We start from the raw sequence: 57671 nt of genomic DNA, 5'->3' as shown, positions 1-57671 counted from the left end.
TTAAAATAAATAGAGCTCCAACAGTCAGTATCGTTGGTAAGATGTGAAGCCATAGCGCAGACTTAGCATGTTGCTTAACATCTGTAATAGGACTAACTAGCCAAACAATTAATGGAAATAAAATTGGAGCAAATAAGATACTGATATAACTTAAGCCGTTAATTAGATTGTTATTCTTTTTTGTATTCATTTTCATTCTCCTTTAAAAAAGACTGAGGACAAATCCTCAGTCTTTCTTTGTATTAGTTTAGTTGAAACAGGTCACACTTTATTGAATAAAACCAGCTAGGATACTTGTGACAAATACCGAAGTAATCGTTACTGTTGAAAAGCCTGCAATAATCATTTTCGGTAAAATTTGGCCTTCAATAACTTTGATTTCTTCCTCATTTTCACCAACGCTTTTAGCTGCTTCTTGACTTAAAATCATGGTTCCCGGGAAGCCATATAAAGAAGTTAAGCCAACTGCAATTGACATTGACATACTGTAACCCAATAGCTTACCTGCAATCATAGCAAAAATGACACTACCTGACACACCAACTAGAAATGATAAGCTTAAGGGAACAATTAGGTCAAATAAATCTTGGGGAGAGATAGTTGCTAATGGGCCAAAGATAATAATTAAAATACCTAACATCATTAACCCATATGCATCAATACCTGTTAAAATATTTGCTTTAAAGACACCTGTAGCGCGTAAAATAACCCCGAATAATAAAGCAATAATGAACGTGTTTACGATACCACCTGTTAAACCACTTAAATAGGTCGCAATTAAAACAACGACACCTACAACAAATAATGTTCCTGCTGTTGTTTGGAATGCTTCTGGAAGTTTCGTTTTTGGCTCTTTACCAGCCTTATCAACTTTGACTTCTTCTGCTACTTTAAGCGTTCCAGCACGGTATTCCTTTTGAATATTCTTGGCTTCTTTGCGCAGAATTAGTGTGGTTAACGGAAAACCAATGATTCCTTGAAATGCTGAAATCAAAACTGGTAATACGGCAACAGAGACTAAACCTAAAGCTAAAGCCGCTTCTTGTACTAGGATAATTGAAATCGTTCCGCCACTTACTGCTCCAATGGCTGCAATTGCGTAGTTTCGACTTTCAAATAATGGCCCAAAGACTAGCAAAGCCACAGCAATTCCGATAATTGCAGCTACTCCAATGATAACTGTTTTCCATTGCTGTTTTAACTCTGCAATACTGATCATTGTTCCAATATGGACAATAATAAATCCTACGACCGTTGTCCCTAATGTTAATAAAGACGAACTTGTTAATAAATCTTCTGGAAAAATACTTGTTTTAAAGCCAATTAAGAAAATTAATGATGCAATTAATAATGACGAAAGCAATGATTTTGTTTTCTTAGAGACAAAATCACTTACGGTCCAAACCAACATGATAATTGTAAATGCTAATACGGCATTCATATAAATCCCTCCAAATACTCATTTTTTATTGCAACTCACCTAAACTACAGGTTGATAACTAAACCCTAAACCATGAACCTCTGACACATTATATGCAATAATAAAGGAGGTTTTATCAATTTCATCAATCACTTTCAAAATTGATTGATATTCTTGATTCGTCAAAATAATCATTAGCATATTTTTTTCATTACCAGTATATCCGCCAGAAACTGAAAATACCGTAATACCTCGATTTAAATTTTCTAATAAGGCTACTTTAATCGCATCGATATGATTTTCACTCATAATCATCACTGCTCGACGACGCTTCATTCCTGTTTCGATATAATTCATCACAATTGATGTCAACACTAGCGACAGAATCGCAAAGAAGAAGGCCTCAGTACCAAAAACAAAAATATTAAAAATCACAATAACAGCATCAGTTAAAAGCAATCCTAGTGATGTGCTAATTCCAAAGTATTTTTGAAAAATAAGCGGCGGGATTGTTGTTCCACCACTAGATGCTCCAATTTTGTATAAGATTGCAACTCCAACCGCAAAAATAGCACTTCCGAAAATAACCGCTAAAAATGGATCTTCAACAACCTTAATCTCAGGTACTACTGCTAATGAAATCGGAAGTAGCATACTCCCAATTACCGTCTTAATAAAGACTGGTCTTCCTAAAAAGAAAAACGTTAATATGAGCATTAATAAATTTAATACTAAAACGGTTGTTGCTCGATTGATTCCAAAAGCTTGCTCAACTAAAACACCAATCCCACTCACACCACCTGCTGCAATATGATGTGGAGCCAAAAACATATTGATGCTAATTCCAATTAACGCTAAAGATAAAGTAACTAATGGAATTTGCTTAATAACACTTTTCATACAAATGACCTCTTTCTTTGACTAGCCTTAGTAGCTTATTTTTGTCCCACATCTTTCACTAATTGATAGGCTAGTTCTACGGCTTTTTTAAGTTCAATAATTGGAATCATTTCATGAACAGTATGAATTTTTTCATAACCGATTGATAAATTCGCTGTTTCTTTGCCTTTAGCATTAAACACGTTGGCATCACTACCACCACCACTAATGTCATAATTAGGCGTCCGATTGATTTTAGTGATTGCTTCAGCTGCTAATTTAACCGTTTTTGATTCTTTAGTAAAACGATATCCTACTGATTTAATATCTGTCACAACTGTAGCCGTACCGCCTAATTCTTTAGCCGTTTCAATAAACAGATCAGTCATATGTTTAACTTGTGCCTCACAGGCTTCATGAGAAATCGAGCGTGCTTCAGCGAAAACTTTGACTTCATCAGCAACGATATTACTTGCCGTTCCACCATTAATCGTTCCAATATTTGCTGTTGTATCTGCATCAAGGCGCCCTAATTTCATTTTAGCAATTGCTTTGGCTGCAATTTCAATAGCCGAAACGCCTTTTTCAGGTTCTAAGCCTGCATGTGCCGTAATCCCTTTAATAGTTACTTCAATTCCGTAAAGAGTTGGACTCCCTACCGTAATGCTCCCAACTGGTCCACCATTATCTAGCACAAAACCATAATCAGCTTCTAGTACTCCTACATCAAAAGCACTTGCACCAACTAAACCAATTTCTTCACCTGGTGAAAGAACAAATTCTACTGTTCCATGAGGTTCGTTATTTTCTTTTAACTGTTCAATTAATTCGATCATGATTGCAATCCCAGCTTTATCATCAGCTGCTAGAATAGTTGTTCCATCAGAATAAACTGCACCTTCTTTAATAATAGGTTTAATTCCTACGCCTGGCGTTACTGTGTCAACATGACAAGAGAAAAACAACGCATCAGCTGCTGTATTTCCTGCCAAACGACAAACTAAATTATTAGCACCTAGCCCCGTTTGCGCTATCGTATCATCTTCATATACATCTAAACCTAATTTTTCAAATTTCGTTTTTAAATACGCTTGAAACTTTCCTTCATTTTTTGACTCTGAATCAATTTTGACTAATTCAATAAATGTTGCGACAACTCTTTCTACTGCCATACTAAAAACCTCCCTATTCACTCTTAATGATTTCTACGTAAAAAGCTAGAAATAAAAATACACGTTAAGCCTTGGAAAATGAAGAATCCGCCTAAAACAACCGCTAAGGCAACTGAAACGAAAATTGAATTAAATAAAGATACAATTCCAACAATCAGACCTAACACTCCTACGATCAAAATAATAAACCAATTGCTGACACTTTTAACCGAAAAAGCTAATAAAATACGGAAAATTGCTGAAGCTAAAATCCAAATTGCAAATAATAAAATCAAGAAATTTTTACCTACTTGACCATTAAATAGAACGAGCAATCCAAAAATCGTTGAAAGAAGTCCATCAAACAAATACCAAACTGATATACTCCACGTTTTACGCTCACTTACGTATGAAATAATTTCACTTATTCCATTTAACAATAAAACAATTCCCATTAATACCACTACTATAGATAAGGTTGTTCTTGGATTAAAAATTAACCACAATCCAAAAATCATCATTATAATACCCACTGCTAAGAAAAAATAATTGACTACCTTACTCATTATCTAACCTACCTAACTTAAAAATAATCTTATTGCTTTCACAATGTTTACAATAAAAATAACAACATCAAATATAGCAATCAAAATCAAGACAACCAAAACAACACCTCTAAAAATATCATCACTGCTAGAAATTACCCCAAACAAAATCATTGCAAGAACACCTACGATGGTAATAATAAAAGGAGCAATATGGAGTCCCAGCGCTGTACTAGCATTTTTTGAAACCTCTTTATCTGTACTGATAAACAAGACAATTAATGGAAAGAAAATGGGGGCAAATAAGATACTTAAATAGCACAGACCTCCAACTAATTTATTAGAATTCATTTCATCTACCTTCCTTTACTGACTATTGATTTGTTATATTTCTGAAAAATCCCGTTATTTAATATAATTTTAATCACTATTTAATAAATTAGCAAGTTTGAATGCTAGTTTGACTAGTTTTTTTTTTTCATAAAAACAGAAAAAAATGAACCTATCTTTGTTCTATCATCTAAATCATTTAAGATTGGAACTCATAGTACTACTACTTCATTTAGGAAACAACTCGTTATCTATTTTTACTTCGTTGTTTTCTTACCTCTTTCAGCAGCAACAAAAAATTAATGACTTACGGTAATTAAAATAGTTTCCATAATTCTAAGTTTCTCCTCTAAAATTTATGTTATACTAATCATTGCAAATAAGAGAAGACTGAACTCTTTGATAGGAGTGTGAACGGATTGAAAGGAGCAGATAATGCTGTGATTGTTTTAGCTGGAATGATTGGTGCTGGAAAAAGTACCTATACTAAACTTATTTCAGATGCGTTAGGCAGTGAGGCTTTTTATGAAAGTGTCGATGATAATCGTATCTTAGAAAAATTTTATGAGGACCCTAAACGTTGGGCCTTTTCATTACAAATTTATTTCTTAAATACACGTTTTAGAAGTATTAAAGATGCTTTACAACATCAAAATAATGTTTTGGATCGCTCTATTTATGAAGATGCCCTTTTCACAAAAATTAATTTTGAAGAAGGCAATATGAGTGATGCTGAAATGGATACCTATTTAGATTTATTAGATAACATGATGGAAGAATTAGCTAGTATGCCTAAAAAGTCACCTGATTTACTCATTTATCTTCGTGGTTCATTGGATACTGTTTTAAGTCGTATCAAAAAGCGTGGTCGAAGTTTTGAACAAATTGACGGAAATCAAGATTTATTAAATTACTATACCCATCTCCACAGTCGTTATGATGGCTGGTTTGAAGAGTATGATCAAAGCCCTACACTAGTAATTGACATTGATAATCATGATTTAGAAAACCCGGCTGATGCTGAAAAAGTAATCGCCTTGATTAATGAAACGCTAAAGAACGTAAGATAGAACTAATTCATCTGAGTAAGCATAAAAAATGACCTTCGAGACATTATTCGAGTCTCAAGGTCATTTTTTATTTGTTTATTTCACTTGAAAAGATGCTGGTTTTTCAGTACTTAAACCAAATTCATAAGCAATTGCATCTAAAATTCGTTTTGAAGCTAGTCCATCACCGTATGGATTACTTGCTTCAGCCATTTTTTGATGAGCACTAGGGTCTTCTAATAACTCAGTCATAGCCTCTAAGACAGCATCTGTCTCTGTACCAACTAAACGTAAGGTTCCAGCAGCAACACCTTCTGGGCGCTCTGTTGTGTCCCTTAAAACTAATACTGGAACACCTAACGATGGTGCTTCTTCTTGAACACCACCAGAATCACTCATAATCATATAGCTTCTAGAAGCTAAGTTATGAAAATCAATTACATCTAAAGGCGCAATTAAATGAATTCGTGGATGATTGCCTAAAATTCGGTCTGCTGCTTCTTGAACAACCGGGTTCAAATGAACAGGATAAACAACTTCTACATCTTCATGCTTATCAACAACTTGTCTAATTGCATGGAAAACTCTTTCCATCGGTACACCTTGATTTTCTCTACGGTGCATAGTCATTAAAACCAGACGATTTCCTGAAGCAATTTTCGTTAATACTTCATGTTGATATTCTTCTTTGACCGTTTCCTGTAATGCGTCAATAGCCGTATTTCCAGTGATAAATATTTTATCCGCTGGATGATTTTCTTGCAACAAATTCGCTTCACTTTCAATAGTCGGAGCAAAATACATATCTGCTAAAACATCTGTAACTTGACGGTTCATTTCTTCTGGAAATGGTGAATATTTATTCCAAGTCCGCAATCCTGCTTCAACATGTCCAACTTTAATTTGATTATAAAAAGCTGAAATTCCAGCTGCAAAAGTTGTTGTTGTATCTCCATGAACTAAAACAATATCAGGTTTTGCTTCTTTCATGACTGACTCCAACCCAATTAATACATTTGCTGTAATATCTGCTAATGTTTGACGGTCTTTCATCACATCTAAATCATAATCAGGTTTAATTTGAAAGATATCTAAAACTTGATCTAGCATTTGACGGTGTTGCGCCGTAACTGTCACAATCGATTCAAAGCGTTCTGGTTGGCGTTCCAACTCTAAGACTAGCGGAGCCATTTTAATCGCTTCTGGTCTTGTTCCAAATATAGTCATGACTTTTATTTTTTTCATTATAACCCATCCGTTTCTTAGTTAATAGTTAAGCTTATCAAATTCATTATACCATAGTCTCTTCAATTATTCGTTCAAAAAAAGACAACCTAAAAATTAGGTTGTCATAATCGTTCATTTAGTTAGCTAAATAATGAATTAGTAGAGCAATAATAATTATCCAGCAAGGAATAGCTAATAAAAAAGCATTTCTAATTCCACGATAAAACTCCATAGCCTTCACCTCAGTAAAGTTATCTTACAGAAAAATTATCTCATAAGGATGAAGATTTATTTAAAATTCCAATAAATTTAGGAGCAATCCTTTAGCTTAATTCTTTTGCTAATGCAATTAAATAAGCACGCAAATCTTCCTTGACTTCTGGATGTGTTAAACCATATTCAATACTCGTTGTTAAAAAACCATACTTGTCACCAACATCATGACGAACGCCTTTAAATTCATGAGCAAAAACACGTTGCGTTTTATTTAATGTATCAATCGCATCGGTTAATTGAATTTCATTACCCGCACCAGGTTTTTGATTTTCCAAAATTGTAAAAATTTCTGGAGTTAATAAATAGCGACCAATAATAGCTAAATCACTAGGTGCATCTTCTACTTTAGGCTTTTCAACAAATTTACGCACATTGTAAAGACCCTTTTCAATTTCAATTTCTGGATCAATAATTCCGTACTTGTAGGTTTCTTCATAAGGTACTTTCATTGTCGCAATGACAGAAGCATGTGTTTTTTCATACTTGTCCATCAATTGTTTTGTTAAAGGAATTTTATCTTCCATCAAATCATCACCTAACATGACTACAAAAGGCTCATTTCCAACAAAAGCTTTAGCTTGAAGAACAGCATCCCCTAAACCTTTGGGATACGATTGGCGCACAAAATGTAAATTTAATCCAGTTGTTTCTTCAACTAATTCTAAAAGTTCAAATTTTTCTTTAGCTCTTAAATTAGCTTCCAATTCTGGATTTGAATCAAAATGATCTTCAATCGGTCGTTTACCTTTACCCGTAATAATTAAAATATCTTCAATTCCAGCAGCCTTTGCTTCTTCGACAATAAATTGAATCGTTGGTTTATCAACAATCGGTAACATTTCTTTCGCCATAGCTTTAGTTGCTGGTAAGAAACGTGTACCCAAACCTGCAGCTGGAATAATTGCTTTTTTCACTTTTTTCATGGTTATGCTCCTTCTAATAAAAGGAACACTATTGCATAGCAAAATTCACTATCTCAGTGTCCCTTTTGTATTTATTTTAATTCCAAATTATTACGTAAAATACCTGAAACTCGTGCTAACTCATCTGGAGCAATGATCTGGTAAGAAATATCATTAATCATTTCGCCAGTTCCTTGCATTTGTACTTGCTCGATATTACCGGCTGCCGCCTTATATTTCGCTTGAATGTCGTACATATTATCGAAAGTTAAGTTTGTTTTCATGTTATTTTGTAATGCATTTAAAATATCCTTGTAATTTGTTAATGTAGAGAATGTGGCAGCTTTTTTAACTACAGCTTCAATAACTTGACGTTGACGTCCTTGGCGACCATAATCACCAGTTGGATCATCATAACGCATACGTGAAAATGCTAACGCTTGGGTACCATCAAAAATAAAATTGATGTGAAAAGTAAAATAACCATTAACGGTAATTTAATATTTGAATGACTTCTAGGTATCAAGGTAACTAAGAAGAAGAAAATTATAATGATTCCACTCATAATTTTATTTAATCCACTGTCCCTATTTAATTTTTCCATATTTCCCTCCGAAAAAGAAGTTATTCTTTACAAAAATTAGCTTTGATTATTACATTTTAAGAATACCTCATACATAAAATTCTTACTTTCTATTTTCTCCAAGTAAACTGATTAATTATTTTTGTATAACTTTGAATAATTTTGACTACTTTAATAGAAACATTTGTATCTACATAATCAGGTGCTAGCACTGTTTTTTCATCATGTTCAGCCATTGCTATCGCTAATTCAACTGCTTGCTGTACATCATCAGCTTTAATCCCTGCAACAACCACAGTACCTTTATCTAATACTTCAGGTCTTTCAGTCGATGTTCTTAATAATACACCTGTAAATCCTAACATTGCACTTTCTTCTGATAATGTTCCACTATCAGATAAAACACATAAAGCATTTTTTTGCAGTTGATTATAATCTAAAAAGCCAAAAGGTTTTAACGTCTTTACAAGTGGATGAAATTTAAACTTTCTACCTTCAATATATTTCATACTTCTAGGATGTGCTGAATAAATAATTGGAAGTTGATATTCTTCTGCAATTTTATTAATCGCATTCATTAAATCAAAAAAGTTTTCTTCATTATCTATATTTTCTTCTCTATGTGCAGATACAATCATATATTTATTTTTTTCTAAATTTAACTCTTTTACAATTGTACTTTTTTCAATATTGCTCATATGTTCTTGTAAAACTTCTTGAATCGGAGAACCCGTCACATATATATGCTCTTTTTTAAATCCTTCTGATAATAAATACCTTCTTGAATGTTCTGTGTAAGGTAAGTTTATATCACTTATATGATCGACAATCTTTCGGTTAATTTCTTCCGGAACATTTTGATCAAAACAACGATTTCCAGCCTCCATATGAAAAATAGGAATCTTCAAACGTTTGGCACTAATTGCAGACAATGCAGAATTTGTATCTCCTAAAACTAATAATGCATCTGGTTGTTCACTTGCCAACACCCCAAATGACTTAGCTATAATATTTCCCATAGTTTCTCCTAAATTATCACCGACGCTCTCCAAAAAATAATCTGGTTGTCGCAAGCCTAAATCATCAAAAAAAACTTGGTTTAATGTATAGTCCCAATTTTGTCCTGTATGGACAAGAATATGATCAAAATATCTGTCGCATGCTTTGATAGTAGCAGATAATCGAATAATTTCTGGTCTAGTTCCAATAATAGTCATTAATTTTAGTTTTTTCATAATTAAATTTATACCTCCACGTAGTAAGTATCAGGGTTATCCTGATCGAATATTTCACATGCCCAAAATAATGTAATCAGCTCTTCATCACCACTATTTTGAATAGAATGCGTATATCCAGCAGGTATATCAACCACTTCAAGATTTTCACCTGTTACTTTGTATTCTATCACTTTATCATCATTTACATTTCTAAATTTTATACTAGCACTACCCTTTATAACCAAAAATTTTTCTACCTTAGTATTATGCCAATGATTTCCTCGAGCAATTCCGGGCTTGGTTGTTGAAATAAAAATTTGACCATTGTCTTTTGATTTAATAAATTCAGCTAACCAACCTCGGTCATCACTATTTTTTTTCAAATTATATGAAAAATTAGATTCATCCAAATAAGAAAGATAGGTTGCATATAAATCTCGATTAAATTGATTTTTTAATGATGGCATGACTAAAGTTTTACGATTCTCGTTAAACTGGATTATTTTTTCAGCTAATTCTCCTACGGTACTTTTATATTCTATAGGAACTATACAAAAATTATTTTTTCTAGTCGGTTGGTCTTTTAAGGCACGAATAAACTCTTTGATTACGTCATCAATATAGGATAGAGTAATTTCAGAAGATGGATTATTTATTTCTAAAGGTATCCCTCTTGAACTATTATAGCAAAACGTGGCTACTACACTATTGTAATTTGGCTTACTCCATTTTCCAAAAAGATTTTGAAGTCTATATACCATGACTTCGCAATTATTTCTTTCTCCATAACTAAAAATAATATCTTCCGCTTGGCGTTTACTAATACCATAGGGATTACCATTTATTGCCTGAATAGATGAAGATACAAGTATCGGCACATGGTTCTCATTTTTTTCTAAAAGAGAAATTAAAGTTTCTGTGAAATTCGTATTTCCTTCATAAAATTCAGAATCATTTGTTGGACGATTAACACCAGCCAAATGATAAATAAAATCACATTGTTTGGTAAACTTCTCTAAATCTTCTAATGAATCATCCGAGGTATATTTTTGAATATTAAAAAAACCTTCGTTTTTCAGTTGTGCTATTAAATTTTTCCCTATAAAGCCATCTGCACCAGTAACTAGTATATTCATCTTTAATTTCCCCACTTATCTAACTCATTTTGAATATAGTCCAATTTCAGCAATAATTCTGTTAATCCCTCAATATCTAATTGCTCTGTATTATCAGAGTTGTACTCATCGATATGCACAGCTTCAGTATTTCCATGATCAAAATATTTGCCATAATTTAAATCGCGCTTGTCCGATGGAACTCTGTAAAAATCACCCATATCAATAGCAGTAGCTGCTTCTTCCTTGGTCAATAATGATTCATACATTTTTTCTCCATGTCGTATCCCAATAACTTCAACAGGTACATTTGTTTTAAATATCTTCTGCAAGGCCGCTACTAACGTTTCAATAGTACTAGCGGGTGCTTTTTGAACCATAATATCACCTTGTTGAGCGTTGTTAAAAGCAAAAATAACTAAATCAACTGCTTCTTCTAAACTCATCATAAAACGGGTCATACTAGATTCTGTAACTGTTATTGGATTCCCTTGTTTTAGCTGCTCTACAAATAAAGGTATCACACTACCGCGAGATGCCATTACATTCCCATAACGAGTTCCGCAAACCAATGTTTTATCAGGGTCAATATTTCTTGATTTAGCTACAAATACTTTTTCCATCATAGCCTTTGAAGTTCCCATAGCATTAATCGGATAAGCGGCTTTATCTGTTGACAAGCAAATAACTTTTTTAACACCTTCGTCAATTGCAGCAGTCAATACATTATCAGTTCCAATGACATTTGTTTTAACTGCTTCCATTGGGAAAAACTCGCACGAAGGTACTTGCTTTAATGCAGCAGCATGAAACACAAAATCCACTCCATACATCGCATTTTTCACACTGTTAATGTCTCTAACATCCCCAATGAAATATTTTATTTTAGGATTATTGTATTTTTTTCGCATATCATCTTGTTTTTTTTCATCTCTAGAAAAAATACGAATTTCTTTAATATCGCTTGCTAAAAATCCTTTAAGAACTGCATTTCCAAAAGAACCAGTTCCACCAGTTATTAAAAGTGTTTTATTTTTAAACATTTAGGAATCCTCCATAATAAAATTTTCTATTAATTTAACGGATATTTTCACATCAAATTGCTTTACTAAATAATCTCTACCATTATTACCAAGACTATCTCATAAATTCTTATCTTCTATAAATAATTTCACTTGATTCACAAACTCTTCATGATTTACTGACTCACACCAGTAGCCACACTTGGCTTCATCCTCTATCAATGACTTTAGATCTATAACGGTATCTGTCGCTGCCAATATGGGAAACTTTCATGTCATGGAAGGATAGGTAGCAATTGTAAGTTGGGAATTTAATAAAATTAGTCCTACATCACTTGCTTTCATAATTTTATCATACTCTACTCGTGGTAGTTTAGATATAAATTTTAAGTTACTTGGGTTTTCTTTGTTTATATAGTCTAAAATTTTATTTTTTCAGCTCCATCTCCAACGATTAAAAATAAGATTCTTGGTAATTAGCTAAAATATGAATAGACGCTAATAAAAAATCAATTGCTTACGGTTTTCCTGTATTCCATCCAAAAATGAATATTCGCCGATTCAAAGGCAACTCATATTCACTTCTAATTGGTCATCTATTCTCATTGCATTCGGAAATAGTTCAAACTTATTACTAAGCTTAGATTTTTCTTGTTCATTGATAAAATTGATATTTGCCTTAGACATACAACCAATCCTATCTGAATATTGATAGTTTTTTTAATAACGGCTTCACTTTTAGGGTTGTAATACCTTTTTCAACTAGACCTACAGCAAATTGATTCCCAACTCTGACTCTCAAAACCTCAATATCATTTTCAACAGTCACTTTTGTTTTATCTATATTATTTGATTTTTCTGCTATAACCACAGTAGCAGCATATCCAGATTTTTTTAATTCTTCAACTAATTCTGGATTTTAATCAAAATAATTTTCAATCGTTGGGTTACATTTACCCGTAATAATTAAAATATCTTCAATTCCATCAGTCTTTGCTTCTTCGACAATAAATTGAATCGTTGGCTTATCAACAATCAGTAACATTTATTTCATCAAAGCTTTAGTTGCTGGCAAGAAGTGTGTGCCTAAGCCCACAACTGGGGTTTTACTTTTTTCATTTTATTTTTCCTTCTAGTAAAAGAATCACTACTTCAGTGTTCCTTTTGCAATTATTAAAGTTCTAAATTATTACGTAAAATACCGGATACTCGTGCTAATTCATCTGGAGAAATGATTTGGTAAGAAATATCATTAATCATTTCTCCAGTTCCTTGCATTTGTACTTGTTCAATATTACCGGCTGCCGCCTTATATTTCGCTTGAATGTCATACATATTATCGAAAGTTAAATTTGTTTTCATGTTATTTTGTAGTGCATTTAAAATATCTTTGTAATTCGTTAATGTAGAAAAAGTTGCAGCTTTTTTAACTACTGCTTCAATAACTTGTCGTTGACGTCCTTGGCGACCGTAATCTCCAGTTGGATCATCATATCTATTTCTAGAAAAAGCTAGTGCTTTTTCTCCATCTAAGTGAACCGGACCTTTAGTAAACTCAAATCCATTTTGTTTAAACTCAAGCGGACTATTTACATCGATCCCACCAACAGCATCAACTAAATCCTTAACTCCTTGCATGTTGACTTCTATATAATAATCAATAGGTATATTCAATAAATTTTGAACTGTATTAACAGCCATCGCAGTTCCACCAAAAGCATACGCATGGTTAATTTTATCTGTAGTGCCCTGTCCAATAATTTCAGTATAAGTATCACGAGGAATACTTACTATTTTAGATTCATTAGTGTTTGGATTAACCGTAACAACCATAATAGAGTCTGAGCGACCTTGCTCTGTTCTACCTAAATCACCAGTATCTACTCCTAATAGTAATACTGAAAATGGGTCTTCACCTTTATCCACACTAACTGGGTCATTACGGACCTCATCCTTATCAACTTTCTCATAAATATTATCGGTCGTATTAGTAACATCTCGATAGACTTTAAAAGCATATACACCAATTGCACCAATTATGAGTAAAAATAAACACAATAACATTATTAAAATTTTTTTTGTTTTCGACATACAATTATCTCCTTATCTTGTAAATGCATTTTAAAATTAACACAGTTCGTTATTTTTTGAGGATTCAATTCTGGTCTTTTCTTTTAAATAATTGTTTATTGTAACGGGTTGAATGATACAAAAAGGGATTAAAACCAAAATATTAGCCATTATTACAACAATCCAACTATTGAAAAAATAATTTAAAACATAAACTATCGGCAATTTTATTATCGCACCTACAGTAAAAAAAAGCAATTGAGTCTTTAATATTCCCATACCATTTGCTATGCTAGAAAGAACACTATTCCATATCATTAGACTACCAAATATTGCAAAAATAAAAGCATATGTGAAATTAATTTCAATTGTATTTTTTCCTAACCAGAGATTAACTAGTGCTTGTAAGAAAGGAATTAGTAAAATTTCCAACACAACAGCTAAAACAGCTGTTTTTTTTAGTATTCGGTATAATTTAACTATCCAAGAATACTTTTCTTCTGAAAACGCCTTTGTTACAGCTGACCAAATAGGGGTTAATGCTAATGAAAAAAAAGTTCCAATTAAAGTAAATAATCTATTGTACACCTGATACTCTACAACTTTATCTGGACCAGCAAACCAAGATATCATAATATCATTAGTTGCGGTTAAAATCATATACATGACTTGGATCCAGAAAAAAACACCTCCTAGTTTCATCACATCGTAAGCTAATTGTTTTGTAAAAAATTTAATATTTGGAGCACACCCCTTTAAAGATCCAGTGAAAATAAATACTGTAGCTATTAATAAAGGAAGGTTAACGGCTAATATATTTACATAAGCAAAATTAATTAAATTTTGTTCCACTGTTGAGGAATGAGCGAAAAGCACATACATCAATTGAATAATAGTCGAAATAAGAGTTAACAAATTAGGCACAACGGCTTTTTGTAGTGCATAAAATATGGAAATAACAAGTCTTAATAGAAACTGAATCATGATTCCAATAAAAATTATTTGTGAAACCTTCAATAAGACATCCGCAGATAGTATATCTTTCGGAACATTAAAAATCAGATTAAAGTCAATGATTGGAAAAATAAAATAACTAACACCATATGATATACAAACAATTAAAAACATAACTAGATAAGCGGAAGAGATGTATCTCTTTACTTTATCTTTATCTCTATCTACTAGAGCCGTTACCAAATTATTTCTTAAACCATTTCCTATCCCTAAATCAAAAGTAAGTATCCAAGATAAAACAGATAAAGCAGTAAACCAAAAGCCTAAAATTAATTGATTATCAAAATATCTCATATATGCTGGCAATGTAAACAAACTTAAAAGCATTGCCCCACCTTTTATCAAAAAAGAACCAAATATATTTGATAAAATCTGTTTATTAGAACTTCCTAACTTTTCAAGGTACTCTTTTATTCTATGAATCATTATTTTCTCCTTCGCAAATTATATCTTTTAACTGGCTTCTAAATTCACGATTTAATTTACCAATAGAATCTATTCCACTGTATTCATCATTAAAATCGATTTTTTTTATACTATCAGCAAGATTAATAGGGGAATCACCTTCATAATAATATAAAAGATGGTTGACTTTGCATACCTCCAACACCTTCAATCTAACTGAAACAACGCGTAAATTGTTACTTAGATAAGAAAATATTTTAGAAGGAAATGATGTTTCATTAAAATTTGTTTTAGATCTTTGGGTACTTAACCCTAAATCACATTTTTGAAGAAATTTATTATAATCATCACCAAAAAAAACTCCATCATAGCTAATAACACACTCTGTTTTATTCTTATATTTTTTTATTTTGTCTTTCAGGTCACCAATATCTTCTTCTCTTCCAAAACCAATAATATGAAGATGAAATAGATTACTTAAATGCAGAGCTGCGTCTAGAGCAATATCAGCTCCCCCTTTATATTTATCTATTATACCTGAATAGACTAAATGTTTTTTATTATCGTTAAATTTCACTTTATTTATTTCTTTTTTTAGATATATGCCATTACAAATAACTGTAGGTTTAGAACTATTTATAGATTCTCTAAATAGCTCTGTTGAGTAAATAAATGCATCTGCACTATTTATTACCGCCATTTCCATTTTTTCAAAAAAATAATTAACATTTTTAACATCACTATACTTCTCTTCAAGCTCTAAAATTAAATAGATACCTTTTATTTTTTTTAGTAAATATACGCACAAAAAAAGATATGGCGAATGGTAAACAATAATTTTTTCATTTTTCTCAGAATTTTTCATTATAAAAAAAAATAAAGAAATAGTACTATAAAAAAGACTAATAAACTTAAAAAATTTATTTCCCCACGGTAGTGTTTTGAAGAGTCTAAGTTTAACATCTTTTCTTATTTCACTTATGCTACCAGAATATTTCTGTTTGTTATATGTCCATGAAGGGGAAATAATGTCAACAGAAAACTCTTCACAGACAAGTGAGTCAATAATATAATCCATTTTATTGGTAGCTGATAATACATAATTTCTATTTTCTTTTTTATTTTCTTCTCTGTCATAAAAACCAATATATTTTATTTTTTTCACAATAAACAATCCTTTCAACTTGATAGTTAATTATTTGGATTAAAAATATATTATTCTACTTTAACAATTGATCTATTTCTTCTAGCAGTTCTTTTAACGCAAATTCAGGTAAATGTTTGCTCATAGTATTAGCAAAATTAGCTTCTCCTAGTTGTCCCCTCAGTAAAGAGTTATTTTTTACTAACATTATCTTATCAGCCAAATCTTTTTCATCACGATTATCAAAGTACAGCCCATTTTTTAAATCTGTAATAAATTCATATATATTGGAGAAATTAGAAATGAGAACAGTTTTTTTGAATAACCCCACTTCAAAAGCAGGTCTGGCTTGATGAGATTTGGTCATAGGAAACACCAAAATATCACATGCTGTATAGGGAATACTCATATTCTTTTGAACCCCAATAAACTCTATTTTTCCTTGTAATCTGTTAACTTCAATATACTTTTCTATTTTTTTTGAAAATAATAATTGGCCCGTTCTCATAATCCATTCTTTCTTACTGCCTTCTTTTAGTCCAGAACCTGCTATTATAATTTTTATATTTTCATGTTCTAATATTTTTAATGCCTTCAGTAATGTATAAATTCCTTTTATTTTATTCACGCCACCTACATAAAGAATATTAAACGCAGAGGAATTGATTCCTAATTCTTTACAAGCCATTTCTTTAGAGTAATTACTGTTGTACACAGACATATTTATAAAATCATGAGAAATAATTTTTTTTGCTTTTTTTAAATTAGCCTGAGAAGAATCGAACTCTGATAAAAATATCACACTATTAAAATTATCCAACATGTTATTAATCAAGTTATTAATGAGATTTTTAGGATTTCCTTTAACTGTCTCTCTTACAAAACATATACTTTTTATTTTTTTAATCTTAGTTAATTTTCCAAACCAACACATCACTTTAGAATTTACCATAACTAAATCAGGTGATTCTTTTTCTAAAATTTTATTCCAATAATTTTTTTGAGTTAATATTTTTAAAGAATGATACCAAAACTTTGGATTAAAAATATTATTACCACCACTATAATAAGTAATTTTAGCAAATTTTATTGAGCATTCTACCGACTCTATATTTTCTTTTTTTAAGTACTCATGAAAATCATTTGGATAAGTAGTCAGATACAAAACTACCTCATGATCATCTTTAAGTTCTTTCAGGATATTAAGTAAACTTATGCTCCCACCACCTATTAAACCAGAATGATGGATTAACATAATCTTTTTTTTCATAATAATCACTCCATCCTTATCTTTACAAAGTTATTTATTGAAAATATCATGATGCTTTTCTGTTTATTTCTATTGCCAAAAGAATTTATAATCATCAATCTTTAAAGAGCTTCCAGGGGTAGAAATAATAAAACTTAGTAAAGGAAAAATTAAACATAAAGTTTTTGCAATGAATCTATCTTTGTTATTTTTTATAGATTCAATAACATTAGGAATTAGGATCATGACATAAAAGCTAAAATAATAACTCATCCTTTCAAGTAAATTAATTTCCAAAGATAATATATTTAGAACTATAGTTACACATGAGAAAAAAAATACAATAGACATGAGATTTTCATCTTTTTTATCTATATTCTTCCAAAAAAATAAACAAGCTAAAGGGATTAGCAAACTAACTATTATTACAATTGGATTTACATTTATTATTTCAAAGGAATGGCTATACTTAAGGTATTTTTCTGGCACAACCATTAAACTTAAACTAGCAATATTTTTCCTAAAAATAAAGGTTAAAATAGAAAATAAATAGACTATAGTTGCTGTTTTTTTATTTAACTTTATTTTTCTCACTAAATATACAGGAAAAAATATTATTGCTGAATTATGAAAATAATAAGCTATAAAAATGAATATTATGAATAAAACAGGCCTGTTTTTTCGCATAAGCATAAAGGCAAGCGCAGTAAACATAACCGCTATCGTTTGTCTTAATCCTGTTAAAGACATTGCAAACATACCTATTGTTAAATATAAATAAAAGCTGAAAAATATATTTTTGGAATATTTATAATACAAAATTGATAGGACAAGCGTACAGAATAATGCTAATAAGGCTAAATATTGTTGAAAGGATAAATTTAAATCTCTTAAATAATTATTTAAATATGAATATGCTAGCTCTGTAGGTCTTAGCACATCAGTATAATATTGAAATTTATAGTTTGACAAATCACTCCCTACATATTCTCCTCTTAAAGACATGACTAAAAAAATTCCTAAGCCCATAAAAAAAACGAACATTTTTTTATATTTTTTATTTTTAGGTAAGCTAAAATCCAAATTTATTTGGTTTTTAATCAGATTTATGCATAACCAATAAAAAATTAAAATAAAATATATTTGCATGTTATCTCCTTTTCGCTATCCAACAATTAGTTAATTAGCTTTTTATAATTAGTTAAAGTTTCTAAATTTAGTATACCATTACTTTTTACAAGCTAAAACTTGCTTAGAGTGTAGCTAACAGAATACAACTCTCACCAAAATTTAAAAAATAATATAGCTATCTCTATGATGTTATAATACCATATTTTAACGGCATCTTTTAACTCCATATTAACAATGTACTTTTCTATATACACTTTGACTATTATTTATTCTAAAAATAGCTTTGAAAACTCTTCGATATAATTGTTATAATCAAATATATTCTGATATTTAAAGTTTTTTTTCATATCCAATAGATCACTAGCTGACATATTAAGAATAGAGTCAAATTCATCTTGATCTAGTTTGTCGTCTGTATTTATAAAAAATCCATTAACTCCATTATCCATATAAGTTTGTAAATCACTAGTTTTATTGGTTATAACAGGAGTTCCAAGAGACATTGCTTCTACATACTTTGTGGGAAATCCAGCCATGTTAACTCTATTTACTTCTCTTAAAAAAATATAAAAATCAGCTTTTTTTATTATTGGTAGAACTTCAGAATGTTCAATTCTTCCCATTAGATATATCCCTTTTTTCTCCAAATCAATACTAATATATTGCGGATATATATTGTTTAATTCTTTTCTATTTACTCCAATAATAAGAAGCTCTGCTTTTTTTTCACCATCTTTCATATTATTAAAAAGATCAATAATCCAATTTAATTTATCCTTTTTCATTCCTGGAGAACCTGCATAAACTAAATTTATTTTCTTATCATGTTGTTCACTATTACAATTTTCTAACAGCCACTTCTCTTCACTCTTATCTACTAAAGGTGGTATTAATATTACATTTTCAGATGAATTATAATAATCAAATAAAAATTGGCTAATACATATTATACCAAAACATTTCTTTGTGATATAGCGCATCCTGATTTCAGTATCAATATATTTTATTAAGCCATGTATATTTTTTTTATCAGGAGTGTACCATTCTGTAGTATCTGCTATCAGTTTAATTTTGTTAGTTTTGCAGTATAAATATAGCTTATACATTGCTACAGCAGGAAAATTATAACAAATAATTGTATCGTATTGTTTCCCTGTCCGCTTTATTATCTTTTTAACATTTTTTATTGATGCTATGAAAACTACCCATTCCATCAAATTTTTGGGGTAGTCAACTTCATAATAGGGAAATCCATATATGATTTTTTTATCTATATACGCATTTTTCTTAGTCACTCCAATAAAATCAATTTCATGTCCTAACTTTTTTAATGCTTTTGCATTATTTAGCACTCTATGAGCGGCAGCGTTTTTATCTGGTAATTCAAAACCACCTATATACAGAATCTTATTATTTTTCAAGTTAGTAACCTCATCCTAAAATATATTATAAATTGTGTTTATACCAATTTACGGCCTCTCTTATTCCCATATAAAAATCAAATTCTGGTAAATAACTTAACTTTTCCTTTGCTTTTGATATATCTGCGTTGGAATGTTTTACATCTCCAACTCTTTCAGGGCCAAAAATTGGACTAACATCTTTATTTAACAATCCCTTTAATTCTTCAAATAATTCTATTAAACTAACTTGTCCACCATACGCAATATTAAAAGCTTCTCCTTGCACATCATTAGAAGAAATCATCGCTTTTAAATTAGCTTCAATTACATTTTCAATATAAGTAAAATCTCTAGATTGGCTACCATCTCCATTAAAAATAGGCGCTTCATCATTTAACAAAGCCTTAACAAATTTAGGAATAACAGCAGCATAATAGCCATATGGATCTTGCCTTCTTCCGAATACATTAAAATATCTCAAACCAATAGTTTCAAGACCATATAAATTTGAATACAAGCGACCATATTCTTCAGCAACTTTTTTAGTCAAAGCATAAGGAGATAAAACATTGCCTTCTATTCCCTCTTTTTTTGGTAAATTAGGCTCATCACCATAAACCGAAGATGATGATGCATAAACAAATTTTTTTACATTATTTTGTCTAGCAGCTTCCATCATATTTAAAGTGCCTTTTATATTTATTTCTTCATATTTTAAAGGCATTTCTATACTTCTAGGTACACTTCCCCACGCAGCTTGATTTGAAACGTAATCAACATCTTTACAAGCTGTATTGCATGTATTAAAATCTACAATGCTACCTTCAATAAATTCAAAATTTTCATTTTCAAAAAAGGGTTGGATATTTTCCAATTTCCCTGTAGATAAATCATCTAGACATCTAACGCTATAACCCATTCTCAAAAGTGCTTCACACAAATTAGATCCAATAAATCCTGCTCCACCAGTTATTAAGAATAATGAATTCTCTGGAAATTTAACATCTTTATAGCCCATAACTAAAACCTCCAATAATTGAAATTATTTTCTTTCATATCTGCCTTGTTCAAAATTCCTTTAAGATCCAAAATCACTTTTTCTTTGCCAGCGTTATAAAAAGAATTCCAATTTTCTAGAGAGTATGAACAAAACTCTTCATGGTTAACTGCAATTATTATCGCATCTAACTCTTTCATTTCCTCATAGTTATTTAACTTTAAATCGTATTCATGTAATGCCTCTGTCTTATCGGCTACTGGATCAAAAACTAAAGGCTCCACACCATATTCTTTAAGTTCTGTTACAATATCTATTACTCTTGTATTCCTTGTATCAGGGCAGTTTTCTTTAAATGTAAAACCAAAAATACCTACTCTAGCCTGCTTAACTAATTTATCAGTTTTAATTAATTGCTTAATTGTATTTTCAACTACATATTTCCCCATGCCATCATTAATTCTCCGACCTGCTAAAATTATTTGAGAATGGTATCCTGATTCTTCAGCCTTATAGGTTAAATAATATGGATCAACACCGATACAATGTCCACCGACTAGACCAGGTTGAAAGTTCAAAAAGTTCCATTTTGTTCCGGCTGCTTTCAAAACAGCTTGTGTATCAATTTCTAATTTATTAAAAATAATAGATAATTCGTTCATAAAAGCAATATTGATATCTCTTTGAGAATTTTCAATTACTTTAGCAGCTTCAGCAACTTTGATACTTTCCGCTCTATAAACTCCTACATCGACAACCAATTCATAAACTTTAGCAATTATATCTAAAGATTCTTGATCCATTCCTGCAACTACTTTAATAATGGTTTCTAATCTATGAATTTTATCACCTGGATTTATTCTTTCTGGCGAGTACCCAACTTTAAAATCAATACCACATTTTAAGCCAGAAAATTTTTCAAGAATAGGAATGCAGATGTCCTCAGTTACACCTGGATAAACTGTAGATTCATATACAACTATCGAACCTTTCTTCAAGTTTCTTCCAAGTAATTCGCTAGCTGAAGTTATCGGACCTAAATCTGGCGTTTTGTCCTCTTTTATAGGGGTAGGAACAGCAACAATATGAAATCTCGCTTTTTTCAAGTCTTCTTGATTTGAAGTGAAGTACACTTTAGTTTTACGAATAACTTCATTTCCAACTTCCTTAGTTGGGTCAATCCCTAATTTATAAGTATTAATTTTTTCTTCACTTAAATCAAATCCAATTACGTCAACTTTTTTAGCAAAAGAAACTGCTATTGGCATACCTACGTATCCTAATCCAATTAATGAAATTTTTTCTTTTTTCTTAATAATATCCTCTATTTTAATCATTACAATCTCCTCCAATAAGGTTATCTATGACTACTTTATATTTACTAACAATAATAGTACGATCAAATTCGTTTTCAATTTTTTTACGAGATTTTTGTCCCATACACTTTCTTTCATCCTTATTTAATGAAATAAATTGATTGATTTTCTTAACTAGATCTTCCTTATCCCCAACTTTGAAAGTATAACCATTACTATTTTCATCAATAATTTCTTTGCAACCACTTATGTTAGATGCAATCAATGGTCTAGCAGATGCTCCAGATTCTAGCAATACATTAGACATTCCTTCATGATAGCTAGGTAACACGACACAGTCGCTATTATTAATGTATTTTTGAATATCTTTATCGAATCCATGGTATATAATTATCTTTTCTTCAACGTATTTACGTAATACTTTTTCATATTCTAATTCTTCCATGCTACCGATAATGTGAAATTTGCAATATTTATATTCTTCTTTAATTTTTTTAGCAGCATATAAATACTCTTCGATACCTTTTTCTTTCATTATTCTACCAATGAAAATAAAATCAAGGCTTTCTTTTTCTTGATCAATAGCAATTGGTAAAAATTGATGTATATTAACACCAGATCCAGGAATTAAAAGTTTTTTCTTCCCTCTAATTTTATTTCCCTCAAAAATATCCATATTTTCTTGGTTTTGAAAGAAAACAAATTCAGCTTTTTTCAAGCTAAATCGGTATAAAAAAGAGATTACTTTTTTTATTAAATTTTCCGCCTGAAACACACTGCCAATTCCTGTTATATTTGCGATATATTTTTTCTTTTTGAGCCTAGCAATTAAGCCACCATATATATTAGGCTTAATTGTATAACTTAAAATGACATCTGGATCTATTTCTTTCACAATTTTTTCATACAATATAAGTAGTTTTAAATCTTTAATAAGATTCATTCCACGTCTATCTATTGGCGTTTCATAGTATATACAACCCATATCAATCAAATCTTGAATTCTTTCTCCTTGAGGAAGTGAAATATATACACTATATCCACTTTCTATTAACTTTTTTATAATTTCTTTACGGAAATTGTACAATCCTATGTCATTGTTGGCTAAAATTAATACTTTTTTCATCAAAAAACTCCTATTTTTTGTTGAGTGCTATTTTTTTTATAGCTTCAATAACTCGGTTTTGTTCTGCATTTGTCATGTTAGATCCAGATGGTAAACAAAGCCCATTGGCAAACAACAATCCTGCCGTTGATTCTAATGAATTTTTGTCTTTATAGAATTTATTATCTTTAAACAAAGGTTGCATGTGAAGTGGTTTCCACAATGCTCTGGTTTCAATATTTGCTTCATTCATTTTATCCATAATCTCATAAGGATTTAATTGGATAATTTTTTGATCAATAGTTAAAGTCGTCAACCAACGATTTGATTTTGTTCCATTTAATTCTGGCATAAATTGTACATCTTCAATACCTGCTAACTCTTGATAGTACGTATCAAATATTTCTCTCCTACGTGCCACACGCTCATCCAATACTTGTAATTGTGCAATTCCAACACCTGCTAAGATATTGCTCATGCGATAATTATAACCAACCATCGAATGTTGATAATGAGGGGCCTCATCACGTGCTTGGGTAGCTAAAAATCTAGATCTAGCAATAATTTCTTCATCATCAGAAATTAAAACACCACCCCCTGAAGTCGTGATGATTTTATTTCCATTAAAAGAATAGATACCAATTTTTCCAAGGGTCCCGCTTTTTTTGCCTTTATACTCTGCTCCTAATGATTCCGCAGCATCTTCAATAATTGGAACATTGTAACTATTAGCAATTTCCAAAAGTTCATCCATCTGCGCACTTTGGCCATATAAGTTTACAACAATAATAGCTTTGGGTAATTTCCCCATTTTTTTTGCATCTGAAAGTGCTCGTTCTAAAGCAAATGGAGACATATTCCATGTTTCAACTTCGGAGTCAATAAAGGTTATGTCAGCGCCTAAATATAAAGCTGGATTGGCACTTGCGACAAAAGTAAAGGTTGAACAGAACACCGAATCCCCTTGTTTAACTCCTAAAATATCTAGAGCTAAATGAATAGCACCAGTTCCAGAACTTGTCACTGATGCTCCTTTAACGCCAGCATAAGCTGCTATATCTAATTCAAATTGGTTAACATTAGGTCCTAAAGGTGCAATCCAATTCTCTTTAAATGCGTTATTTATATAGTTTTGTTCATTACCTGACATATGTGGTGATGATAAAAGAATTCTTTTGTTTTCAGCTACCATTTATAATTCCTCCTTAGTTTCCTAATTCTTTAGCTGGATTTCCAACCATAACTTGGTTTTTATGCACATTTTTCGTGACTACAGCACCTGCACCAATCACGGCACCTTCACCTATATGGATTCCTGGTAGTATCGTTGCATTAGCTCCAATATGCACCAAATTATCTGTTTTTACTCCGCCAGTTAAAACCGCTCCTGGAGAAATGTGACAAAAATCACCGATTTTACAATCATGTTCAACTATCGCTCCTGAATTGATTATAGAGTGCATACCTATTCGTACATTAGGATTAATAATCACTTTCGGCATCACAACTGAACCAGTTCCAACAATTGTATCATGAGCTATCATACTAGATGGGTCAATCAATGTTGCATAGTTAATCTCAGAAAATCGTTCATATATCTTTTTTCTTATTTGATTATTTCCAATCGCAATGATTGACTCTTCAAACTGATTTTTATTATTTTTAATTTCGCTTAAGGGCGAATATATAATCTTATTTTCTTCAAATTGATTTTCAATCGTATCGTCAGCAAGAATTGCTAATCGCTTGTTTGAACTTCTATCAATCATCATTCTGATAACTTTACTATGTCCACCATTTCCAATAACTAAAATAGTTCCCATACTATTCACAATCCTTTGATCCAGTAAATTTAGCAACAGTTACATGATTTTCGCTCGCTATATCTGCGCGTTTTGCTAGTTTGTAGAATGTTAAAAAGATAATTTTAATATCCAACCACAGACTAGAATTTTCCGCATAGTAAACATCTAATTTAAACTTTTGTTCCCAAGTAATCGCATTTCTACCATTTACCTGTGCCCAACCTGTGATTCCAGGTTTAACTTCATGACGCTTTTTTTGTATTTGTGAATACAATGGTAAATACTCAACCAATAAGGGACGTGGACCAATAAAGCTCATATCACCTTTCAACACATTAAAAAGTTGGGGTAATTCATCCAAACTTAATTTACGAAGATACTTGCCAAACTTCCCTAGCCTAATTTCATCAGAAAATAATTTATTGTTACTATCTCTTTTTTCATTCATAGATCTAAATTTATAAATTGTAAATATTTCTCCATTTAAACCCGGTCTCTGTTGTTTAAATATAATTGGTCTTCCTAAGAATATAGCGACAAAAAAGGCAGTTAAAATAATAACTGGACTAAGTATGATTATCAATAGTAAGGAACAACTAAAGTCAATTAATCTTTTAAAAAAACTTTTGTACATACTTGTTCCTCCTTTATTTTACATTCGTAAAGTTTAAAATATCTTTTCTAATTTTACTCTCATCGCTTCTACTAAGTTCTGCAATAAATTGCTCTACTTCTTTAATGCTAGTCGATGACACTTTACCAACAAATATTTTATCGTAGACCTTCTCATTTGTTTTCTCACCATCAACTAACAACTCTTCATATAATTTTTCACCAGGTCGGATACCTGTTTCAATAATCGCAATTTCTTTTTCAGTATACCCACTTAATTTTACAACTTTTTTGGCTAAGTCAACTATTTTAACGGGTTCCCCCATATCTAGAATGAAGGTTTCTCCACCTTTAGCCAAAGCACCCGCTTGAATAACTAATCGACTAGCTTCTGGAATTGTCATAAAATAGCGTGTCATTCTAAAATCAGTAACTGTAATCGGCCCACCATTTTCAATTTGTTCTTTAAACAAAGGAACCACACTACCACGGCTACCTAGTACATTTCCAAATCTAACAGCAGCAAATTTAGTTTCACCCGGTTCATTTAAGCCTGTTACAATCATTTCTGCAATCCGTTTTGTCGCTCCCATCACATTAGGTGGATTTACTGCTTTGTCTGTTGAAATCATGACAAAACTTCCAACATCTGCAGCTTTTGCCGCTTCTGCCATATTTTTTGTGCCATAAATATTGTTTTTAACAGCTTCTTTTGGATTACACTCCATCATCGGTACATGCTTATGAGCAGCCGCATGGTATACTCGATCTGGTCTATATTCTTTCATGATTTCAAAGATACGTTCACGATCTTGAATATCTGCAATAACCGGAATAATCTCCGTATCACTTCCAAAAATCTGACCTAATTCTTTGTGGATCAAATAAATTGAGTTTTCACCATGTCCTAATAAAATTAATTTTCTGGGATGAAATTTCATAATTTGACGGCAAATTTCAGATCCAATTGATCCACCTGCTCCACTGACTAAAACTGTTTTTCCGTGTAGTTTTTTAGAAATTTGCTGCATATCCAACTTAACTTCTTCGCGACCTAGTAAGTCTACTACATCAATTTTTCTGAAACGGCTAACTGATAATTTACCATTTAAAACATCTTCAACTGAAGGCATTAAATTGAATTTAACGCCAGATTGATTACAGATATCTAAAATATATTCATATTCAATTGCTTTTAAAGAAGGAATAGCAATTGTAATTTGGGCAATATCATACTCATGAACCAGTTCCGGTATATCTTCAATCAGACCGATAACAGGTATTTCATATAAATAAGTATTTTGTTTTGTTTGGTCACTATCTACTATCCCAATAATCTTAAGTTCATTATCATTTTTTCTTGAACTTTTAATAAAGACACTGCCACCTTCTCCAGCTCCAACAACCAATGTTCTTATTTTGTTTACTTTTTGCTCACCATCTAAGTGTTTATTTCTCATCTCAATCAAAATGCGCCATACAATTCGGCTACCGGCAATTATGAACAAAGAAAATACATACATAAGTACTAGAAATCTCCAACTTATATTATTAATCGCTAACAAAGATACTAAACTAGCAGAAAAGAAAGCCAAGCTAACACAAATAAAAACATTTAAAATTTCTTTTAGGCTAGTATAACGATTTATCTTTGAAAACAATTTAAAATATGTCGCTAAACCCATATAACTAAACAGACAGATTCCAACAACACCAATATAAAAACTATTAGAAGGATCAATATATGGGGTTAAAAAAATATATGCTGCAATACTTGATAAGATTATCGCTAAACTATCAAGACTGATTAAAATGATTTTTTTGACATTTCTCGTCAAGATCATTTTGATACTCCTCCTTTTAAAACAAGCCAAAAATTTTATGTTCTTTTACATTTTTTGGTGCATTTACATTAATTATTTCACCATTAATTAAATCTTTTGTTAGTTGCTTAAAACTTTCAGCTTTTCTATTTCCAAAATCTTGCCCCAACTTGTCATAAGCTGCTTTCATTAAAAAGCTTCTAGAAGTCGTATTATGTGCATCTGACGCAATAAAGTGAACAAGATTTGCCTCCAACATTTGTTTGCTCACTTTTTGAATTTTTTTACCAAATTTACCTAAATAACTCCCAGCTGTTAACTGTGCTAAAGCCCCTCTTTCAATAAATGGTTTTAATGCATTAGGGTTATCCATAAATACTTGGTTGCGCTCTGGGTGAACAATGATTGGAATAATACCTTTTTTACTTAGTTCGAAAAATAAATTTTCTGAATAAGCTGGAACAGACATTGTTGGAAACTCAATTAATAAATACTGGTCTTCCTCATCAATAAACTGAATCTTTCCGTCAGCTATTTCTTCCATTAACTCGCCGTTGATTCGTACTTCTTGCCCTGGAAATAAGCTGATTGGAATTTCTCGTAAATCAAATTCGTTTTGCAACTCTATCAATTTTTGATTGATTTCGTTTTTTTCATTGATGAAAACACCATTTTTATGATGAGGTGTCACTAAAATATGTGTAATTCCTTCAGCTATTGCCATATGAGCCATAGCTAAGGAATCTTCTAATGATTGAGCCCCATCATCAATACCTGGTAGGATATGACAATGTAAATCAATCATTAGTTTTCACCTTCAATTCCATAATACTTGTAAGCTTTAACTTTTCTTTTTTCTAATGCATTAAAAATTGTTCCAACTACATTAGCGTTGACTATATCAAGTAATTGTTTAGCTTTCAAAACTGCTTCTTTAGTAGCAATTCCATTACGAATAACAAAAACTGTTCCATCTGTTTTTGATGCCATTATTTGCGCATCTGTTACAGATACAATTGGTGGCATATCAAAAATAACTAAATCAAAAGTTTCTTCTAGAATTTCAATTACACGATTCATCTTTTTTGAATCTAATAATTCTGAAGGATTAGGAGGAATTGGGCCACAAGTTAAAATAAATAAATTTTCAGTATTGGTTTCATGGACAACATCACCAAGTACGACTTCTTTTTCTGTTAACAGTGTTGTTAACCCTTCATGATTTGATAACTTAAAGGTTTTATTAACAGATGGTTTTCGCATATCTGCATCCACTAACAAAACTCTCTTGCCTTGTGTCGCAAAGACAACCGCTAAATTAGCTGACGTTGTTGATTTCCCTTCACCTGGTCCTGACGAAGTGAAAATTAATGATTTTAAATCTCGGTCAATCATTGAAAATTGAATATTCGTTCTAATGGTTCTGAATTGTTCAGCAACAACAGAATTAGGTTTTGTTACAGTGACTAAACTAGCACCATTTTTTTGACTTTCAATCAATTGTTCTCCTGAATAATTCATAGAATTTCTGATACTCTATTAAAAGCCTATTAACGCGCGGTTCTTCTTTTCTTTTTCCGCACCCTTTGGGTGTACAAAAAGAACCCCAATCTGCTATGGTTAAAGTGACTAAACTAAACCAAGAAAGGGGTTCTCTCAATGGCTACATTACAGGAAAAACACGTAAAATTCAACTCTAAAATGGTGGTGTCAAACACCGGTGGTAATCTTTCGTCGGATGCCGGTCTCATCTTGGTGAAGGAATTCATGGATTCGCTTGGATTTTATTCGTTCGCGAAGCAATTCCTCCACTTCAATGAGGACCGTATTTATTGGACTCATGACAACATCTCCCTGCTCGAACAGCTGCTCTTCCAGTTGATTGCCGGATATTCCGCGGATTCATCCGCCAATCTCTTGAAGGAAGATCCCATTTTTCGGTTGGTTTTGGATAAGGAAGCCATCGCCTCCCAGGCCTCACTATCCCGCTTCTGGGACCGGATCAGCGAGGAGAACATTGCACAGTTTCAGGAACTGAACCAAGCCATGCTGGACAAGGTCCGCATGGAACGGAACAATACCCAAATGATCATCGATTTAGATTCCACACATTCGGATACGTTCGGGAACCAAGAAAAGACTGAGTACAATGCCCATTACGGCACACAGGGCTATCATCCGTTGGTGGCCTTCGATGGCCTCACGGGAGACTTTCTGAAAGCAGAACTTCGTTCTGGCAATGTGTATACGTCAAAAGGTGTAAAAGATTTTCTGGCACCGATGCTCGCACATTACTGTCAAGTCCTTCCCTGCACTGATATTTTGGTCCGGGGAGACAGCGGCTTTGCGACGCCCGAGGTCTATGATACATGTGAATCCAACGGAAGTTTCTATGTCATCCGCCTGAAATCAAATAAAGTCGTGGAAAAACTAGCGGAATCCTATGTCCTGGTTGGGGACAACCATTCCTGGGATGAAAGGGAAGTCCACCACTATTCCGCGTTCTATCAAGCCAATAGCTGGCCCCAAAAACGTCGAATCTGTATCAAATCGACTCGGGAAGCGAATCAGCTGGTGTTCAGTCACGAGTACGTGGTCACTAATTTTCACGAGGAATTATCCGCGAAAACCATCTTCCAGATTTACCATAAACGTGGCACCATGGAGAACTTCATCAAGGAAGCGAAAAATGGGTTCTATTTCGACAAGACGGATAGCTCAAGCTTCTTGGAAAATCATGCGCGGATGATGGTAAGCCTGTTGGCTTACAACCTGGTCAACTTCATGAAGACCATCTGTCTACCTGAAAAGGAAGCGACATTCCAAGTCGACACATTGCGGCTCCGCCTGTTCAAGGTGTCGGGTAAATTAGTCCACAGTGGCCGAAGATTGCTTTTACGGATGAGCTCCTATCATGTCTATCAAGACTTGTTTTATCAGTTACTGGATAAAATCCAGCAACTCAGTTGGCAAGCGTAAAATAGCAATCAGCTTTTAAAAAGACATGGAATCACTAAGGGATTCGTGCGCCCAAAAACAGCTCCAGATTCCCTATCTTCGTTAAAAAAACAAAAGGAAATCTGTTTTCGCAAGTACAAACCGGTTGAAAAAAGAAAATTCAACTCAAATCGATGTATAAACGTTATTTTCCCAAAAAAATTAGATCTATGAATTATTCAGGGTTCTTTATTTGTTTTAAATTTAAACATTCTAGTCAATCTCCTTTATACGCGGCTTCGTGCTGCTCGTCTAGTATTTACTCCAGCAGGTAAAATTGCTGTCAATTCTTCTTCATCCATTTCAGAAACCGCTCCTAAATTAGTCCATCCTAGCGTATCATTAATGAATTTTTCATCTCGAACCGTTTTGTCTAAAAATTCAAGGACAAAAGCCACACCAACACCTAGTAATAATCCAATAATTAAGCCTATCAGCATATTAATGGTTGAGTTAGGAGATATCTGTGAAGAATTAGGAACAGCTTTAGAAATCGGTGTTACATTTTTCACACTCATAATATCGCCGATTTTATTTTGGAAAACCGTAGCTACAGCATTTGCAATATCTGCAGCTACATACGGATCTGCATCCGTAACTTGAACTGTAAATACTTGTGAATTTTGTTGTGTAATCACTTCAATCTGACTTTTCAATTGATCTGTAGTCAAATTGGTTTTCAACTCTTTTCTTACTTCGTCCAAAATAACCGGACCTTTGATAATATCTTTATACGTATTAATCATTTGAACATCTGTTTGCAAGTCTGCCAATTGATTGGTTGATTGCCCTTCTTCATTCGCTCGATTAACTAATAATTGTGTTGTGGCACTATATTTTGGCGTAATCAAGAAAAAAGTTACTACTGCAGCTAAGGCTATTCCTGCTAAACCTAAACCAATGATCAAAGCTAAACGCTTTCTTATAACCTCAAATAGCTCTGTTAAACTAATCGATTCTTCCATTTTTTCCTCCTACTAATAAACTATTCATTTTAAGTTTCTTTTTTTATATTTAGTTACAAACTAGACCTTAATAATTATATCATATTCTCCCCACTCTGTGGGCTAAATAGGGCTAAATAAAATGATAATTCTAAATATATATGTATACTAAATTAATAGAAAAACAAATCATTAAAATATTTATAATTTATTTTAGTTAATAACAACGGTTAAAATTCTTAAACCTTATCACATTATCTCTTTTTCCATTGAATTTTCCATTCTTTTTTTTTCTTATATAACAGTAAAAAAAGAAACTTATTACCTACACCTGCTTCATTAGAATAAAAAAACGCGAAACAAGACAGTCCTTTTATTTCCGATTCATCAGAAGTTCATTAAATTTTTGTTTCACATATGACTTAAACTCTATTTACAATCAAAAAGCTATAGATGGCACTCTACAAAAGAGTAACATCTATAGCTTTTTATTTTATTTCTTATTTGTTAACTTATCTTTACCTTTATTAATCTGACGTTCGAAGTAATCACCGATTCGACTACTATTATTTTCTATCTTTCCATGTCTAAATTCATCGATTGAAGCATTAATAACTGCGCCTAAGGTTAAAACAATTCCAGAACCATTTAACCAAAGCATTAGAACAATAAAAATCCCTACACTCCCGTAGCTTAAGGTTCTACCTGAAAAGTAGCGTACATATATGGCGAATGCTTGTGATAACAATACCCAACCTATTGTAGCAAATATAGCACCTGGCAAAACAAATTTAACCTTTACTTGCGCATTAGGAACCATGTAATAAACTAAGGTAAATACAAATAATAAGACAAACAGCGTAACTGGCCATTTGACACTTTGAAAAATAGCTACTAATTCTTCTGGCAACTGTAAAAGTGGAGTTAAATAATTCAAAACCACTTGTCCAAAACTGAACACTAAAACTAATGCTACAATGCCTAAAACTAAAATTAAAGTAAATGCCAATGAAGCTAATCGAATTACAAACATGTTCTTTCTTGGTTCAACTCCATAGGCTTTGTTCATACTTACCTGCATCGCATTCATACCTTTACTAGCAGCCCAAAAAGCGGCAACAATACCAAAAGATAACATTCCACTGCTACTAGAAGTCAACAAACGATGAATGGTTTCAACGATTTCTTGGTAAATGGCTTCAGGAATAATAGTAGAAAAATAAGGTAAAATCGTATTGATATCTAGATTCAGCAATGGCAGTAAATTTCCGATAATGATTACAATTGGGAAGAAAGATAATAATAAATAGTAGGCAATAACTACTGAAGAGTTTGTTACTTCAGCTTCTTGATACTTCCTCTGAATGGTTTCAAAAAAACGTAACCATTCCTTTTTATTAAAATACTTATTCATTTTTTTTGAGCTAGTCATTTATTACTCCTCGTACTCTTAAGACATCTAAAAAACTTGTTATGCCTTTCAATTCTAAGCTAAAAGATAGAAAAAAGAAAGTATTTACTTAAATAAAAAGCTCGTTGAGCCGGGTAGCTCTGATAAGAAAATAGGAAAAATTAATGTGATGCTTTTTGTCACCTTGAATTTTTATCTTTTTCTCAAGGAGTTGGCTCATAAGAGCTAGCCTAAATAAAAAGCTCGTTAAGCTGGAGAACTGGATAAAAAAAGAGGGTACAACTAATTTCAGTTGTACCCTCTTTAAACTTATTTTATTGATCGCCTTGTGAGGTTAAAATACGAGGGCCGTCTTTAGTAATAGCTAAAGTATGTTCAAATTGGCAGCTAATTCCGCCATCTTTTGTGCGTGCGGTCCAACCATTGTCATCCATTTTAGATTTCCAAGTTCCTGTGTTGACCATAGGTTCGATTGTTATAACCATACCTTCTTTTAAACGTAACCCTTTTCCTGCTTCACCATAATGAGGTACAGCTGGACTTTCGTGGATTGTTGGGCCAATACCATGACCAATAAATTCACGAACTACGCCTAAGTTTTCGCCTTCTACATAGGTTTGAATTGCATGTCCGATATCACCAATCCGGTTACCTACTTGAGCTTGCTCAATCCCTAAATATAATGACTTCTTCGTTACTTCCATTAAATGGTCTAGCTCTGGCGTTGATTTTCCAACGACATAACTCCAGCAAGAATCTGATAATGCTCCTTTTAAATCGACACACATGTCAACTTTAATTAAATCACCATCTTTTAGGACTTCTTTTCTAGGAAAACCATGACAAATTTCATCATTGATACTAACACAAGTTGCATATTTATAGCCTTCAAAGCCTTTTTGTGCAGCAATTGCTCCATGATCTGTTATAAATTTATCTACAAATTCTTCAATATCCCAACTTGTAATGCCAGGCTTAATAAAATCACGCAAAGCAATATGCACATTAGCCAGTAAAGCACCTGATTCCGCCATTGCTTCAATTTCACGTGGAGATTTTAATGTTATCATACAATTCCTCTTTTCTTTTAAACTACATGTAGCTTAAGCTTTCATCTTCTCTATTATAACGCATTTTTCTGTTTTGTGAACCAATCTTGTTTAAAGAATTTTAAAAATCCTAATAAAAACTGAATTTATCAACTATTTAGTCAGATTTAAGAATAATTTATTTCTATTTAAAGAGTCTTTGAAAGCAAAAAAAACTATTTGTGATTTTAATTGCATTTGTAACGCTATATTTGTTATAATTTGAAGGATGTAATAGTTGAATTGAACTATGGAGGGATGATTGAAATGCCAAGTGCTAAAATTGTTTATGCAAGTATGACGGGAAATACAGAAGAAATTGCCGATGTGGTCGCAGAAGCGCTTGAAAATTTAAACATTGATGTTGAAACTGTTGAGTGCACTAATGCTGAACCTGATGACTTTGAAAATGTTGACTTATGTATTGTTGCTACATATACATACGGCGACGGTGATTTACCAGATGAAATTGTCGATTTTTATGAAGACTTAGCTGATGTTGATTTAACTGGTAAAATTTTTGGGACTTGTGGATCTGGCGATACATTTTATGACGATTTTTGTAAATCGATTGATGACTTTACTGAACGATTTATTGAAACTGGAGCGACTAAAGGTGCTGAAAGTGTCAAAATTGACCTCGCTGCTGAAGAAGAGGATATCCAAAAATTAGAAGCATTTGCTAAAGAATTAGTTAGCAAACTATAAAAAAAGAGTTAAAAATCAATTCAATTTGATTTTTAACTCTTTTTTTTAATCTAAAGATACTTTTCAACCGCTATTTCAAGCCTTAAATGATGTATTATCCAGCCGTATAAAGCTAACTGCATAAAATAGAATAAGCTGTAATATAGTAAAACCTAAAATAAATAGATACATATTTGGCTCAAATGCATCAATAATCGCTCTGATTGATTCGATTGGGTCAGTAATTAAATAGACCGTATGAAGCCTTGAAAAACGCCCTAAATAAATTCCAAAACTAGAAATCCCACAAATAAATAGATAAAAAAGATGAACATAATAGTTCTTTTTAAAGTTAAACCGAATTGCCAATGCATCTCCAAAAGCTTTCAAACTATGATAACCCACTATCAAAAAGCCAATCACTCCAGCTAACAGTAAATAAAAGTCCTTCCAAATATTCGGTGCACTTAGCAAAGCATAACTATCTTGAATATAAGGTCGTAACCAACTTAGATGAACTAAGTCTGTTAATAAATAGGGCAGATTTGGGAAAAAAACAAGCCAAACAGCACTGATAATAAAAAAAAGACTAGTAGATTTAAGTTTTTTATTCGTCAACCAAAAAGATAATTCAATAGGTATGTAAGCTAATAATCCATTCAACAACATTAGCTGATACCGATAAGATATAAAGTAAATCGCAAACATATAGGCAATAAAGAATAGCCTAATTAAATTCTGCTGGTATCTAATTTTCATTTTATCACCTCATTGGTAGCATATCATAATCAGGAATTTTTTTGTATAGCTACTCTTCTTTCTTAACTAAAAATAAAACAAACGAATAGTGACTCATCATTTATTTAAAACTATTTCTACCAAGAGTATATCTTATATATTTAATCCGAAAAAAAGTGAGTCGACTAATGGATATTAGCTAACTCACTTTTTTATTTTTTGTTTAAGCGTCGTAACGAGCGCCTAAAATCATGTCTGACAATGATTCACGTAAACTTGTTTCAACTTGTTCAGAATCCATTGGCAATAAGCCTGAAGATAACAATGAAGCAATTCCTTGTGCAACAATCCAAACTTTTGTAAATACTTGGAATTTATCTGCATCTGAAAGATTTTTTGTTTCTTCTTTTTCATTCATTAATTTCATGGCAAAGTCTAATGAAATTTTATGCATTTTTTCAATGCCTAAATGATTTTCAATGTATAAAGCTCGGAATAAAACTTTTTCAGTATCAGCAAAATAAATATAATTTAAACAGGCATCTAAAAGTGGATCCCCTGTGTGTTCATGAGAATAAATTTCAGTTTTTAAATAACCTTTAATTTTCTCGAATAATTCATTTTTTAAATCATCCATATTTTTAAATTCTAAATAAATTGGTTGAGTTGAACATTTCATTTTTTTAGCGATATTACGAGCCGTAAATCCACCAAAACCTTCTGTTCTAACAACATCATATGCTGCGTTTAAAATTTGTTGTTTTGTAATTGTTTTCTTTCTAGCCATTAGGCTACACCTCGTTTCATTATTTTAGAAAAACTTACTTTTTATTATCTCACTAGTGCCGAGCACTATTTTGATCCTTTAATTGCTTCAATGATACCAGATTTAGCACGTTTAATGTATTTTTCATTAGCAGCATCATCATTATTTACTTGTCCCACAGTCGTTAATGAAGCTAAACCATGAATAACAATCCATAAATCACAGAATAACGTTTTGATTTCTTCATTAGTTAATTGTTCCGTTATATCTTCAACTAATGATTCTAACAAAAATTGATATGACTCAGTTTTCGTTAAATCGACAATTAATAAATTAGCATTAAATAATATTTCGAATAATTTTTTCTCGTTTTTAGAAAAATCAATGTAATTTAATGACACGTCTGTAAATAGATTTCCAGTCACTTTTCTTTCCATCAATTTATCTGACATTTGGCGCTGAATTTTATCTAAGAGGACCGACTTTAATTCATCCATATTCTCAAATTCAAGATAAATCGGCTGCGTTGAGCATCCAATTTCCTTCGCTACATTTCGAGCAGTAATCAACGATAAACCGTCTCTTTTTGCTATTGAATAAGCTGCATCTAATATTTGGTTCTTCATGATTACTTTTTTCCTAGTCACCGAGTTTCCTCCATTCCATATAAAAATAAACGTTATTGTTATTTTAACATCATTGTAGCATAAAAAAAAGAACTTTTTTAGTGTTAAGGCCGTTTATTTTAAAATTATTAACAATTTGTTACAGTTATTTTATCAAAATGCCCTTAAATACTCTTCTTTCATTAAATTGATCTGTTATTATTTGTTATTTTTTCTAAAAAAATTGTTTCTTAAAACAGGCTATGCTATCATTATCTAGTCAATCAATTTAGTTATTGATACAAAAATACTTTATCAAGAACTGGGGGATTTTTTTATGGTACTACCAAATTTTCAAGAAAATTTACAAAAATATGCTGATTTAATCGTTAGCACGGGGGTAAACGTTGATAAAGGACAAACTGTTGTTTTACAAATTGATGTTGAACAAGCACCTCTTGCACGTCTTATTACTCGAGCTGCTTATAAAAAAGGGGCTACTGAGGTCATTGTAAAATGGACAGATGATGAAATCAATCGCGAGATCTTCCTAGGCACACCTGAAGAACGCCTAACAGATATTCCACAATATAAGATTGATGAATCTTTAGACCAGCTAGAAAAGAACGCTAGCCGTATTAGCGTCCGTTCTGCTGACCCTGATGCACTGTCAGGTGTTGATTCAACTAAAGTTGCTGCTTATCAAAGTGCTGCTGGAAAAGCCCTTAAAGCTATGCGTATTGCTACTCAATCAAATAAAGTTAGTTGGACAGTTGTTGCTGCTTCAGGTGAGAAATGGGCAGCAAAAGTTTTCCCTAATTTAGCGACTAGTGAAGAGCAAGTTGATGCACTTTGGGACCAAATCTTTAAAACAACTAGAATTTATACTCCAGACCCTGTTGCGGCTTGGAATGCTCATGATCAATTACTTGAATCAAAAGCTGATGAATTAAATAAAGAACAATTTGATGCGCTACACTACACTGCACCAGGTACTGATTTCACAATTGGATTACCTAAAGGTCATCGCTGGGAAGGTGCTGGGAGCTTTAATGCTCGCGGTGAAAAATTCATGGCAAATATGCCTACAGAGGAAGTTTTTACTGCTCCAGATGCAAATCGAGCGGATGGTGTAATTAAAAGTACAAAACCACTTAGTTATGCAGGTACAACTATTTTAGATATGACTTTTACTTTCAAAGATGGTCAAGTAGTTGATGTAACTGCAAAAGAAGGGGAAGATGTTCTTAAGCATCTAATCGCAACAGATAACGGTTCTAAGCGCTTAGGTGAAGTTGCATTAGTTCCAGATCCTTCCCCAATTTCACAATCAGGAATTGTTTTCTATAATACTCTTTTTGATGAAAATGCCTCTAATCATTTAGCTTTAGGCTCTGCCTATGCCTTTAGTTTAGAAGGTGGAACGGAAATGACAGAAGAAGAGCTAATTGCTGCTGGTTTGAACCGTAGTGATGTCCATGTTGATTTCATGGTTGGATCAAATGAAATGGATGTTGATGGAATTCGTTTAGATGGTACCCGTGTTCCTATTTTCCGTAAAGGCAATTGGGCATAAAATAAAGTAGTTCATTACAAGCTAAAATGATTTTTATTTTAGCTTGTTTTTTTATGCTTTTATTTACCTAATAAAATTAATGAGCTACTCGACTAAAGCCTCTATTCATACAAATCCAAATTAAATAGATTATATAGAGTAATAATCGAGTTTATGTTATAATTACATTGTAAAACTAAAATAATTTGGAGGTAGAAAATGAAAAATTGGAAAGTTATATTATGGTTGGTATTATTTTTTCCATTAGGAGCCTACTTTATGTGGAGATATAGTAGTTGGAACATCCATCTTAAATATGGAATTAGTATTTTTCTAGGACTTCTTACAGCTCTGTTTACTTTTACTGATGGACTTTTTATTCTATTTTGGTATAGTAGCTTTGGTTCCTTATTATATTTTATTGCCACTTTTAAAAGTAGTCCAAAAAAACAGAAAATTAGTTTTTTAACTGCTAGTGTTTTATTGTTTGGTTCTAGTCTAGCTTTGAGCCCCACAACTGAATCAGTAGAGTCTGATCAAAGCCAAATCCAGGTAGTAAAAAAGATACTAGCGCGAGTGATATCAAAAAACAAAAAGAAAAAAAAGCAAGCGAAGAAAAGTTAGCAGCTGAAAATAAAATTCAAGCTGAAAAAGAGTTGCAAGCCGAAAAATTAAAAGAAGCAACAGATGCTTTAATTCTTGCAGAAGCTACACCTACCCGCGAAAATTATAATAAAGCGAGTACTTTAGTTGTTGCTTTAACAACTAAGGATTCAACTATTGTTTCTCGATTAGATACAGTTAAACAAACCGTTGAAGCTGAAGAAAAGATTGTAGCTGAGGCTAAGGAAAAAGCTGAAACTGAGCGAATTGCCGCTGAAGAAGCGCGGATAGCGGAAGAACAAAGAGTTCAAGAAGCCCAAAGAGTTGCTGAAGAACAACGACTTGCAAATGAACGAGCTGTTGCTGAAGAAAATAGAGTTGCTCAAGCTGCAGCTGCTGCCCCGCAACAAGATAACACTGGCCAACGTGTTTTAGTTACGCCAACTGGATCTAAATACCATATTCGTAAATGCGGCAATGGAACATATACAGACGCAAGCTTAGAAGATGCTCTCAGTCGAGGTTTGGAACCTTGTTCTAAATGTTTTTAAAGAACTATTCGTAGCCAAGTAGTCTATCTGAATAGGAGGTTCGGAGTAGAAACTACTCTGAACCTCCTATTTTCATTGCTAAAATAGAGTTTAAACAAAATCTATTAACAAATTTATCTTATCATATTTTCCGTTACGTTCCTGACTGGAATTGAACCAGCGACACCCCGTTTAGGAAACGAGTGCTCTATCCCCTGAGCTACAGGAACTTCAAAAGCTCACAAGCTATATTTTCTCATGAAAGCTCACAATTGTCTAGTCAGTATCTGCTTTTTTTCAATTTCACTATTTCTAATTTAATAAAAAATTAAACACCTCTTTCAAACAAAAAAACAAAGATTAGTTAAAACCAACCTTTGTTTTTATTTAGAATTCTACTTATAATTGCTCAATTGAAAGTAGCATCTTTTTCATATTCTTTTTACGGAAATAACTTAATAATGTCCCTACTACTCGATCATTCATAGTTTGGAATGCTCCATTCGACTCCATTTTTTCCGTATAAGTTACGCGACAGTGTGTTTCATCAATAGCATCAATTACATATTTGGCATCAAATTCATTTCGACTTGTAATTGTTTTAAATGCATATACTTGATTCTCTAAAATTTCAGTAATAATAATCTTTCCTGAGGATTTTGGAGCGAATTGTTTGCTATAAGAGAAACCAGAAAGTTGATCTTTACTCATTGATTTTTCAGTATGTTGACGAATATCATATAAAACAGATTCCATCACTCGTCCATAAAAATACTCAGCGGATACATTTAATTCTTTAATCAGTTCCATCTATTTTTTCCCCTCCGTCTTTTCATTTCCTTGTGACTTTCCTTTTCTGAAAATAAAAAATCCTGTGCCTATTAAAAATAGACCCGTAATTAGAATGAAATAGTTTATTTTCATTTCAGCTCCAAAAGCACTAGACATGATTGTCAACATTCCGATACTCATTACAAACAATCCATTTTTTTGCATTTAACTCATCCTTCCTCTACTGTTACTTGAAAGTACAAGACTCCGCCATATGGAGTTCCTTTAATGATTTCTTTGGCTTTTTTAGCCGCGGCTTCTTGATCATCTGTTGCTGACTTAAAGTACAATTTAATTCCTTTTTTCTCAACAAATTCGTAGCTTATTCCCTCTTCATTAAAGCTTGTTAATGTTTCAATAATTTTATCTTGTTGAACTGGTGCATTAAATACGATCATTTTTCTTTCCTTCTTTCCTAATTATTTATTTAACAATTTTGTAATAGATAACTTTTCTAAGTAAAGTAAAAATAGTCATAAATTCCACAAATTAGAATCCGCTTTCAAATCAATTCTTGTATAAAAGGAAGATTCATTCTTCCCCTTTATACAAGCTTAAATTTAGGCTACTGGAATTCCATCCATTTTTTTATATAAATCAACCATTTCTTTTGCTAAGTCACGGAAAGTGATAGCGTTCATTAAGTGATCTTGACTGTGAACTGTTAGCAATGTTACTGCAACATGATCCCCTTGAGCTTCTTGTGTTAACATACCTGTTTGAGAATGGTGTGCTTCCACTAACGCTTTATCTGAATCAATTAATTTTTGATCTGCTAATTCAAAGTCACCTTTTTTAGCTGCTTGGATAGCTTCCATTGCGTCACTTTTAGCATTTCCTCCATTAATAATTAATCCCATAATTGTTTCTAAATTTTCTTGATCTCCCACAATATTACACCCTTTCGTTATTTAATTTATTATTATTTCATCAATGATAATGCTTGATCTAATACTTTTTCACCATTCATCATGCCATAATCTTGCATGTTAATAATATCTAAAGGTACTCCTTTAGCTGCTACTTTTGGTTCAAATTGAGCTTTCATAAAACGAACTTGTGGTCCTAATAACATCACATCAATATTTTTTGATTCTAAGTGTGTATCAGCTTCTGAAGCAGAGACTGCAAAAATTTCTGCGTCTAATCCGCGTGCTTCTGCTGCTTTTTCCATTTTAGTTACTAATAGGCTGGTACTCATACCTGCTGAACATACTAACATAATTGTTTTTTCTGCCATTTTAATTCACTCCAATTTCATTATTTAATCTCTACACCTTATTATAATGCAAGTACCGTGCCAACTTTTAAAAAACTCAAAGCTTGTCAGAAAGCTATTTATAGAGCTTTTTCACTACACACTTTTAGTTTCGTACAGTTACACACTAATGTAACCTAATCTGTGGTATAAGTTTACTTAATAAATGATTCATTGCTTTTTTTATTGATATAACAAAAAGAACTTATCACCTAATTACTAGCAGTTGATAAATTCTTTAACACTTTTTAATTGGCGCTTTTCATTAATTCTTCAGCCCAGATTAGCACGCTCTCTCCATCCATTAAACCATAATCCTTCATGGTAATAACTTCAACTGGAATTCCTCGTGGTTCCAATATCGGACCAAATTGTCGCTTCATAAAACGAACTTGTGGTCCTAATAACATGACATTAATTGGTCGTTTTTCTAAAAAATCCGCCACATCTGAACCTGAAATAGCAAAAACATCAATATCAAGCCCTCTAGCTTCAATTGCTCGTTCCATGTTCAATACTAATAAGCTTGTGCTCATACCCGCTGAACACACCAATACGATTGTTTGTTTCGCCAAAACTAGCTACATCTCCTTTAGGAAAAGTAAAGGGGAGTTATGCTTTCGCACAAACTCCCACTACTTTATTAATTATTTCATCATAGAAAGAGCTTGATCCAGAACTTTATCACCGTTCATCATACCATAATCTTGCATATTTATAATATCTAATGGAATTCCTTTTGCTGCTACTTTTGGCTCAAATTGAGCTTTCATAAAACGAACTTGTGGTCCGAGTAACATTACATCAATATTCTTTGATTCTAAATTTGAATCAGCTTCTGAAGCTGATACTGCAAAAATTTCTGCATCTATACCTCTAGCTTCTGCTGCTTTTTCCATTTTTGTCACTAATAAACTTGTGCTCATACCTGCTGAACATACTAACATAATTGTTTTTTCTGCCATTTTATTTCACTCCGTCCTAATTTTTTAATTCATTTAAGTTGAGCAAAATTTCTCAACCCCGTATCTCTAATTTAAAATAATTTCTAAACTCTTATTCATCTAACACTTCTATTTTACCATACAACACCTTGAAAGGGCTACCATTATTATCTAAAAATTAAGGAGGCTGAGAACCTAATTCTCAGCCTCCTACTAAATTAAATTGCTTGTTCTTTTTTTAATTCTTGAATTTCAGCAATTTTAACAAATGGTGCGTAGATAACAATAGCAATTACTAAGTTTACTGCTGCTAATACTCCACCTGCAATGCTGTTTGTAGCAATAAATCCGCCAATAATTGGTGGTGTTACCCATGGTGGCATTGCAATTGCTGCTGGAACAAGTCCAGTACTTGTTGCAAAATAAGCAACTGTTACTAAAATCATTGGTGTTAAGACAAATGGTACAAACATAATTGGATTTAAAACAATTGGTAAACCAAACATCATTGGTTCGTTAATGTTGAAAATTCCAGGAGCTGCACTTAAATTTGTTACAACCATGTGCGCTTTATTACGACGACCAAACAAGTAGATAGCAATAATTAATCCTAAAGTAGCACCAGTACCACCTAAGTTAACAAAAGAATCAAAGAATGGTTTGTTCACAATATAAGGTGCTGCATCTCCAGCAGCAATTGCTTCTTGGTTAGCAGTGATTGCTGGTAAATTGATTGATTGCATTAAAGGCTCAATCATATTTGCTCCGTGTAAACCGAAGAACCATAGGAATGGTGTAATAAATGCTAATAGTAAAGCTGATGGCCAAGTACTAGCTAGACCCATAAATGGTTTTTGAACTAATTCATAGAATGAAGCGATAATATCAGTCACGCCAAATCCAGCAAAAATTGCTGCGATTAAACCGTAAATACTGATTGTAATCATTGCAGGGAATAATGCCGCAAATGATTTTGCTACAGCCGGTGGAACACCATCTGGCATTTTAACGATTAATTTTGGATTGCCAACTAATAGATTAAAGATTTCTGCTGAAGTGATACCAACGATTAAAGCAATAAACAAACCGTTTGATGACATTCCTGTTGCTCCGCCTAAGGCAAAGAATGATGCGACAGAAACAACTCCACCAGCTACGCCATCTTTACCGTAGCCTTTTAATAAGTTATGTGCGATTAAAAATGCAATAAGCACAGATAAAATTGCAAAAGTTCCGTTCCAAACACTTCCACCGAAGCCTTTCCAAGCCTCTCCTCCGAAAATTGAATTCATCAATTCTTGGAATCCAGGAATTGGTAAGTTGTTTAATAATACTGCTAATGATCCTAAAATCATTAAAGGCATTGTCACCATAAATGCATCACGAATTGCGACTAAATGGCGTTGAGCTCCAATTTTTGAAGCTGTTGGAATAAAGTGCTTTTCCATAAAATTAATAAAACCGTCCATTTTAACTTCCTCCTTCATTTAACAAGTAATCGTCTAACTCATTACTAAAAACGCGTTATCTCATTATTTACTTGTACACTAAGTATATATGCAAATAGCGTGCCAAAAACAAAAGAGTAGAAAACCCTTTAAAATAAAGCATTTTCTACTCTTTCATTTATTTACACACTACATTCTTTTTTTACACACATATGAAATCGTCTACAAAGTTTGTTTTTTTATTTATTGATTGTTAATTGAACTTGATTGTCAATAAACATTTGAACAATATAAGCTACCTCATCTTCAACCATAACTACCCTATACTGCTTTTCCAATGTCATTAGTGCTGCTTTGACTAAATCAACCTCTAAACGATATTTTTTTACATAATTTTCTAAATTTGGAAATTCTCGAATCATTGAACCTACTTTAAGACGTTCAACTAAAAAGGCTAAATGGATGATAATCCCAGTATCTACCCCTGGCTCCACAATAATATGCATATCTGTTTGTAATTGATGAACGATTTTTTGTGATTGCATGACTAACTTATGAACAGAACCAACATTACGAATCGTTCCTTCTAACGATTGAATCATTTGTTCGATTGGAATATCTTCATCCACAATACGTTTCAAAATATTTAATTTTTCATTATCGAAAATATCATATGCAGAAAAATAAGGAATATTTTGATAATCAAATTCAACAGTCCCAACAATAGCTTTAATTTCAAATTCTTCCATTAACTCATCAATATGTTGTTTGAAAGCCTCACGGTGTAAAAATTGCAGTTGAATAATTTTTGTTCGGCTTTGATCTATAACCGGACTAATTCTTTCATTTAAATGTTTAGCTACACCTTCACCAGTGAAACAAGTCACTAACACAGCTTTCTTTTGAGGTTTTTCTGTTTTTAAACTGGACTTAACCATATTTTCAAAAGTCAGTTGACAACTTTGATAGATATCCTCTAACGTCCGACCAACAGAAGCCATTCTAACAGCTTCTAAAACAATAGGAGTACTTACCATCGAAAGTGATTTTGTACGAATGCCTAATTCTTCAGAAATCATATTTCCAAAAGAAGTTAGAGATCCCATGTCGCTAAGAACTAACAAACCATTTTTGAATGTTTCTGGATTTTCCGTAATTGTTTTTTTGACTTTCTCATACATTTTTTGGACTTCCATTGTTAAGGGCATATCTATCGCACCACCAACATTTGTATCTAATAAATCTTGAACTGTCTCGAGCATACTTGTTGCTGTTGATTTACCATGCATTAAAACCATAATCGAAACCAATTCAGCTTTAGGTACAACTGTATCACTGATATCCAACGTTAAAAACATCGTAATAAATCCAATCTCATCAAAAGGCACTTCAATTTGGTATTCCTCTTCAATCATCCCAGATAAATCGATTGCTACTTGAAATTCTTTAGAATATTTTTTTCGGACATTATTTAAGTCAGGGTGAACAATTTGACGATTTTCTTTGATGCGCTCAAGAGAGCTTTGTAAATGTAAGGCAAATGCAAAACGTGCTTTTGGATTGTACTTACGATCTAGTCGTTCTTCCGCCACATCATACAAGCGATCTGTCAAATTTCTAAGCTGACTAGAAATCAAATCTTGATGAGCATCACTCATTGATAACTTTTCAACATAATCACGGAAATATTTCGTCATATCCGTTGCCATTAATTCTTCTAAATCAATGTCTTGAATACCACCTTCAGCCATGATTTCCCCGACTTTTTCTTCAATAACATTATAAACACTCATATCAGCTGATAGATCATTTTCTGATTGTCCTTTTTGGTCAACTGGGATATACGTAAAGTCATTAACCTTATTATCGATTAAACGCTCCATTTTTTCTGGTGCTTCTTTAACCCGTAACAATCCTTTTTGAACTTGCAAAGGTAAATCTTTTTGCGAAATTTTTAAATATTCTTCTTGATGTGTTCGATAATGTAGAAAGGCTTTCGCACAAACCAATTTTAAATCGCGCTGAACTTGGCCGATATTTCCGTCGGCATGGTAGAGCATAAAAGCTAACAACACGTCTCTTTCAACAACAATTTTTTGCCCTAAACGATTGGATTCTTTTTGCAAAAAAGTCGCAACTAACTCATACCGTTCATCGAGGCTCCGCTGATCTAAAGGTGGGAGCGTAATCATCATTGGGATGCGGCGATTAAAAGTTGATAATAAAGTATCTGAACTCTCTGTTGTTGCACCAATAATTTGGACACTAGCTTCATAAACTTGGCTACTTTCTCCCAATGGACGGTAAGTTCCTTTGTCAATAAAAGTAAACAGCATTTCTTGACCTTCTGGCGGTAAGCGATGAATTTCATCTAAGAATAAAATCCCGCCGTCTGCTTTACTCATTAGACCTACTCGATCTTCTGAAGCCCCTGTATAGGAACCCTTTTTAATACCAAAAATATGTCCAAATAATAATTGCGGGTTTTGAGCATAATCTGCACAGTTAAAGGAAATAAAAGGTGCATCTTTCGGTAAGGTCTGGGCCTCTATCGCAAATTGATACATGCATTCAGCAAATAACGATTTACCTGTTCCAGTTTTTCCAAAGATAATCGTGTGCAAGCCTCGAGGTGGATATAGAATTGCAGCTTTAGCTTGCTGAATCATCACTTTCAAAGATTCGTTACTTCCGATTAAATGTGAAAAAGACTCTTCTGGTTCCTCTTCTTGACTTATTATAGGACTAGATTCTAATCGTTGATACAAAACCGGACGTCCGTTAATCTTTTCAATTTTCTTTTCTTTATCCTGAATAATTCATACTTTTAATTAAAACCATGTGAAACTGCCTCACGGCAGCTTACAATTACTTTTTCATCTTCACCCGTTAAGTGATGAAAAAAGAACCCCTTTCTGCTATGGTTAAAGTGACTAAACCAACCAAAAGAAAGGAGTTCTTCTAATGACTAGCTTACACAAAAACCAAGTAAAATTCAATTCAAATATCACTATTTCTCATACAGGTGGTCAATTATCGAGTGATTCGGGTCTCGTCCTAGTGAAAGAGCTGATGAACACCTTCGGTTTTTCTGAACTGGCTAAGCAACACATTCACATTGAAGACGAACGAGCATATTTTACTCATGACAACTTATCCATACTTGAGCAGTTCATTATGCAATTAATTGCTGGTTACTCAGCTGATTCTGCAGCTAATCTCCTGAGACAAGATCCTGTGTTTAAAGCTGTTTTAGATAGGAAAGAACTCGCTTCTCAATCTTCACTTTCTCGATTTTTAGATCGACTATCTGAGGAGAATATCCATGAACTTCAAGCTTTGAACCAAGAACTTATTGATAAAGCACGCCTCATCCGTAATGATACGGAATTAATCATTGATTTAGATTCGACCCATTCAGATACATTTGGTCACCAAGAACAAACGGATTATAATACCCACTACCAAACCTATGGTTATCATCCATTGGTAGCTTTTGACGGATTGACTGGTGACTTCTTAAAAGCTGAACTACGTTCAGGAAATCAATATACATCAAAAGGCGTAAAGGAGTTTCTCACACCTTTATTAGAGCACTATAATCACTCTCTACCAAACACTGACATCTTGGTTCGTGGAGACAGCGGGTTCGCTACACCTGGTGTGTATGATTCGTGTGAATCAAAAAAGAGTCATTATGTTATTCGACTGAAGAATAATCGTAGACTAGGTCAAATAGCTGAGAAATCAGTACTTTATGGCGATAATCAAAAGTGGGAAGAACGAGAAGTTCAGTACTTCTCCACCACTTATCAAGCACAATCCTGGTCACAAAGTCGTCGCGTGTGTATACGCTCAACACGTGAAGCGGGCGAACTACTCTTTCGACATGAGTTTATCGTGACGAATCTATCAGAAAATGTTTCTCCTGATACCATCTTTTCTCTCTATGCCAAACGTGGCACAATGGAGAACTTCATTAAAGAAGCGAAAGCTGGCTTTTACTTTGACAAGACAGACAGTCCTCGCTTTTTGGAGAATCATGTCCGAATGATGCTCAGCTTGATAGCTTACAACTTAGTCAACTTCTTAAGAACGATTGGCTTTGAGGAAGTCCAAAAGGGAATGACCATTCATTCTATTCGATTGAAGTTTCTGAAAGTTGCTGGGAAATTAGTCCAAACGGGTAGACGAGTCTATCTCAAATTATCTAGTTATCATGTGTATCAGAATGAATTCTACAGGGTCTTTGCTCGCCTGAGGCGAGCCAGTCAATGGATCTAATCCAACAATCTAACGATTTTTTTACTGGGAAGTTATCCAGGGAGAAGTATGCTCAAAATGCCTTACACCCAAAATTTATTCCTCAATATTTTTGAACAGTGAATGTTTGAAGTAACTTTTTAGTCAAAATCAGTTGATAGGGATATTAGTGATACATATTTCAATAAAATGTACCAAAGAATTAAAGCTATGAATTATTCAGGCTTTATATAATTCATTTAAGTATCGACTTACATTAGCTCGGTCTAAATCTAATCCCGCCGCAATTTCAACCGCTGTCATTTTTTCAGAACGACTTTCTAAAAATGAAAATACCGTTGCTTTTCGATTCGTCACAATAAAAATCCCCCTGTTCAATCAAAATACTAGACTACAAAAAATAGTCCACTGAGCTTAAGTATTATCTATCCACTCAGTGAGCTAAAGCAAGTAAAACGACTTACTTTTATTGTTTAAATTCTATTTATCGATTTTCTTCTTGCGTGCACCTTTATTTTTTTGATCTTTCTTTTTATGCTTTTTCTTCACTACAGCAGCCGGTTTAGTACTTGGTTTTAATTGCTCTGTATTTTTTTCTTTCGCTTTAGCCTTACTTTTTTCAGTTGTCTTAGTAGTTACTTCATCCGTAATCGTTTCAGGACGTTCATTCATTAATTCACCACCAAATAAATACAAGCGCGTTAATTCTAATTCTAAAGGAGCAATTACTTTTTTGAAGTCACGTAAATCACGTTCATTCACCAGTGTTAAGACGGTCCCTGCTTGCCCCATTCTAGCTGTTCTACCAGAACGATGCACATAGCTTTCTTTTGCTACAGGTAAATCATACTGAATTACGTAAGGCAAACCTTGTATATCTAATCCACGAGATGCCACATCTGTCGTTAATAATAACTTAACCTTACCATTTCTAAATTGTTGTAAAGCATGCTGACGTTCTGTTTTATATTTTTCACCATGTAAAACAGCAACAGAAACTCCTTCAAAACTTAATTTTTCAGCTACAGTTACTAAATTGGCAACATTATTGATAAAAACTAATGCTCGAAAATCTGAGATTTGAGTCAGACGTTTTAGCATTTCTGTTCTCTTACGATTTGGCGTCTCAATATAAGCATGCAGTACTTTACCAGCTGAGGTATCTTCTGCAGTTACGTCTAACCAAAGTGGTTCTACATTAAACCATTTTGGTAAATCTTGCATTAATTCATTGCTTGTTGCTGAAAAGAAAGCTAACTGTGGTTTATTGGGAATTTTAGCGACAACTTTACGAACAGTTGCTAATTGATCTTGCTGCAATAGCTGATCGGCTTCATCTAAAATTACAGTTGCTACTTGATGCAATTTTAATTTTTTCATTTCTGAAATTTCTAAAATTCTACCTGCAGTACCTACAACAATTTCAGGCTTTTGTTTTAATTTTTCCAATTGACGCTTAATACTTGCTCCACCAATTAAAGGTTGAACGGTAATACCTACCTCTTTTGCCCATTCTTTTACAACTGCAGCAACTTGAACTGCTAGCTCTTGTGAAGGCGTGATAATAACTGTTTGAAGTCCACCTTTAACAACTGTTTTCGCCAAAATAGGTAACGTATAGGCAACCGTTTTCCCTGTCCCAGTAGGCGAAATCCCAACGACATCCGCTCCCTCTTTCATTGGTTCATAGGCTTTTTCTTGAATCACGGAAGGTTCTTGGTACCCTAATTTTTCCCAGTAGGCTTGTAACTCTTTTGCTTCTAATTTCATTATCTAATTTCCTCATTTCTCTAATGTTCATCACATTCAATCCTATTATACTTTAAAATAATGGAATTGTATTGATTCAATGTCAAATTTAGCTGATTTTCATGAAATTGCTAATTCACTTAAGGGTTTCACCCTTTAGTGAATTAGTACAAAGCGGCTGCTAAGACGACTTTGATCCTTTGTTTTTACTCTTTAGCGAATTGGTACAAAGCGAACACAGAGAGACTTTGCTTCCTTTCTCTCTACGGTTTGCATGCCATGGCTCTACGGCGCTTTGCGTCTAGAGCCGAAATACTTTTAGGATTATGCCACTGAGGTTAAGGGATTCGCCCTTTAGCGAATTGGTACAAAGCGAACATAGTGAGACTTTGCTTCCTTTCTCTCTACGGTTTGCATGCCATGGCTCTACGGCGCTCTGCGCCTAGAGCCATGGCAAAAAGGGAATATATCTAACGAAACATTAGATACACCCCTTTATCAATAATTTATATATTCACTATTCTTACCTATTTTTCTGTGTCAGCCTCAAACACAATTCCTGCATCGTCTCTCAATGCTTTTAAAACTTGATTGACTTCACGACTTAATTTTAACCAACTTGCATACTTTTCTTTATTTTCTTCTGTATCAGGTGCATTAATAACATCTGCAAAAGCTTTAGCTTCATCTACCATTGGATTTTCTTTTGGTGCAGCTGCTAATTGCATCGTTTGATCATTTTTCCAATCTACTACCTCAATTGATGAAATTGCATTCACGCCATCCATTACGATAGTTTTATCTAAACTGTATATTTCTGAAGGTAAATACGATTGAACAATTTTACCAGTAATCAAGGTTACATTGAAAGTTGGATAGCGTAAGATAATTGTCCCCATACCATCTACACCTGTAGCTATTTTTTGTGGGAAATAATGACAACTTTCTGGCATGCCAAACCAACCAACAGCCGCATAAACGCTGTAAACACCTAAATCAGATAATGCTCCACCTGAAAAAAGTAGTGAGAAAATATTAGGCTCGTCCCCAGCTAAAACTTGATCATATCGTGAAGAATATTTCATATAGGTAAAGGTTGCTCCCGCAATCGTTCCTAATTTACTAATCTCATCTTTCACAATTGCAAAATTCTCTTCATGGATGTGTCTTGCTGCTTCTAGCATAAGAACATTATTTTTCTCAGCAACTTCAACAGCTAATTCCCATTCACTAGGATTAGAAAATACAGGTTTCTCTATAATAACATGCTTTTTAGCTTCCATTAATGTAACAGCTTGCTGAAAATGTAAGCTGTTAGGTGAAGCAATATAAACAACATCAATTTCAGGATGTTGTGCGAATTTTTCTAAATCGTTTTCAAAAATAGTTGCTTGATAAGGTGCACCAAATTTTTCAGCTTGTTCTAATTTACGTGAATAGACACCGACTAACTGATACTCTCCTGTTGCAATCGCAGCATCGACAAATTGATTTGTAATCCAGTTTGTTCCTATAATTCCTAAATTTAACATTGGACAACTCTCCCTTAAGTGATTTCCTATTCTAGCTTAAATGGAATCTCTTCCTTTATTGTAATCTGACTTGGGGTCAAATGACAAGTATAAACTACTATTGCTACGCCTTTTTCTTGTGCCTTTTTAATTGCAACAGCTAATTCAGGCTGCATATTTCGATTAATCGTTCCATAATTTGCCTGGCTCATTTGAACGATAAAACAGACTGCTCCTTGGTAACCATTTTCTATAGCTAAACTCAGCTCATTTACATGCTTTAAACCACGTAACGTAGGTGCATCTGGAAATGATACAATACCACTATCTTCTAAGGTCATTCCCTTAACTTCAACAAATATCTTCTCATTTAAATCAGTTTCAAAATAAATGTCAAATTTAGAATGCAAATAAGTTACTTCACGCTTTAGCTGAATAATCTTGCCTTTAACTTGTGGTAATTTAATTTGTCCAGCTAGTAATCCCTCAACTGCAATTGTATTCGGTACTTGGCTATCAATATTAATTAATAAAGGTCCTTTTCTAACAGCAATTAAATCATAATCCGTTTTTCTTGTTTTTGAAGGAACATAATTTAAATAGACTGTAACACCTGGAATTAATAATTCTTTACAACGTCCTGTATTTTTAACATGGACTACTTTCTGCTCCCCATCAACTTCACATAGAGCAATAAAACGGTTGGGCCTTTCAATAAAAATTGCTGGTATGATAGCTGCATACTCTGCCATTTTGCTTGTCCTCACTTTTTAAATACTTCTTTCCTATCATACCAAATTTAAATAAACTGTCAAACAACAAAAAAAGTAGTGCTGACTTTTGTCAACAGCTACTCTCATTACTGATTTGATTCAATTTCAAGTAACGCTTTTTTAGGAATTGAAGATTTACTTGTTTCTTCCCATGATAAAACGCCTTTTTTATGATTATATTTCACCTTTAAATACGCACCTTCACGCAATGGACGCCCGATACTTCCAGTGAAATCAATCATCGTTATCTTTCCTTTTTCATCAATTGCTTTCAGTTTATAACGATAATCAAGGACAGTATTCCCTTTATTGTCTTTTGTTTTAAGTTCCTCTATAGGAGCATTAACTTTTGTATATAGATCTTGACCTGTATAATTTTTAAAATAATAACTACCACCAATTACAAGTAATACGAGCACTACTATACTAATTATTTTTTTCATTTAAAATCCCTCATTTCTGATTTTAAGTATATCTAAAATCAGAAAATTAGTCCTACGATTCTTCTTACAAACTAAGAATCTAATCTTACAAAATAGTTAGTTCAAGGTCACGACAACCAATTCAGGTCGATTATTGATTCTAAATGGAAAGCTAGAGTTTCCTATTCCACGACTAACAACCATTCGTTTACTTTTCATTTCTGGATGATAATAAACTCCACTTGTATATTTCGGGAAACGTCCCTGTCCTGGTGCGAATAAACCACCAATGAACGGCACTCGAACTTGACCACCATGTGCATGACCCGTAAACGTAATATCTGGCGCTTTCGTCTTATCAAGGTAATATTGTTCAAAAAACTCTGGATGATGAGCTAGCAATAGTTTAGGCTGCTCTTGCATACCTTCATTTAATTGAATTCCATTTAGTAACGGAACCGATAAGGTCTTAAAATTTTCTTTTTCAGATAACCCCATAACAACAAGACCTGCATTTTCAATTTGAATCCATTCTGCTTCATCAATTAATACACGAACGCCCGCAGCAGTTAATATATTTTCCCATTCTTGAAGATGCCCACTGTTCAAATCATGGTTTCCAGTTACTGCAAAAGTTGGTGCGATTTCAACTAATTCTTTTGCAAACTGTGCCAATTCAATTTTAGGTAGCTCTCCTCGAACGTCAACTAAATCACCCGTTAAAACAACCAAACTTGGTTTTTCATCCCTTGTTAAATTAATAATTTTTTCCAAAGAAACATTATTCCTTGGAATATGCAGATCAGAAATATGAACAATTTTTTTATTTTTTAATGACGTAGCTAAATATGGAATTGTTAACTGAAATCGTGTCAATCCAACCCAATGGTTTTGATTATATAAATAGATAGCTAATACTGCTAAAATTAACACAATTAAAATGATAGAATAAGTCCACAAAATCTGATTCCTCCTTGTAATAAAAAGCTCGTTGAGCCGGGTAGCTCCGATAAGAAAATAGGAAAAATTGATATGGCGCTTTTTGCCATCTCGAATTTTTATCTTTTTCTCGATGAGTTGGTTCATAAGAGCTAGCCTTATAAAAAAGATTGTTGAGGCGAGTAGCTCACTAAAAAGTTTGTTGATTTTGCTCAAGATCGAATGAAGAATTAGGAATTCATCTTTTTCCGAGGCGCTAGCAACTAACTATGATTAAATTTACTTTTGCCCCAATGCCTTAAACTCTGCTTCACTACCTCGATAAACAACTAAATCTAAACTGTTTTGTTTAATTGCTTTGTTGCCTAAAGTTCCATCTTCAGTATACTCCCAAAAACTCCATTTTATAGGTTCTTTTATGTCTGGAGAACTTGTAGTATCCACTAACCAAATCAATGTTTCAGGAAATTTCCCGTTAATGTAACGTTCATAAATATCTCGATTTGTACATAAAACTAGTTGTTGTTGTGTTGCCTCACTGACAGTTGAAATAAACGCCTTCAATTCAGTTTCCACATTTGTTTTATCAGGAGGATTTTGTTGCTTATTTCCATAAAATTCAATAATTATAGCTGGAGGTAAATCACTATTTGTAGGCTGGTATACTTGTAAAAAATTTTCTGCTTGGGTAGCTCCAGGGCTATCAAAACTAAAATAATGACTGGCCCCATGACGTAAATTTGTTCCTTTAATGCGATCCCAATTAACCATAAATTGGTCATCTTGGTAACTACTGCCTTCAGTTGCTTGAATATAACCAAAAGATAACTTTGACTCTTCAATAGATTGCCAATCCAAATGACCTTCGTCTGCTGAAACTTGAACACCTTTGATTGGAAAATCTTTTATCTCTTGTTGCGGAAAAAAAGAAAGTCCCCAAACCTTACTAATGATTAAATAAAGGAATACAATAAATACTAGCCCTACTCCAATCATTGCAATTATTTTAGTTGGATTTTTTCTAGGGTCTTTATTTAAGTAATAAATTTGTACAACCTCCTTAGTCACTCTTATATAAATTATGCACAAAACAAAAAAATGCAAACAGTTGTTTCTATTTTAGCATAAAAATTCAAAATAAGTATTAAGAAATTTTTTAATTTAAGAAAGAAGTAGGTAAAATTCATTTTAAAAACTTCCTTGTCTAAATTCATTATATGGAAAAATTAGTACTAGTTTCGATTATTTTAAATTTTTCTCTTCGGGTCGATTCATACTGTGTTTTTTTATAAAAGGAACTGTGTTTAGGATCACAGTCCATCTTCGATGGATGTGTATCATGGTTCTAAGTTGCTAAAGCAACAAGAACCATGACAAAGCAACGAGAACCATGATAAAAAGAGTTAAAATGGATGACTATCCATCTTAACTCCAGATATTTTTATTTTTTAACTAGTAATGTCACACTCTCCACATGAATGGAATGTTCATGTTTATTAAACAAAAGAAAAAATAAACTCTTACTATTAAATACTAAAAATTTTAACTCGTTTTTATGTATGCCCACTTATTGTAGTGGGCTATTTCTTTATTTAATGATTCCCCATTCTTCACCATTAATTACTTTCCAAGCAACATAATAGCGCTGGCTTCCAACTGTGTAAGATAACCAGATGTAACCCTCAGCTTTTATATAGCTATCGTAAGTTAAGTTTTCACCAGCAAAATATTGAGCTTTAACATTTGCGGAAGTTGATGGGCTACCATGACGAACATTGATAGTGCGGTCCATGAAGAATGTGCCAGTTTGGCTAATTCTACCATCATTAAGGTCTGAAACTGGTGGCGTTGCTATTGTTCCTCCAGATACAGTTGCGCCTGTTGAAGTAGCACCATAGATTTGTACTCGTCCAAAATCTCTAGTAGAAATTTCATAAATTCCATTGCCACGATCAGCAAGAATTGAGTAAGTTAATCCTCCAAAAAGACTAGGATTCAAGAACCCAACTTCGTTACCAGCAACAGGACTAGAATTTAAACCGTAGATTCTCCAACTTGTTGATGCAGCTGGTAAATTCAAAGTTTTACCTGTACTCGGTGTTGTAACTGGTGGACTTGGATTAACTGGCGGTTGAATTGGATCAGGTTTTACTTCATTGGATGAACCAATACCGTTCGCCACATCTGCTGCAAATTGAGCCTTGCTGATTCCCCACTGTGCTAAATAAGCATAAGGGTCTGAGTGATCTGTTCCACCTAGATTTTGAGTAACCCATAAATGAGACTTAATCCCCTTACCGTAACCATCAAGACTAACAGGAACGCCTGCTTCTTTTGCCAATTGACGTAACAAATTAACATAAGTCACATAATCTTTTTTGAAAGTTTCAGCGTTGTTAGTTCTTGCTAATTCTACTTGAGCATATGCTCTACCGTTAGCACGAGGTCCAGCACCCCATTGAATGAATCCACTTGGAGCAATCTGAACCGCACGACCTCCCCCACCAACCCAATGACTAACAAATGCACTATTGACATTATTTGACATGAACGAAATTTCTCGTTCAAGAGAATCAGGCCCTGCGTTATTACTATTTCCCGATTCGTGAGCAATAACAAATTCATTTGTACTTAGGCCTGTAGACGGCACAAACGGCATTAGTCGTTGTTCAACGTTCACTGCACCAGCAATGGTCGGGAACATTAAAACTAAAATCAGGGTTAAACTGAATAATACTTTATTTACTTTTTTCATTTTACACGCTCCTTTTTTGATATAAAAAATAGCTCCCAAATTAATTCGGGAGCTAGTCTTTTTTAGGTTCTTCATAATTTAACGCCTGCTCGCTGTCTTTAAAACCAAAAACAGTTGGATCATTCACAACTCCTAAAATTGTAAGTAATACAAATACTGCATTAACAACATCTAAGAAATAACCACCTAGAAAATCAATGTCTAAATTAAATCCCAGAGGCTTTAACAATAATTGAATTAACAATAAGAAGGCTGGCACAATTGCAACCCAAAATGCTTTTGATTTAAAACGGACTTTCCAATTTACTTTCATCAAATCACCTCCTTTCAATTATAATTTTGTAATGAAATAAGTAATAAATGAAATGCCAATGGTGATGATAAATCCCCATGCCCATTTATTGTTCGCTTTCATTTCTACAATTGCTTTTTGATTTTCTTTTGATATTGCTAAAGCCCGACTCACATCCCTTGTTAATTCATCAAGTCCTTTAGTTTGTTCCTCGATGCGAGCTAATTTAACAAGGATATCTCTCCATAATTGTTCTTCACCATCTATCAATTCACCACCTACTTTCTATAATGTCCATGTCACTAAGGTTAATTCGAAATAGTCTCCAGGATTTGGATTGGCAAGTGCAAAAATTTTACCGTCGCCGTTTACTTGCAAGGGCATTAATCCCGAACCGGTTCGTTGAAAAGCGCTAATAAAGAAAGTTTTATTCTGCACATATTTTTTATCTATTGTACCGACTAAAGCTGGATTTGAAAGAATGATCGATCCACTCTTAAAAGTACCTTTCGACTGAACGGTATCTTCGTTCAAGAACCTAACTTGCATATCGCCAAATTTTTCCCACTCAGTAGGATATTTATCTACTTCTTTTTGTTTTTTTTCAATTTCTTCGAAGTTTTTTTGGATTACTTGTGCTGCATCTGGCATACCTTTGAATATTTTCATTAAATTCATTATTACATTCCTCCTTAAATTTTTTCTCCGATTTCAATAACTAAAGACTTTAGGCCTTCAATTAATAAATATTCATTTTCTGAAGTTTGTTCAA

The 57671-nt window shown here is 32.9% G+C and carries 62 protein-coding genes, 1 tRNA gene and 1 pseudogene (2 of these 64 only partly in view); 7 read left to right on the top strand and 57 right to left on the bottom strand.

Annotated elements, in window-relative coordinates:
• From BR77_RS15915 to BR77_RS15890, 6 genes are all read right to left on the bottom strand, one after another.
• A protein-coding gene (locus BR77_RS15915) for a magnetosome magnetite crystal formation protein family (RefSeq protein WP_015077059.1) crosses the window boundary here: on the bottom strand, nucleotides 1-190 show its 5' portion. Its footprint begins 137 nt before the window's first position; 190 of the gene's 327 nt are visible here — the first part of the coding sequence; the start codon lies at nucleotides 188-190; its stop codon lies off the left edge, out of view.
• Between the two features lie 78 nt (nucleotides 191-268).
• Entirely contained in the window at nucleotides 269-1441 is a 1173-nt protein-coding gene (locus BR77_RS15910; RefSeq protein ID WP_015077060.1) for a hypothetical protein, read from the bottom strand.
• A 39-nt stretch (nucleotides 1442-1480) separates the two neighbouring features.
• Nucleotides 1481-2320 (bottom strand): YitT family protein, encoded by an 840-nt coding sequence (locus BR77_RS15905; RefSeq protein WP_010051745.1) that lies wholly within the window; start codon nucleotides 2318-2320, stop codon nucleotides 1481-1483.
• A 35-nt stretch (nucleotides 2321-2355) separates the two neighbouring features.
• Nucleotides 2356-3471, bottom strand: a complete 1116-nt coding sequence (locus BR77_RS15900) for a M20/M25/M40 family metallo-hydrolase (RefSeq protein ID WP_015077061.1) — start codon at nucleotides 3469-3471, stop codon at nucleotides 2356-2358.
• Nucleotides 3472-3494: 23 nt separating this feature from the next.
• A complete protein-coding gene (locus tag BR77_RS15895; protein WP_010051741.1) occupies nucleotides 3495-4016 on the bottom strand; it encodes an HdeD family acid-resistance protein in 522 nt (173 codons plus the stop codon).
• A 12-nt stretch (nucleotides 4017-4028) separates the two neighbouring features.
• Nucleotides 4029-4346, bottom strand: coding sequence for a magnetosome magnetite crystal formation protein family (locus BR77_RS15890; protein ID WP_015077063.1), 318 nt, complete (start codon nucleotides 4344-4346; stop codon nucleotides 4029-4031).
• A 398-nt stretch (nucleotides 4347-4744) separates the two neighbouring features.
• Between BR77_RS15890 and BR77_RS15885 the strand changes: the two genes are divergently transcribed.
• On the top strand, nucleotides 4745-5395 hold the full coding sequence (locus BR77_RS15885) for a deoxynucleoside kinase (RefSeq protein ID WP_010051737.1): 651 nt from the start codon (nucleotides 4745-4747) through the stop codon (nucleotides 5393-5395).
• A 75-nt stretch (nucleotides 5396-5470) separates the two neighbouring features.
• On the opposite strand, the gene wecB (BR77_RS15880) is transcribed toward BR77_RS15885, so the two are convergent.
• From wecB (BR77_RS15880) to BR77_RS15780, 23 genes are all read right to left on the bottom strand, one after another.
• Nucleotides 5471-6619 (bottom strand): non-hydrolyzing UDP-N-acetylglucosamine 2-epimerase, encoded by a 1149-nt coding sequence (gene wecB / locus BR77_RS15880; RefSeq protein WP_015077064.1) that lies wholly within the window; start codon nucleotides 6617-6619, stop codon nucleotides 5471-5473.
• A 305-nt stretch (nucleotides 6620-6924) separates the two neighbouring features.
• Nucleotides 6925-7800 (bottom strand): UTP--glucose-1-phosphate uridylyltransferase GalU, encoded by an 876-nt coding sequence (galU, locus tag BR77_RS15875; protein ID WP_035065723.1) that lies wholly within the window; start codon nucleotides 7798-7800, stop codon nucleotides 6925-6927.
• 71 nt (nucleotides 7801-7871) lie between these two features.
• Nucleotides 7872-8237 carry an LCP family glycopolymer transferase gene (locus BR77_RS15870; protein WP_275472461.1) on the bottom strand — a complete coding sequence of 122 codons (366 nt, stop codon included), beginning with the start codon at nucleotides 8235-8237 and terminating at the stop codon, nucleotides 7872-7874.
• 235 nt (nucleotides 8238-8472) lie between these two features.
• A complete protein-coding gene (gene wecB, locus BR77_RS15865) occupies nucleotides 8473-9597 on the bottom strand; it encodes a non-hydrolyzing UDP-N-acetylglucosamine 2-epimerase (RefSeq protein ID WP_035065720.1) in 1125 nt (374 codons plus the stop codon).
• Between the two features lie 8 nt (nucleotides 9598-9605).
• Complete coding sequence (locus BR77_RS15860; protein WP_035065717.1) at nucleotides 9606-10715, bottom strand: polysaccharide biosynthesis C-terminal domain-containing protein; 1110 nt, start codon at nucleotides 10713-10715, stop codon at nucleotides 9606-9608.
• 2 nt (nucleotides 10716-10717) lie between these two features.
• Nucleotides 10718-11737 (bottom strand): polysaccharide biosynthesis protein, encoded by a 1020-nt coding sequence (locus BR77_RS15855; protein ID WP_035065714.1) that lies wholly within the window; start codon nucleotides 11735-11737, stop codon nucleotides 10718-10720.
• A gap of 676 nt (nucleotides 11738-12413) precedes the next feature.
• A complete protein-coding gene (locus BR77_RS19195) occupies nucleotides 12414-12587 on the bottom strand; it encodes a hypothetical protein (protein WP_155520231.1) in 174 nt (57 codons plus the stop codon).
• Nucleotides 12588-12635: 48 nt separating this feature from the next.
• Nucleotides 12636-12761 (bottom strand): hypothetical protein, encoded by a 126-nt coding sequence (locus BR77_RS18835; RefSeq protein ID WP_371861342.1) that lies wholly within the window; start codon nucleotides 12759-12761, stop codon nucleotides 12636-12638.
• A 128-nt stretch (nucleotides 12762-12889) separates the two neighbouring features.
• Nucleotides 12890-13807, bottom strand: coding sequence for an LCP family glycopolymer transferase (locus BR77_RS15850; RefSeq protein WP_035065713.1), 918 nt, complete (start codon nucleotides 13805-13807; stop codon nucleotides 12890-12892).
• 36 nt (nucleotides 13808-13843) lie between these two features.
• Nucleotides 13844-15226, bottom strand: coding sequence for a lipopolysaccharide biosynthesis protein (locus tag BR77_RS15845; RefSeq protein ID WP_035065711.1), 1383 nt, complete (start codon nucleotides 15224-15226; stop codon nucleotides 13844-13846).
• Nucleotides 15216-16370: a glycosyltransferase family protein gene (locus BR77_RS15840; RefSeq protein ID WP_035065709.1), complete on the bottom strand. Its 1155-nt coding sequence runs from the start codon at nucleotides 16368-16370 to the stop codon at nucleotides 15216-15218. Before BR77_RS15840 ends, BR77_RS15845 begins: the two co-directional genes overlap by 11 nt.
• Nucleotides 16371-16425: 55 nt before the next feature.
• Entirely contained in the window at nucleotides 16426-17619 is a 1194-nt protein-coding gene (locus tag BR77_RS15835; protein WP_035065707.1) for a glycosyltransferase family 4 protein, read from the bottom strand.
• A 69-nt stretch (nucleotides 17620-17688) separates the two neighbouring features.
• Nucleotides 17689-18681 carry an EpsG family protein gene (locus BR77_RS15830; RefSeq protein WP_185751417.1) on the bottom strand — a complete coding sequence of 331 codons (993 nt, stop codon included), beginning with the start codon at nucleotides 18679-18681 and terminating at the stop codon, nucleotides 17689-17691.
• Nucleotides 18682-18995: 314 nt separating this feature from the next.
• Nucleotides 18996-20150: a glycosyltransferase gene (locus BR77_RS15825; protein ID WP_035065703.1), complete on the bottom strand. Its 1155-nt coding sequence runs from the start codon at nucleotides 20148-20150 to the stop codon at nucleotides 18996-18998.
• A 25-nt stretch (nucleotides 20151-20175) separates the two neighbouring features.
• Nucleotides 20176-21150: an SDR family oxidoreductase gene (locus BR77_RS15820; RefSeq protein ID WP_035065700.1), complete on the bottom strand. Its 975-nt coding sequence runs from the start codon at nucleotides 21148-21150 to the stop codon at nucleotides 20176-20178.
• A 2-nt stretch (nucleotides 21151-21152) separates the two neighbouring features.
• Nucleotides 21153-22466 carry a nucleotide sugar dehydrogenase gene (locus BR77_RS15815; RefSeq protein ID WP_035065697.1) on the bottom strand — a complete coding sequence of 438 codons (1314 nt, stop codon included), beginning with the start codon at nucleotides 22464-22466 and terminating at the stop codon, nucleotides 21153-21155.
• Nucleotides 22459-23571 carry a glycosyltransferase family 4 protein gene (locus tag BR77_RS15810; protein WP_051926773.1) on the bottom strand — a complete coding sequence of 371 codons (1113 nt, stop codon included), beginning with the start codon at nucleotides 23569-23571 and terminating at the stop codon, nucleotides 22459-22461. The genes BR77_RS15815 and BR77_RS15810 overlap by 8 nt, the downstream gene beginning before the upstream one ends.
• A 10-nt stretch (nucleotides 23572-23581) precedes the next feature.
• Nucleotides 23582-24742 carry a DegT/DnrJ/EryC1/StrS family aminotransferase gene (locus BR77_RS15805; RefSeq protein WP_035065691.1) on the bottom strand — a complete coding sequence of 387 codons (1161 nt, stop codon included), beginning with the start codon at nucleotides 24740-24742 and terminating at the stop codon, nucleotides 23582-23584.
• A 13-nt stretch (nucleotides 24743-24755) separates the two neighbouring features.
• Nucleotides 24756-25373, bottom strand: a complete 618-nt coding sequence (locus tag BR77_RS15800; RefSeq protein ID WP_035065688.1) for an acetyltransferase — start codon at nucleotides 25371-25373, stop codon at nucleotides 24756-24758.
• A gap of 1 nt (nucleotide 25374) precedes the next feature.
• Nucleotides 25375-25989, bottom strand: coding sequence for a sugar transferase (locus BR77_RS15795; RefSeq protein WP_035065685.1), 615 nt, complete (start codon nucleotides 25987-25989; stop codon nucleotides 25375-25377).
• Nucleotides 25990-26002: 13 nt separating this feature from the next.
• Nucleotides 26003-27811, bottom strand: a complete 1809-nt coding sequence (locus BR77_RS15790; RefSeq protein ID WP_035065682.1) for a polysaccharide biosynthesis protein — start codon at nucleotides 27809-27811, stop codon at nucleotides 26003-26005.
• Between the two features lie 16 nt (nucleotides 27812-27827).
• A complete protein-coding gene (locus BR77_RS15785) occupies nucleotides 27828-28595 on the bottom strand; it encodes a tyrosine-protein phosphatase (RefSeq protein WP_035065679.1) in 768 nt (255 codons plus the stop codon).
• On the bottom strand, nucleotides 28595-29311 hold the full coding sequence (locus BR77_RS15780; protein WP_051926771.1) for a CpsD/CapB family tyrosine-protein kinase: 717 nt from the start codon (nucleotides 29309-29311) through the stop codon (nucleotides 28595-28597). The genes BR77_RS15785 and BR77_RS15780 overlap by 1 nt, the downstream gene beginning before the upstream one ends.
• 138 nt (nucleotides 29312-29449) lie before the next feature.
• On the opposite strand from BR77_RS15780, the gene BR77_RS15775 reads away from it, so the two are divergent.
• A complete protein-coding gene (locus BR77_RS15775; RefSeq protein WP_015076361.1) occupies nucleotides 29450-30769 on the top strand; it encodes an IS1380 family transposase in 1320 nt (439 codons plus the stop codon).
• Between the two features lie 245 nt (nucleotides 30770-31014).
• Here the strand turns inward: BR77_RS15775 and BR77_RS15770 are convergent, their stop codons facing one another.
• The 3 genes from BR77_RS15770 to map form a co-directional block, all read right to left on the bottom strand.
• The gene (locus BR77_RS15770) at nucleotides 31015-31752 is read right to left on the bottom strand and encodes a YveK family protein (RefSeq protein ID WP_010051703.1); all 738 of its coding nucleotides are present in this window, start codon (nucleotides 31750-31752) and stop codon (nucleotides 31015-31017) included.
• Nucleotides 31753-32224: 472 nt separating this feature from the next.
• The gene (locus BR77_RS15765) at nucleotides 32225-33163 is read right to left on the bottom strand and encodes a YihY/virulence factor BrkB family protein (RefSeq protein WP_010051702.1); all 939 of its coding nucleotides are present in this window, start codon (nucleotides 33161-33163) and stop codon (nucleotides 32225-32227) included.
• Between the two features lie 293 nt (nucleotides 33164-33456).
• Nucleotides 33457-34212 (bottom strand): type I methionyl aminopeptidase, encoded by a 756-nt coding sequence (gene map, locus BR77_RS15760; protein ID WP_035065676.1) that lies wholly within the window; start codon nucleotides 34210-34212, stop codon nucleotides 33457-33459.
• Between the two features lie 285 nt (nucleotides 34213-34497).
• Between map and BR77_RS15755 the strand changes: the two genes are divergently transcribed.
• On the top strand, nucleotides 34498-34938 hold the full coding sequence (locus BR77_RS15755; protein ID WP_035065674.1) for a flavodoxin: 441 nt from the start codon (nucleotides 34498-34500) through the stop codon (nucleotides 34936-34938).
• 75 nt (nucleotides 34939-35013) lie between these two features.
• Here the strand turns inward: BR77_RS15755 and BR77_RS15750 are convergent, their stop codons facing one another.
• The 3 genes from BR77_RS15750 to BR77_RS15740 all read right to left on the bottom strand — a co-directional run bounded on the left by BR77_RS15750 (nucleotide 35014) and on the right by BR77_RS15740 (nucleotide 37068).
• Entirely contained in the window at nucleotides 35014-35676 is a 663-nt protein-coding gene (locus BR77_RS15750) for a DUF1361 domain-containing protein (protein ID WP_035065670.1), read from the bottom strand.
• 202 nt (nucleotides 35677-35878) lie between these two features.
• A complete protein-coding gene (locus BR77_RS15745; RefSeq protein WP_010051695.1) occupies nucleotides 35879-36442 on the bottom strand; it encodes a TetR/AcrR family transcriptional regulator in 564 nt (187 codons plus the stop codon).
• A gap of 65 nt (nucleotides 36443-36507) precedes the next feature.
• Nucleotides 36508-37068 (bottom strand): TetR/AcrR family transcriptional regulator, encoded by a 561-nt coding sequence (locus BR77_RS15740; protein WP_015077084.1) that lies wholly within the window; start codon nucleotides 37066-37068, stop codon nucleotides 36508-36510.
• 295 nt (nucleotides 37069-37363) lie between these two features.
• Between BR77_RS15740 and BR77_RS15735 the strand changes: the two genes are divergently transcribed.
• The 3 genes from BR77_RS15735 (at nucleotide 37364) to BR77_RS19570 (ending at nucleotide 39735) form a co-directional block, all read left to right on the top strand.
• Nucleotides 37364-38602 (top strand): aminopeptidase, encoded by a 1239-nt coding sequence (locus BR77_RS15735; protein WP_015077085.1) that lies wholly within the window; start codon nucleotides 37364-37366, stop codon nucleotides 38600-38602.
• A gap of 198 nt (nucleotides 38603-38800) precedes the next feature.
• Entirely contained in the window at nucleotides 38801-39205 is a 405-nt protein-coding gene (locus BR77_RS19575) for a hypothetical protein (RefSeq protein WP_035065663.1), read from the top strand.
• 32 nt (nucleotides 39206-39237) lie between these two features.
• The gene (locus BR77_RS19570) at nucleotides 39238-39735 is read left to right on the top strand and encodes a hypothetical protein (RefSeq protein WP_035065661.1); all 498 of its coding nucleotides are present in this window, start codon (nucleotides 39238-39240) and stop codon (nucleotides 39733-39735) included.
• A gap of 136 nt (nucleotides 39736-39871) precedes the next feature.
• On the opposite strand, the gene BR77_RS15720 is transcribed toward BR77_RS19570, so the two are convergent.
• The 10 genes and pseudogenes from BR77_RS15720 to BR77_RS15675 form a co-directional block, all read right to left on the bottom strand.
• Nucleotides 39872-39944: transfer RNA gene (locus tag BR77_RS15720), tRNA-Arg, on the bottom strand.
• Between the two features lie 169 nt (nucleotides 39945-40113).
• Nucleotides 40114-40524, bottom strand: coding sequence for a DUF3284 domain-containing protein (locus BR77_RS15715; protein ID WP_015077087.1), 411 nt, complete (start codon nucleotides 40522-40524; stop codon nucleotides 40114-40116).
• Nucleotides 40525-40710: a DUF6609 family protein gene (locus tag BR77_RS15710; RefSeq protein ID WP_010051685.1), complete on the bottom strand. Its 186-nt coding sequence runs from the start codon at nucleotides 40708-40710 to the stop codon at nucleotides 40525-40527.
• A 5-nt stretch (nucleotides 40711-40715) separates the two neighbouring features.
• Nucleotides 40716-40943, bottom strand: a complete 228-nt coding sequence (locus BR77_RS15705; RefSeq protein WP_010051683.1) for a hypothetical protein — start codon at nucleotides 40941-40943, stop codon at nucleotides 40716-40718.
• Nucleotides 40944-41105: 162 nt separating this feature from the next.
• The gene (locus BR77_RS15700; protein ID WP_015077089.1) at nucleotides 41106-41435 is read right to left on the bottom strand and encodes a PTS lactose/cellobiose transporter subunit IIA; all 330 of its coding nucleotides are present in this window, start codon (nucleotides 41433-41435) and stop codon (nucleotides 41106-41108) included.
• A gap of 32 nt (nucleotides 41436-41467) precedes the next feature.
• Nucleotides 41468-41785, bottom strand: a complete 318-nt coding sequence (locus BR77_RS15695) for a PTS sugar transporter subunit IIB (protein ID WP_010051681.1) — start codon at nucleotides 41783-41785, stop codon at nucleotides 41468-41470.
• 266 nt (nucleotides 41786-42051) lie between these two features.
• Nucleotides 42052-42378 carry a PTS sugar transporter subunit IIB gene (locus tag BR77_RS15690; protein WP_010051679.1) on the bottom strand — a complete coding sequence of 109 codons (327 nt, stop codon included), beginning with the start codon at nucleotides 42376-42378 and terminating at the stop codon, nucleotides 42052-42054.
• A gap of 72 nt (nucleotides 42379-42450) precedes the next feature.
• Nucleotides 42451-42768 (bottom strand): PTS sugar transporter subunit IIB, encoded by a 318-nt coding sequence (locus tag BR77_RS15685; RefSeq protein ID WP_010051677.1) that lies wholly within the window; start codon nucleotides 42766-42768, stop codon nucleotides 42451-42453.
• 197 nt (nucleotides 42769-42965) lie between these two features.
• On the bottom strand, nucleotides 42966-44216 hold the full coding sequence (locus BR77_RS15680) for a PTS sugar transporter subunit IIC (RefSeq protein WP_010051676.1): 1251 nt from the start codon (nucleotides 44214-44216) through the stop codon (nucleotides 42966-42968).
• Between the two features lie 218 nt (nucleotides 44217-44434).
• Nucleotides 44435-47002 (bottom strand): annotated as a pseudogene (locus tag BR77_RS15675) (sigma-54-dependent transcriptional regulator); the annotation flags it as partial.
• A 157-nt stretch (nucleotides 47003-47159) separates the two neighbouring features.
• Between BR77_RS15675 and BR77_RS15670 the strand changes: the two are divergent.
• Nucleotides 47160-48479 (top strand): IS1380-like element IS1678 family transposase, encoded by a 1320-nt coding sequence (locus BR77_RS15670; RefSeq protein WP_015075518.1) that lies wholly within the window; start codon nucleotides 47160-47162, stop codon nucleotides 48477-48479.
• 198 nt (nucleotides 48480-48677) lie between these two features.
• Here the strand turns inward: BR77_RS15670 and BR77_RS19565 are convergent, their stop codons facing one another.
• The 12 genes from BR77_RS19565 to BR77_RS15615 all read right to left on the bottom strand — a co-directional run.
• A complete protein-coding gene (locus tag BR77_RS19565; RefSeq protein ID WP_155520278.1) occupies nucleotides 48678-48815 on the bottom strand; it encodes a helix-turn-helix domain-containing protein in 138 nt (45 codons plus the stop codon).
• A 123-nt stretch (nucleotides 48816-48938) separates the two neighbouring features.
• Entirely contained in the window at nucleotides 48939-50228 is a 1290-nt protein-coding gene (locus tag BR77_RS15665) for a DEAD/DEAH box helicase (protein WP_016356566.1), read from the bottom strand.
• Between the two features lie 506 nt (nucleotides 50229-50734).
• Nucleotides 50735-51739 carry a Gfo/Idh/MocA family protein gene (locus tag BR77_RS15660; protein WP_015077093.1) on the bottom strand — a complete coding sequence of 335 codons (1005 nt, stop codon included), beginning with the start codon at nucleotides 51737-51739 and terminating at the stop codon, nucleotides 50735-50737.
• 26 nt (nucleotides 51740-51765) lie between these two features.
• Nucleotides 51766-52470: a DNA/RNA nuclease SfsA gene (gene sfsA, locus BR77_RS15655; RefSeq protein ID WP_015077094.1), complete on the bottom strand. Its 705-nt coding sequence runs from the start codon at nucleotides 52468-52470 to the stop codon at nucleotides 51766-51768.
• A 107-nt stretch (nucleotides 52471-52577) separates the two neighbouring features.
• Entirely contained in the window at nucleotides 52578-52934 is a 357-nt protein-coding gene (locus tag BR77_RS15650) for a YxeA family protein (protein ID WP_015077095.1), read from the bottom strand.
• 96 nt (nucleotides 52935-53030) lie between these two features.
• The gene (locus BR77_RS15645) at nucleotides 53031-53873 is read right to left on the bottom strand and encodes a metallophosphoesterase (protein WP_035065656.1); all 843 of its coding nucleotides are present in this window, start codon (nucleotides 53871-53873) and stop codon (nucleotides 53031-53033) included.
• A gap of 258 nt (nucleotides 53874-54131) precedes the next feature.
• Nucleotides 54132-54848 carry a glycoside hydrolase family 25 protein gene (locus BR77_RS15640; protein ID WP_238338730.1) on the bottom strand — a complete coding sequence of 239 codons (717 nt, stop codon included), beginning with the start codon at nucleotides 54846-54848 and terminating at the stop codon, nucleotides 54132-54134.
• A gap of 592 nt (nucleotides 54849-55440) precedes the next feature.
• The gene (locus tag BR77_RS15635; protein ID WP_051926767.1) at nucleotides 55441-56607 is read right to left on the bottom strand and encodes an SH3 domain-containing protein; all 1167 of its coding nucleotides are present in this window, start codon (nucleotides 56605-56607) and stop codon (nucleotides 55441-55443) included.
• 52 nt (nucleotides 56608-56659) lie between these two features.
• On the bottom strand, nucleotides 56660-56920 hold the full coding sequence (locus BR77_RS15630) for a phage holin (RefSeq protein ID WP_034564825.1): 261 nt from the start codon (nucleotides 56918-56920) through the stop codon (nucleotides 56660-56662).
• An 18-nt stretch (nucleotides 56921-56938) separates the two neighbouring features.
• Nucleotides 56939-57169, bottom strand: coding sequence for a hemolysin XhlA family protein (locus BR77_RS15625; protein ID WP_035065653.1), 231 nt, complete (start codon nucleotides 57167-57169; stop codon nucleotides 56939-56941).
• Nucleotides 57170-57184: 15 nt separating this feature from the next.
• Nucleotides 57185-57577: a hypothetical protein gene (locus BR77_RS15620; protein ID WP_035065651.1), complete on the bottom strand. Its 393-nt coding sequence runs from the start codon at nucleotides 57575-57577 to the stop codon at nucleotides 57185-57187.
• A gap of 14 nt (nucleotides 57578-57591) precedes the next feature.
• On the bottom strand, nucleotides 57592-57671 hold the end of the coding sequence (locus BR77_RS15615) for a hypothetical protein (protein WP_035065649.1). The gene runs 613 nt beyond the window's last position; 80 of the gene's 693 nt are visible here — the last part of the coding sequence; its start codon lies beyond the right edge, outside the window — the gene reads right to left on this strand; its stop codon occupies nucleotides 57592-57594.

Source organism: Carnobacterium maltaromaticum DSM 20342, from assembly GCF_000744945.1.
GTDB lineage: Bacteria > Bacillota > Bacilli > Lactobacillales > Carnobacteriaceae > Carnobacterium > Carnobacterium maltaromaticum.
This window is presented reverse-complemented; position numbering and strand designations above follow the sequence as displayed.

Bases quoted from the DNA above. Each gene is read 5' to 3' on its own strand.
- BR77_RS15910 (WP_015077060.1), bottom strand. From the start codon at position 1,441: ATGAATGCCGTATTAGCATTTACAATTATCATGTTGGTTTGGACCGTA.
- BR77_RS15905 (WP_010051745.1), bottom strand. From the start codon at position 2,320: ATGAAAAGTGTTATTAAGCAAATTCCATTAGTTACTTTATCTTTAGCG.
- BR77_RS15900 (WP_015077061.1), bottom strand. From the start codon at position 3,471: ATGGCAGTAGAAAGAGTTGTCGCAACATTTATTGAATTAGTCAAAATT.
- BR77_RS15895 (WP_010051741.1), bottom strand. From the start codon at position 4,016: ATGAGTAAGGTAGTCAATTATTTTTTCTTAGCAGTGGGTATTATAATG.
- BR77_RS15890 (WP_015077063.1), bottom strand. From the start codon at position 4,346: ATGAATTCTAATAAATTAGTTGGAGGTCTGTGCTATTTAAGTATCTTA.
- wecB (WP_015077064.1), bottom strand. From the start codon at position 6,619: ATGAAAAAAATAAAAGTCATGACTATATTTGGAACAAGACCAGAAGCG.
- galU (WP_035065723.1), bottom strand. From the start codon at position 7,800: ATGAAAAAAGTGAAAAAAGCAATTATTCCAGCTGCAGGTTTGGGTACA.
- wecB (WP_035065720.1), bottom strand. From the start codon at position 9,597: ATGAAAAAACTAAAATTAATGACTATTATTGGAACTAGACCAGAAATT.
- BR77_RS15860 (WP_035065717.1), bottom strand. From the start codon at position 10,715: ATGAATATACTAGTTACTGGTGCAGATGGCTTTATAGGGAAAAATTTA.
- BR77_RS15855 (WP_035065714.1), bottom strand. From the start codon at position 11,737: ATGTTTAAAAATAAAACACTTTTAATAACTGGTGGAACTGGTTCTTTT.
- BR77_RS18835 (WP_371861342.1), bottom strand. From the start codon at position 12,761: ATGTTACTGATTGTTGATAAGCCAACGATTCAATTTATTGTCGAAGAA.
- BR77_RS15850 (WP_035065713.1), bottom strand. From the start codon at position 13,807: ATGTCGAAAACAAAAAAAATTTTAATAATGTTATTGTGTTTATTTTTA.
- BR77_RS15845 (WP_035065711.1), bottom strand. From the start codon at position 15,226: ATGATTCATAGAATAAAAGAGTACCTTGAAAAGTTAGGAAGTTCTAAT.
- BR77_RS15835 (WP_035065707.1), bottom strand. From the start codon at position 17,619: ATGAAAAAAAAGATTATGTTAATCCATCATTCTGGTTTAATAGGTGGT.
- BR77_RS15820 (WP_035065700.1), bottom strand. From the start codon at position 21,150: ATGGGCTATAAAGATGTTAAATTTCCAGAGAATTCATTATTCTTAATA.
- BR77_RS15815 (WP_035065697.1), bottom strand. From the start codon at position 22,466: ATGATTAAAATAGAGGATATTATTAAGAAAAAAGAAAAAATTTCATTA.
- BR77_RS15810 (WP_051926773.1), bottom strand. From the start codon at position 23,571: ATGAAAAAAGTATTAATTTTAGCCAACAATGACATAGGATTGTACAAT.
- BR77_RS15805 (WP_035065691.1), bottom strand. From the start codon at position 24,742: ATGGTAGCTGAAAACAAAAGAATTCTTTTATCATCACCACATATGTCA.
- BR77_RS15800 (WP_035065688.1), bottom strand. From the start codon at position 25,373: ATGGGAACTATTTTAGTTATTGGAAATGGTGGACATAGTAAAGTTATC.
- BR77_RS15795 (WP_035065685.1), bottom strand. From the start codon at position 25,989: ATGTACAAAAGTTTTTTTAAAAGATTAATTGACTTTAGTTGTTCCTTA.
- BR77_RS15790 (WP_035065682.1), bottom strand. From the start codon at position 27,811: ATGATCTTGACGAGAAATGTCAAAAAAATCATTTTAATCAGTCTTGAT.
- BR77_RS15785 (WP_035065679.1), bottom strand. From the start codon at position 28,595: ATGATTGATTTACATTGTCATATCCTACCAGGTATTGATGATGGGGCT.
- BR77_RS15780 (WP_051926771.1), bottom strand. From the start codon at position 29,311: ATGAATTATTCAGGAGAACAATTGATTGAAAGTCAAAAAAATGGTGCT.
- BR77_RS15775 (WP_015076361.1), top strand. From the start codon at position 29,450: ATGGCTACATTACAGGAAAAACACGTAAAATTCAACTCTAAAATGGTG.
- BR77_RS15770 (WP_010051703.1), bottom strand. From the start codon at position 31,752: ATGGAAGAATCGATTAGTTTAACAGAGCTATTTGAGGTTATAAGAAAG.
- BR77_RS15765 (WP_010051702.1), bottom strand. From the start codon at position 33,163: ATGACTAGCTCAAAAAAAATGAATAAGTATTTTAATAAAAAGGAATGG.
- map (WP_035065676.1), bottom strand. From the start codon at position 34,212: ATGATAACATTAAAATCTCCACGTGAAATTGAAGCAATGGCGGAATCA.
- BR77_RS15755 (WP_035065674.1), top strand. From the start codon at position 34,498: ATGCCAAGTGCTAAAATTGTTTATGCAAGTATGACGGGAAATACAGAA.
- BR77_RS15750 (WP_035065670.1), bottom strand. From the start codon at position 35,676: ATGAAAATTAGATACCAGCAGAATTTAATTAGGCTATTCTTTATTGCC.
- BR77_RS15745 (WP_010051695.1), bottom strand. From the start codon at position 36,442: ATGGCTAGAAAGAAAACAATTACAAAACAACAAATTTTAAACGCAGCA.
- BR77_RS15735 (WP_015077085.1), top strand. From the start codon at position 37,364: ATGGTACTACCAAATTTTCAAGAAAATTTACAAAAATATGCTGATTTA.
- BR77_RS19575 (WP_035065663.1), top strand. From the start codon at position 38,801: ATGAAAAATTGGAAAGTTATATTATGGTTGGTATTATTTTTTCCATTA.
- BR77_RS15715 (WP_015077087.1), bottom strand. From the start codon at position 40,524: ATGGAACTGATTAAAGAATTAAATGTATCCGCTGAGTATTTTTATGGA.
- BR77_RS15710 (WP_010051685.1), bottom strand. From the start codon at position 40,710: ATGCAAAAAAATGGATTGTTTGTAATGAGTATCGGAATGTTGACAATC.
- BR77_RS15705 (WP_010051683.1), bottom strand. From the start codon at position 40,943: ATGATCGTATTTAATGCACCAGTTCAACAAGATAAAATTATTGAAACA.
- BR77_RS15695 (WP_010051681.1), bottom strand. From the start codon at position 41,785: ATGGCAGAAAAAACAATTATGTTAGTATGTTCAGCAGGTATGAGTACC.
- BR77_RS15685 (WP_010051677.1), bottom strand. From the start codon at position 42,768: ATGGCAGAAAAAACAATTATGTTAGTATGTTCAGCAGGTATGAGCACA.
- BR77_RS15680 (WP_010051676.1), bottom strand. From the start codon at position 44,216: ATGGACGGTTTTATTAATTTTATGGAAAAGCACTTTATTCCAACAGCT.
- BR77_RS15670 (WP_015075518.1), top strand. From the start codon at position 47,160: ATGACTAGCTTACACAAAAACCAAGTAAAATTCAATTCAAATATCACT.
- BR77_RS15665 (WP_016356566.1), bottom strand. From the start codon at position 50,228: ATGAAATTAGAAGCAAAAGAGTTACAAGCCTACTGGGAAAAATTAGGG.
- BR77_RS15660 (WP_015077093.1), bottom strand. From the start codon at position 51,739: ATGTTAAATTTAGGAATTATAGGAACAAACTGGATTACAAATCAATTT.
- sfsA (WP_015077094.1), bottom strand. From the start codon at position 52,470: ATGGCAGAGTATGCAGCTATCATACCAGCAATTTTTATTGAAAGGCCC.
- BR77_RS15650 (WP_015077095.1), bottom strand. From the start codon at position 52,934: ATGAAAAAAATAATTAGTATAGTAGTGCTCGTATTACTTGTAATTGGT.
- BR77_RS15640 (WP_238338730.1), bottom strand. From the start codon at position 54,848: ATGATTGGAGTAGGGCTAGTATTTATTGTATTCCTTTATTTAATCATT.
- BR77_RS15635 (WP_051926767.1), bottom strand. From the start codon at position 56,607: ATGAAAAAAGTAAATAAAGTATTATTCAGTTTAACCCTGATTTTAGTT.
- BR77_RS15630 (WP_034564825.1), bottom strand. From the start codon at position 56,920: ATGAAAGTAAATTGGAAAGTCCGTTTTAAATCAAAAGCATTTTGGGTT.
- BR77_RS15620 (WP_035065651.1), bottom strand. From the start codon at position 57,577: ATGAATTTAATGAAAATATTCAAAGGTATGCCAGATGCAGCACAAGTA.